The sequence below is a fragment of the Streptomyces sp. NPDC006296 genome (genome assembly GCF_040613235.1).
Taxonomy (GTDB): Bacteria; Actinomycetota; Actinomycetes; order Streptomycetales; family Streptomycetaceae; genus Streptomyces.
This window is the reverse complement of the sequence record NZ_JBEXRT010000015.1, coordinates 1-57,671: the sequence shown is the minus strand read 5'-3', so window position 1 is coordinate 57,671 and position 57,671 is coordinate 1. Positions and strand designations below refer to the sequence as shown.

Sequence of the window (57,671 nt, the reverse complement as noted above, 5' to 3'; positions counted from 1 at the left end):
CGTCCGCGTCCGGAGCGGCCGCGCGTGGCGGGGAGCCCGAGGGGCTCCGCATAGGGTGTCGCCCATGAAGTCCTACACCATCGGCCAGGCGGCTCGTCTGCTCGGCGTGAGCCCGGACACCGCCCGCCGTTGGGCGGATGCCGGCCGGGTCGCGACCCATCGCGACGAGAGCGGGCGCCGGCTCGTCGACGGCCGTGACCTGGCGGCGTTCTCGGTCGAGGTCGCGCAGGCCGGCTCCGGCGAGGAGGAGACCTCCTACACCTCGGCGCGGAACGCCTTCCCCGGCATCGTCACCGCGGTGAAGCTCGGTGACGTCGCGGCCCAGGTCGAGATCCAGGCGGGACCGCACCGCCTGGTGTCCCTGCTGACCCGGGAGGCCGTGGAGGAGTTGGGGCTGGAGGTCGGCATGCAGGCGACGGCCCGCGTGAAGTCGACCAGCGTGCACATCGACCGCGCCTGACGCCCGTCAGTCCATCAGCCCGGCGGCGACCGTCGCCCCGAGCTCCCAGCAGGCCTCGATGTCGGCCCGGTCCGGCTCGCCGGTGACGGTCACGGCGTCGGCCGTCCGGCGCCATCCGAGGCCCGTCGTGATCGTCTCGATGCCGCGCACGGCTCCGGTGACGTCGTTGCCGCCGTGCACGTAGTACCCGAAGGGGCGCCCCCGCGTCGCGTCCAGACAGGGGTAGTAGACCTGGTCGAAGAAGTGCTTCAGGGCGCCGGACATGTACCCGAGGTTCGCCGGGGTCCCGAGCAGGCAGCCGTCGGCGGCGAGCACGTCGGAGGCCGTGGCGGAGAGCGCGGCCCGCCGCACGACGCGTACGCCCTGGATGTCCTCCGTCGTCGCGCCGGAGACCACCGCCTCGAACATCGCCTGGCAGTGCGGCGAGGGGGTGTGATGCACGATCAGCAGAGTGGCCACAGGACCGAACCCTGCCGCCCCGGCCCCTCGGACGCAAGCCGCGACGCCCGGGCACGGTGTGCGTCCGAGGGGCCGGGGAGGGCGCGCCGTCCGGAGCCCGGGGCGGGCCCGCCGCCCTCAGCCGGTGGCGCGGAAGCCGCGCAGCCGGAGGCTGTTGCCGACGACGAAGACCGAGGAGAAGGCCATGGCGGCCCCCGCGATCATCGGGTTGAGCAGCCCGGCGGCGGCGAGCGGGAGCGCCGCCACGTTGTACGCGAAGGCCCAGAACAGGTTGGAGCGGATCGTGCCGAGCGTCCTGCGGGAGAGCCGGATCGCGTCGGCGGCGACCCGCAGGTCCCCGCGCACCAGGGTCAGGTCGCCGGCCTCGATGGCGGCGTCCGTGCCGGTGCCCATGGACAGGCCGAGGTCCGCCTGGGCGAGCGCGGCGGCGTCGTTGACACCGTCGCCGACCATGGCGACCGTACGTCCTTCGGCCTGGAGCCTCCTGACGACGTCCACCTTGTCCTGCGGCATGACCTCGGCGAGCACCTCGTCGATCCCGACCTGCGCCGCCACGGATGCGGCGACGGCCTGGTTGTCGCCGGTCAGCAGGACGGGCGTCAGTCCGAGGGCGCGGAGCCGGCGGACCGCCTCGGCGCTGGTGTCCTTGACGGCGTCGGCGACCTCCAGGACGGCCCGTGCCTCGCCGTCCCAGGCCACCGCGATCACGGTCCTGCCCTCCCGCTCGGCCGCCTCCCGCGCGGACCGGAGCTCCTCGGGCAACGCGACGGCGCGTTCCTCCAGGAGCTTCACACGGCCGACGAGTACGGCCCGGCCGTCCACGACGCCCCGGACACCGAGGCCGGGGAGGTTGCCGAAGTCCTCGGGGGCGGGCAGCGGGCCGACCGCCGCGGCGGCGCCCTCGGCGACGGCGCGGGCGATCGGGTGTTCGGAGGCGTGTTCCAGGGCTCCCGCGAGGCGCAGTACCTCGGCCTCGTCCGTGGATCCGGTGGTGTGGACCGCGAGCAGCGTCATCCGGCCGGTGGTGACGGTACCGGTCTTGTCGAGGAGGATCGTGTCGGCCCTGCGGGTGTTCTCCAGGACCTCCGGCCCCTTGATCAGGATGCCGAGCTGGGCGCCGCGCCCGGTGCCGACCAGCAGCGCGGTCGGTGTGGCCAGGCCCAGCGCGCAGGGGCAGGCGATGATCAGCACGGCGACGGCCGCGGTGAACGCGGCGGTGATTCCGGCGCCCGACGCGAGCCAGAAGCCGAGGGTCGCGAGCGCCAGCACGATGACGACCGGCACGAAGACCGCGGAGATCCTGTCGGCGAGCCGCTGGGCGGAGGCCTTGCCGCTCTGGGCCTCCTCCACGAGCGCGGCCATCCGGGCCAGCTGGGTGTCGGAACCCACCCTGGTGGCCTCCACGACCAGCCGGCCGCCCGCGTTGAGGGTCGCTCCCGTGACGGGGTCACCGGCGGCGACCTCGACGGGCACCGACTCGCCGGTCAGCATCGAGGCGTCGACGGCGGAGGAGCCCTCCACCACCCTGCCGTCCGTGGCGACCTTCTCCCCGGGGCGGACCAGGAAGCGGTCCCCGACCAGCAGCCGGGCCGTGGGCAGGGTGATCTCACGGCCGTCGCGCAGCACCGTGACCTCCTTGGCGCCCAGCTCCATGAGCGCTCTGAGCGCGGCACCGGCCTTGCGCTTCGAGCGGGCCTCGAAGTAGCGGCCCGCCAGGATGAAGGCGGTGACGCCGGCGGCGGCCTCCAGGTAGATGTTCCCCGCTCCGTCGCCCCGGCTGATCGTGAAGGTGAAGGGATGCGTCATGCCCGGCATCCCCGCCGTGCCGAAAAAGAGCGCCCACACCGACCACAGGAACGCGGCCGACGTGCCGAGCGAGATCAGGGTGTCCATGGTGGCGGCGCCGTGCCGGGCGTTCGTCCAGGCGGCGCGGTGGAAGGGCCAGCCCGCGTAGGTGACGACCGGCGCGGCCAGCGTGAGGGAGAGCCACTGCCAGTACTCGAACTGGAGGACCGGGATCATCGCCATCGCCACGACCGGCGCGGCCAGCAGGACGGCGGTGACGAGCCGCCGGCGCAGCGAGAGCAGCTCGTCGTCGTCCCCGTCGCCGTCGGCCCGGTCGGCGGCCGGGTCTTCGGTCCCGGCGGGCTCGGGGCGGGGCGGGGCCGGTGGTTCGGCGGTGTAGCCGGTGGCCTCGACGGTGGCGATCAGGTCGTCCACCGAGACGTCCTCGGCGTAGGCGACCCTGGCCTTCTCCGTGGCGTAGTTGACGGTGGCCTCGACCCCCTCCATGCGGTTGAGCTTCTTCTCGATCCGGGCCGCGCACGAAGCGCAGGTCATGCCGCCGATGGCGAGCTCGACCCGGGCGGCGCCGGGAGTGGTGGGCGTCATGTGCTGCTCCTCCTCCGAACGAGATCCAGCATACCCCTCATGGGTATCGCCTTCCCTGTCAGGGTATACCCCCCGGTGGTATGTGGGCCAGTCATGTGACCTGTCACCGGCGGGCATGAGGAGGACCCCGTGGGGGGCTGCGCGGAGGGCACCGGAGCGGGAGCGGTCACGGCTCCGCCGTGACGACCGGCGTCCTCACCGGCCCGCCCTCCGCGGCGCGGGGCCGGTCCCGGCTCCGGGGCCGTTCGCCCGGACCGGCCGATCAGGGGGACGGACGGGCCGGAAGGGCCGGCCGGCCCGGTCTCCCTCCGGGATTCCCGCGCCCCTGCCGGCGCGGGGGGTTCGTGACGGGCCCCTGCCGGCGCGAGGGGTCCGGCGGGTCCCTCCGGTGCGGGCGACTACCCTCCGCGGCCGGCCGGGCTCATGGCGTCGGCGGGCCGGGGGCCCTGACCCGTCGCACCACCCCCGGCGGGCACCGGCCTCCGGGGGCAGGCACCCGCCGCGCGCGACGGACGGGCGGCGGGTGCGGGACCGGCCGCCGGAGGCGGACCGCGCCCGTGGGCCGGGCGGGGCGTCCGCGGGCGCCTACCGCACCAGGCAGGGCCGCTTCGCGTCGAACGTCCAGCCGGGGACGAGGTACTGCATCGCGTCGGCGTCGTTCCGCGCGCCGAGCCCCTGCTCCAGGTAGAGCTCGTGGGCGGCCCGCAGGCGGTCCGGATCCAGCGTGACGCCGAGTCCGGGTGCGTCGGGGACGGCGATCTCGCCGCCGGAGATCCGCGGCGGGGCGACGGTGAGCCGTTCCAGGCCCTCCTGCCAGATCCAGTGGGTGTCCAGGGCGTTGTACTCCCCGGGCGCGGCGGCACCGCAGTGCGTGATCATGGCGAGCGAGATGTCGAAGTGGTTGTTGGAGTGGCAGCCCCAGGTCAGGCCCATCGCGTTGCACAGCTGGGCCACGCGCACCGAGCCCTGCATGGTCCAGAAGTGCGGGTCGGCCAGCGGGATGGACACCGACTGCAGGGCCAGGGCGTGGGTCAGCTGCCGCCAGTCGGTGGCGATCATGTTGGTCGCGGTGGGGAGGCCCGTCGCGCGCCGGAACTCGGCGAGTACCTCCCGCCCGGAGTAGCCGTCCTCCGCCCCGCACGGGTCCTCGGCGTACGCGAGGGTGCCCACCAGCGGGGAGCACAGCTCGACGGCCTCGCGCAGCGACCAGGCGCCGTTGGGGTCCAGGGTGATCCGCGCCTCGGGGAAGCGGTCCTTGAGCGCGCGTACGGCCGCGACCTCCTCGGAGCCCGGGAGGACTCCGCCCTTGAGCTTGAAGTCCCGGAAGCCGTAGAGGTCGTGGGCGGCCTCGGCCTGTCGGACGATCGCCCCGGGGCCGAGGGCCTCCTCGTGGCGGATCCGGTACCAGTCGACGTCGGACCCGGGCTCGCGGACGTAGTCCAGCTCCGTGCGGCCGGGGTCACCGACGTAGAAGAGGTAGCCCAGCACCCGTACGGAGTCGCGTTGCAGGCCGTCGCCCAGCAGGGCCGCCACCGGCACGTCGAGGTGCTGGCCCAGCAGGTCGAGGAGGGCGGACTCGACGGCCGTGACGGCGTGCACGGTGGTCCGCAGATCGTAGGTCTGGGTGCCGCGTCCGCCCGGGTCGCGGTCCGCGAACCGGGCACCGATCTCCCGCAGGACGCGCTTGTAGTCGCCCACCCCGGCTCCGGTGACCAGCGGCTCGGCGTCCCGCAGGGTGCGGGTGATCTTCTCGCCACCGGGCACCTCGCCCAGTCCCGTGCGGCCCTCGGAGTCCTTCAGGACGAGGACGTTGCGGGTGAAGAAGGGGCCGTGCGCGCCGGAGAGGTTCAGCTCCATGCTGTCGCGGCCGGCGACGGGGTAGACGGCGAAGTGGGTGATGGTCGGCTGGTTCATGCGGTTCGGGTTTCCTTGGGGTGCGAGGGGGCCGGGTCAGAGGGCGAGGACGTCGAGGGCCCACTCGGCCGCCAGGACACCGCCGAGGCCGAGGACCGCGAGCACGGTCGTGTAGCCGGTGCGGACCTTGATCGCCTGGATGACCGAGAGGTTGAAGTACTCCTTGAACAGCCAGAATCCCGGGTCGTTGACATGGGAGAAGGCGATCGACCCGCACGACACGGCGAGCACCATCATCTCGGGGTGGACGCCGCTCCCCGCGAGGAGCGGCAGGACCACGCCGGAGGCGGTGACCACGGCGACCGTCGCCGAGCCGAGCGCGATGCGCAGGATGGCGGCGATGAGCCAGGCCAGGATGATCGGCGAGATCGACCAGTGTTCCGTGACGTCCTTGATGTAGTCGGAGATCCCGCCCTCGACGAGGACGTTCTTGAACGCCCCGCCCGCGCCGATGACCAGCAGGATCATCGCCATCGCCTGGGCCGCGGAGGTGCACGAGGCACCGACGTCGGCCAGGCTCCGCCCGATCCGGGGTCCGAGCGCCCAGACGGCCAGCAGGAGGGCGAGCAGCAGGGCGATCGGCGCGGAGCCGACGAAGGCGACCGCGTGCAGGAACGGGCCGTCCCCGGACACGGTCATGTCGACCACGGCCGCGCCCGCGATCAGCACCACCGGGAAGAGGGCCACGAACAGCGACCAGCCCATGCCGGGCATCTCCTCCTCGGTGAACTCCCGCTCACTGACCAGGCCCTGCGGGATGGAGGGGTTCATCGCCCGCACGAACGGCAGCCTCGGCCACAGCAGCGCGACGAGAGCACCGGCCGGCACGGCGATGAAGAGGCCGTAGAAGAGGGTGTGGCCGACGGAGGCGTGGAACGTCGCGGCGACGGCGGTGGGGCCGGGGTGCGGCGGGAGGAAGCTGTGCATCGTGGACAGCGAGATCGACATCGGCAGGCCGACCCACAGGAGGTTCGCCCCGGTGACCCGCACGAGCGTGAACGCGATCGGCACGATGATGATGAAGGCGACCTCGTAGAACATGGTGACGCCGATGAGCATCGACGTCACCACCATGGCCAGCTGGACCCCGCGCGGGCCGAAGGCGTCGAGCAGCCGGCCCGCGATCCGCTGGGCCGCTCCGGAGTCGCCCATGATCCGCCCGACCATCGCACCGAGGCCGATGGTGAGCATGGTGTCGCCGATCTGGTCCCCGATGCCCGCAGAGAGGACATCGGGTATCTCGACCGCCGGTATCCCCTGGACCAGAGCGACACCGACGGCGACGAGCAGCAGTGCGGCGAAGCCGTTGAGCTTCGTACGGGTCATCAGGAGCAGCAGCGCCAGCACGCTGATCCCGACTACGACGAGCGGCATGTCAGTTCCCCTTCGAACTGTCGGACGGTCGTACTCCGGGCTGTCGTGCTGTGGTGCCGTCGCGAGCCGGGCCGTCGGACCCACCGGGTCCTCCTCGTGTGCCGGTCGCCGGGGACCTCCTCCTCCGGGCGGGCGGACCGGCCGGGACCGGTGGGCGGGTGCGCGGTGTGACGCGGCGTCACCTGGTGTCACACCGCGATTCGTCATCCTCATATGCAGATGACGAACAAGTATGGGAACGGAGGCTAGGCGGGTGGACGCGACACGGTCAATGGGTTCGACAGCGCGGATCTACGATGGGGGGATGCCGGAGAACAGCGGGGTGCGCGGGGTGAAGTCGGCGTCCCGCACCGTCGCCCTGCTCGAACTCCTCGCCGCCCGGGGCGACCGGCCGGCCCGGCTGGACGAACTCGCCGCGGAGCTCGGCGTTCCGCGCAGCAGCATGTACCAGCTCCTGCGCACCCTCGTCGACTGCGGCTGGGTGCGCACCGACACGACCGGCTCGCTGTACGGCATCGGCATCCGCGCCCTGCACACCGGGACGAGCTACCTGGACAGCGACCCGCACGTGCGCGCGGCCCGCCCCTGTCTCGACGAGGCCTCGGACGCGCTCGGGGAGACGATCCATCTGGCCCGGCTCGACGGCCCGAACGTCGTGTATCTCGCGACGCGTGAGTCCCATGAGTACCTGCGCACCCTCAGCCGGGTGGGCCGCCGTGTCCCCGCGCACGCCGGAGCGCTCGGCAAGGCGCTGCTCGCCGAGCGGCCGGACGACCGGCTCCCGCTCCCGGAGGGCCCGCTGACCCCCTGTACGGAGAACACGCACACCGAGCACGCCACGCTGCTGGCCGACCTCGCCGGGGTGCGTGAGCGCGGCTACTCGATCGACCGCGAGGAGACGGTGACGGGGATCGCGGGCTTCGGCTTCGCCCTGCGCTACGACTCACCGGCCGTCGACGCGATCAGTTGCTCGGTGCCGGTGGCACGGCTGAACGCGGACCACGAGAGGCGGGTCGTGGCGGTCATGCGGGAGATCCGGACGAAGATCGAGAGCATGCTGCCCCCCGCGTCCGGCTCCCCCGACTGGCGCTGATCCGCACCGCGGACCGGGGGCCGGGGGCCGGCACCGCACGGGAACGGACCGGGGGCGCCGCCCGGGGCGAGCAGGGGCGCCGCACCCGGGCCGAGCAGGAACCCGCGAGACAGCGGCACCGCGCCCGGGGCGAGCAGGGCGTGCGGATCAGCGGCGGGGTACGTCGAGGGCGTTCAGCAGCCGGTCGACGTCGTCGTCGCAGCTGTAGGGGGCCAGACCGACGCGTACGCCGCCCTCCTCCCCCAGTCCGAGCCGGCGGGACGCCTCCCAGGCGTAGAAGGATCCGGCCGGGGCGTCCACTCCGCGTGCGGCCAGGTGCCGGGAGACCTCCCCGGAGTCGCGGCCGGCGAGCGTGAACAGGGTGGTCGGGGTCCGCCGCGCCGCGCGGGAGTGGACCGTGACACCGCCCAGTGACGCCAGCCCCTCCTCGATGCGGTCGCGCAGCCGGTCCTCGTGGGAGGTGAGGGCCGTGAAGGTGCGGCCCAGACGTTCCCGACGGGTGCCCGCACCGGGGACGAGCCCGGCGAGGAAGTCCACCGCCGCCGTCGCACCGGCCAGCAACTCGTACGGCAGCGTGCCCAGTTCGAAGCGCTCCGGCACCGCGTCACTGGACGGCAGCAGCTTGTCCGGCCGCAGGCTGTGCAGCAGTTCCGGCCGGCCGGTCAGCACACCGAGATGGGGCCCGAGGAACTTGTACGGCGAGCAGACCAGGGTGTCCGCACCGAGCGCGGTCAGATCGACCGTGGCGTGCGAGGCGTAGTGCACCGCGTCGACGTGGAGCAGGGCTCCGGCGCCGTGCACCAGGTCCGCGAGGGCGGGCACGTCCGGGCAGGTGCCGATGAGGTTGGAGGCGGCGGTGACGGCGACGAGCCGGGTGCGGCCGGACAGCACGGCCTCGATGTGCCCGGCGTCGAGTTCGCCCGTGCCGGGGTCGAAGTCGGCCCACCGGACCGTGGCCCCCACGGCCTCGGCGGCCTGCACCCAGGGCCGTATGTTGGAGTCGTGGTCGAGACGGGACACCACCACCTCGTCCCCCGGCCCCCAGTCCTTGGCCAGGGTCCGCGCCAGGTCGTAGACGAGCTGGGTGGCGCTGCGTCCGAACACCACCGCGCCGGCCTCCGCGCCGAGCAGATCGGCCAGGGCGGACCGCGCCCCGGCCACGATCGCCTCGGCGTTGCGCGCGGCCTCGGTGAGCGTCCCCCGGTTCGCCAGGGGCCGGATGAGGGTCTCGGAGATCGCGTCGACGACCTGCTGGGGCACCTGGGTGCCACCCGGCCCGTCGAAGCGGGCGGTTCCCGCCTTCAGCGCGGGGAAGCAGGCACGGATCGCCTGTACGTCGAGGGTGGGGCCGGTCTCGCTGCTCAAGGGATGCTCCGGGGGTGAGGGCGGACGGCTGAGGCACCGGCGCCGGCCGGCGTCCTCCCGCCGCACGGGCGGCGGCCGGCCGGCCCGGCTCGGGCGCACCCCGGGCCGCACCGGTCGTTCCACGGCCATGATGGCAGCATCCGCCGGAGCGGCGACCGGCGCGGAGCGGTCACCCTGCGGCCGGTGCGCGGGACGGGACGCGGAGCGGTCACCTCCGGCCGGTGCGCGGGGACGGGACGCGGAGCGGCACGGCGTCCGGCCCGGGTCACCGCGTCGCTGCGGGCGGGCCCGGCGGTGCGGGCTCGACGACCGGCGCGGTCCGGGTCGCCGGGGCACCGGGTCGCCGCGTCCCTGCGGGCGGGCCGCCCGGCGACGCGGGGCGATCTCCCGACGGGCGGTCAGGTGGCGCCCAGCAGACCGCCGAGGAGCCCGCCCAGCAGACCTCCCAGCAGGCCGGCGCCGGGCGAGGTGGTGCCCGGCGAGGTGGTGCCCCCGCTCCCCTCCTCCTGGGGGTCGTCCCCTCCCCCGGCCGTGCCCCCGGCGCCGGATCCGTCGCCGGGGGCGGACGGCGAGGGTGCAGCCGTGGGCCCCTCCGCGCCCCCGGCGCTCCCCTCGGCCGGCGGGGCGGAGGGCCGGGGCGCGACCGTGGTCGCGACAGGCCCCGGAACGACGGCGGGGATGCCCGCGGGGTCGGAGGACCCCGGGGAGACCGGCGGGCCGGTGACCCGCGCGGACGGGGGCGGACCTGCCGGAGCGGGCGTGCCGTCGGTCGCCCCGGGGGCGGGTGATGCGGGTGCGGAGGGGATGGCGCGGGCGGTCGGGTCGCCACCACCGCTCCGGGCCTGCTGTTCCTCGGATCCGCGCTCCAGGCCCAGGATCCGCGGCAGTTGCAGGTACGGCGCCCCGGAGTCGCCGCCGACCAGCGCGGCGGTCACGGTGGTGGCGTAGCAGACGCAGCAGAGGGCCGCGACGACTCCGGTACGGCGCCAGGTCCGGCCACGCCGCCCGGTGAGGTCGACGAAGACCGGCAGGGCGGGTGGCGCGGTACGGCCGCCGGCCTCGTCGTCCTCCGCCCCGGAGGCAGCGCGGGCGCGTTCGTCCGCGGCGGGCTCGCCGGCCGTGCCGGGTCCGTGCTCACCGCGTGGCCTCCGGTCCCGGGGACCGTCCGTGCCCTCCGGCACACGGCCGCCCTGCTCGTCCTCCGGCGCACGACGGCCCGCACCCTTCACCGGGAGGCCGCCCTGCTCCTGCGCCGTGCGGTCGTCCGTCGTCCCCGTCGCAGGACCGCCCGCGCCCTTCGGCCGGGCGCCCGCGCCCTTCGCCGGGAAACCGTCCGGCCCCTCCTCCGGCGCACGGCCACCCGGCCCTTCCGGTGCGCGACGGCCCGCACCCTTCAGCGGGAGGCCGTCCGGCTCCTGCGCCGTGCGGTCGTCCGTCTCCGTCGCGGGGCCGTCGCTCCGTATGCCGCTCACCGTCGCGCCGCGTATGCCCATGTGTGTGTCTCCTCCGCACGCCCCGGCCACTGGTCCGCGGGGCTCGTCCCCGGCGAGGTCCCGTGATCCGCTCCATGGGGCACGCCCGCCCCGCCTTCCCCACCGGCATCCCATGATTCGGAAACAGCGGGCCCTTCGGATTGCTCCGGCGGGTGTCGAGCCAAAACTGATCGGTCTGTGGCCGGATCCGTAGCGATACGATCACCTGGGGTCACGGAGAGGGAGGCCGAGGGCTGGAATCCCCGGCGGGGAGGCTCCCGCCGACGGGCGGGTCCGGGGCACGGAACGGGGGCCGCAGGCAGGCGGATACGGTCCTGCCGGGTCTGTTCCAGGCGTACGGAGCGGGGGCCGCAGGCACGCGATCAGGTCCGGCCCGGTCCACTCCGGGGCACGGAACGGGGGCCGCAGACACGCGGATACGGTCCGGACCGCTTGCGGGCGCGCGGAACGGGGGCTGCCGGCCCACGGACCGGATCCGGTCCCCGCGCATGGAGACGGGGCCGTCGGCGTGCGACGGCCCCGTCCCGATCACCGGCGGCGGACACGGGCCCGGGCCCGGTACCGCCGCCTTCCGTACCGGTGCCCGGGAGGTCCCGAGGGTGCCGGGTTCCGGCCCGGCGCCGGGGCTGCGACCGGGGCACCGAGCCCCGGCCGGAGCCCCGGCGGCCGTGACGTCATCCGGCGTACGTCTCGAACTCGGCGACCTTGGGCGTACCGGACGACCCGGTGATCTCGAAGGTGATCTTCTTGAGCGAGGTCGTGGGCACCGTGATGACACCCGCCCCGGTGCCCGAGGTCAGGACGGAGCCGGTGTCGCCGTTGAGGACCCGCCACGACCGGATCACACCCGTGGACCCCGCCGCCTCGCGGATGCCGATCTTCGACACGGAGGTGGCGGTCCCCCACTTGATCGAGATCGAACCGGTCGAGCCGGCCGGCGACCAGTAGGTGCTCATGTCACCGTCCCGCACATTGCCGTAACTGACCCCGCTCGCCTTGCTGGAGCCGTCGGAACCGGCGCCGATGCTGAGGTTGGTGCCTGCGGGCGGGGTGGGACCGGGCGTGGGGTCCGTCGGGTCCGGGGTCGGAGTGGGCGTCTGCGGCGAGCAGTTGCCGTCCGACACCTTCAGCCCCTTGCCGGCACCGGCCGTCGCGCCCACGATCGCCGGGACGCAGCTCGCCTGGTCCAGGGTGTAGGAGTAGGGGATGCCGACGGTGGTGTTGGACTTCGGGTCGGGTCCGGCGGGGTTGTTCTTGCTGCCCGGGGCCGACCACGTCACGTTGTCGAACGTGTTGCCGCCGACCTGCCAGTACCCGGCCGCGTCGGTGTAGAACGTGCCGAGGACGTCCTTGGAGTTCTTGAAGTAGTTGTTGTCGACCTTGGCCCGCGCACCGGCACGGGAGTTGATCCCGGACTCGTTGAGCTTCACGTAGTAGTTGTTGTAGATGTGGGCGATGCCGCCCCGCAGCAGGGGCGTGCGCGAGTCGATGTTCTCGTACAGGTTGTGGTGGTAGGTGATGTAGCCGTTGGAGAGCTCGGTCTCGCTCGATCCGACCAGTCCGCCGCGGCCGGAGTTGCGCAGGGTGCTGTAGGACAGCGTGACGTACTGGGTGTTGTCCTTCAGGTCGAAGAGGCCGTCGTAGCCCTCCGACTCGCCGCCCGAGGCCTCCAGGGTGGTGTGGTCGACCCAGACGTTGCGCACGTCGCTCTCCATGCCGATGGCGTCACCGCCGTTGGACGTGGGCGAGCCGGACTTCTTGACGTTCTTGACGGTGACGTTCTGGATGATGATGTTGCTGGACTCACGGACGTGGATGCCCAGCTGGTCGAAGACGGCACCGCCGCCGACCCCGACGAGCGTGACGTTGCTGATCTGCTTGAGCTCGATCACACCGGCGGCCGTGTTGCAGCTGCTGCCGGACACCTTGGACGTGTTGCCGTGGTTGATCGTGCCCTCCACCTCGATGGTGATCGGGGTGCTGCTGCCGGCCCGGTTGCACAGGGCCGTGTGGATCGCGGTCCCGGTGGTGGCCCGGACCGTCGCACCGCCGGCACCGCCGGTGGTGCCGCCGTTCTGGGTCGCGTAGCCGGTGGCGCTCCCGGTCGCCGCCGCCGACGCCGCCTCGGGCATCGACAGCACCACACCGGTCGCGGCGGCCACGGCCAGCGTGGCCAGAGCGGCGTTGAGTCGCAGCGCGACTGATCGTCGTCCCATGTTGGTTGTCCCCATTCGTGTTCACATGCTGTGTTGCTGCTCCATGCCGCGGTCGCAACGGCGAACCGGCGGTGCCGTCGGCGTGACGCCGTGCAGCACGCGTCGGCGGTGACGCATGGTGATCTCGAGCGGTCGGGACGGCGGTCTCCGCCGGTCCCGGGACGAGCGGGCCGGCCGGCCGCGTCGCGGACAGGTGGCGTGCACCCTCGTCCGTGGGCGGACCGGCTTCCCGTGGGGACTCCTGGGGGCCCGGCGGCGGCTCGTGCACGGCCGTCGCGACGGCCGTCGCGACGGACGCTTCCACCGGACGGAGCCCAGGAGGGGAAAGCGCTTTCTGTCCGCGACGATAGAGGGCCCACCCTCACACTGACAAGGTTCATGACAGATTCAGAATCAGGGGCGGCACCGGGACGCCCGACGGGATCAACTCCACCCGAAGATCGCCCAGTTGGCAGCCCGCAGACACACGGAAACGGCTGCGCGCACGCCCCGGACCCCTCGCCCCGGAAGGGGCCTCAGCGGCCGTCACGTGGCCCGGTCGTCGTGACGACGTCCGTAATATTGACAGGGACAGAACCAGTCGTGATGCTGTGAGAGCGCTCTTTTCATCGATGTACACATCGGTGCGGAGACAGGGGAGATGACGGAAGGTCACCCCCGCCACCGCCCCGGCGTGGTCCTGACCAGCGCCTGCCCGCGCCCCGGCAACCGCTCCCCCGGTTGTCGCGTCGCGGCGCGGAGGCCGACCATGGAGCGGGCTGATGAAGCTTCCCCGTCACCTTTCCGGTATCACCGCGTTCGCCCTCTCCGTCCTGCTCGCCGCCGCGATGTGCCTCGTCTCGGCGGGGCCGGCGCAGGCGGAACGGACCGGTCTGCGGGCCGCGGACCCCAGCGTCATCCGCGTCGGCGGCACCTATGTCTCGGTGCAGTCGACCGGAGGCGGCATCGCCGTGCGCCAGGCGTCGTCGACGGCGGCCCTGGCCTCGGCTCCGGCACGCCAGGTCTGGTCGGACACCCGCGGTCTCGGCGAGGTCTGGGCTCCGGAGATCGTGCGGGACGGCGGCCGCTACTACATCTACTTCTCGGCGGGACGCGGCGCGGCCCACCGGATGTACGTCATCGGCTCGGCGGCAGCCGACAGCGGGTACACCGGCGAGACGAAGCTCGCGCTGGCCGACGACAAGTGGGCCATCGACGGCACGCTGTTCACCTTCAACGGGCAGCGCTGGTTCGTCTGGTCGGGCTGGGCGGGCGACACGAATGTGGAGCAGAACCTCTACATCAGCCGGATGAGCAGCCCGACCGCCCCGTCCGGCGCGCGGTACGTCATCTCGCAGCCCCGCGAGAGCTGGGAACGGGTGGTCGGCAACCCGTTCATCAACGAGGCGCCCGAGGCGGTCAAGGACCCGAACGGGCAGCTGCACATCGTGTACTCCGCCAACGGCAGCTGGAGCGACCAGTACTGCCTGGCGGATCTGCGGCTCCGGGCCGGCGGCGACCCGACGTACGTATGGGACTGGTACAAGTCGAACGGCTGCCTCTTCGGTTCCTCCCGGGCGACGATGATGTCCGGCTGGGACCCCACGCTGTACGTCGACGGCCCCGGGCATCACAGCTTCGTCCTGCTCGACGGCGACATCGGCACGAGCCCGCCGGCCGGCCCGCGGTTCCCCCTGATGTTCCACGCGGTCGCGAAGGGGACCCCGTACTCGTGGGCCGACCGGTACTGGTACACGGGCACGTTCGCCTGGTGGGGCGACATCACCTACCGCAGGGCGAACGTGCCGGGCGCGAACACCAGCACCGGCTGGAGCCTCAAGTTCTTCGAGTGACGGACCCGCCGCCGCCCGCCGGGGAGCGCAGCCGCCGGGCCGGCGCGGAGGGCTTCGCCCTGCCGGGGTGACGGCCGCCGGACGGCACCGCGGCCCGGCGGCGGGCCCGGGTCAGCCGTTTCGTTCGAGCAGACGGCCGGTGGGTGGCGTGAGTACGCCGTCGGCCGCGATCCGCTCACCGCGCAGCCAGGTGGACCGCACCACGCCGCACAGGGTCCTGCCCGCGTACGCGGTGACCTGGTTGCGGTGCTGGAGCCCGGCCGGATCGACGGTGAAGGTCGCCTCGGGATCCAGGACCGCGAAGTCCGCGTCCCGTCCCGCCTCGATCGCCCCCTTGCCCACCAGCCCGGCCAGTTCCGCCGGCCCCGCCGACATCCACCGCGCCACGTCCTCCAGACCGTGTCCCCGACGACGCGCCTCCGTCCACATCGCCGGCAGACCCAGCTGAAGAGAGGAGATACCGCCCCACGCCGACGCGAAATCCGCCGTCTTCAGGTCCGTCGTGCACGGCGAATGATCGGACACGACACAGTCGATCGTGCCCTGGGCCAGCCCCTCCCACAACGCGTCCTGATTCGCCGCCTCACGGATGGGCGGACAGCACTTGAACTCCGTCGCCCCGTCCGGCACCTCCTCCGCACGCAAGGTCAGAAAGTGCGGGCACGACTCCACCGTCACCCGCACCCCCTCCGCCTTCGCCGCGGCGATCATCGGAAGCGCGTCCGAGGACGACAGATGCAGCACATGCACCCGCGCGTCCAACTTGCGGGCCAGCCCGATCAGATGCGCGATCGCCGCGTTCTCCGCATCACGCGGCCGCGACGCCAGGAAGTCGGCGTACTTCCCGCCGCTCCTCTGCGGGGCTTCGGCCAGCTGGTGCGGATCCTCCGCATGCACGATCAACAGACCGCCGAACCCCGCGATCTCCCCCAGAGAGACCGCCAGCTGCTCCTGATCCAGCTCCGGGAACTCCTCCACACCCGACGGCGAGAGAAAGCACTTGAACCCGAACACCCCGGCCTCGAACAGCGGCCGCAGATCCGCGACGTTGTCCGGCAGCGCACCGCCCCAGAAGCCCGTGTCCACATGCGCCTTCGGACGCGCGACCTCCTGCTTCACCCGCAGATGATCCACCGTCGTCGTCGGCGGCACGGAATTCAGCGGCATGTCCAGCAACGTCGTCACACCCCCCGCCGCCGCGGCCCGGGTCGCCGACCAGAACCCCTCCCACTCCGCACGACCCGGATCGTTCACATGCACATGCGTGTCCACCAGACCCGGCAACACCACATCGTCACCGAGGTCCTCCAGACGCGCCCCCGCCGGCACCCCGGCGCCGTGCGGCACCACCGCCTCGATCACACCCCCGGCGACAAGGACAGCCGCGGGCCGCATCCCCTCCGGGGTGACGACACGCGTCGAACGCACTACCAGCTGCACATCGGGCACGGCTGGGCCCTCCTCTTCCGACTCGCTCCTGGTGGGGCCGACGGCCGGCCCCGCTCCTGTTCCCCGGCCCGGCGGCCGGTGTCAGCCGGCCTGCGGCGGCCAGTTGACGATCCGCTTGGGGCGCGGCGGTGCGTAGGTGCGCACCTTCGACGTGGTGAGCCCCAGGCGGACGAGGGACTCGGCGATCGTCACCGCCGCGGTGACGCCGTCGACGACGGGGACCCCGGTGCGTTCGACGACGCGTTCCGTGAGGCCCGACATCCCTCCGCAGCCGAGGCAGATCACCTCCGCCCGGTCGGTCTCCACCGCCCGGGCGGCCTGTTCGACGATGGCGTCGACGGCCGCGCTCTCGTCCCTCTCCAGGTCCAGGACCGCGAGGCCGCTGGCCCGCACCGACGCGCAGCGTGCGCTCAGACCGGCGGCGCGGAGACGCTCCTCGATCAGCGGGACCGTGCGGTCGAGGCTGGTGACGACGGAGTAGGTACGGCCGAGGAACTGGGCGGTGCTCGCGGCCGCCTCGGTGATGTCGACGACCGGGACGTCGAGCAGTTCCTGCAGACCTTCCCGGCCGTGCTCGCCGTAGCCGGCCTGGATCACCGCGTCGAAGGGCCCCGGGTGGGCGCGGACGGCCTCCATCACGGCGACGGCGGCCAGATAGCTCTCGTAGTTGCCCTCGACGGACTCCGCACCGAAGGAGGGGGTGAGCGGGACGATCTCGGTACCGGGCGAGGCGACGGCAGCCGCCTGCTCGCCGATCGCGTCGGTGATCGACTGTGTGGTGTTGACGTTGACGACGAGGATGCGCATGGGCGGCCTTCGGCTCGGTGGTGGGTGCGGCGACGGCGGCACGGTGGCTACGTCCGGCACGGGGCCGGCGGTTCGCGCGGCGCCGCACCGGCGGTTCGTCCGGCGCGGGTCAGGTGGCCGGCCGGGATCCGGGGAGTGTCATTCGGCGGCGACGGCGATGGACTCGCCGTCCACGTCGTGGATCTGTGCACGGCGGTCCGCGATGAGGGCGTACAGCGCGGCGGCGAGGAAGGCGCCGACGAACCAGGAGAATCCGGCCGCGGCGTGGAAGAACGGCACCAGTGCGACGACGACGGCGACGGCCGCGGCGGGTACGAAGGCGGCGACGGCCCGGGGGTTGAAGCCGCGGCTGTAGTGGTACTCGCCCTGCGGGTCCTCGCTGTAGAGATCGGGCACGTTGATCCGGGACCTCCGCAGCAGCCAGTAGTCCGCCATGATCACGCCGAAGAGCGGACCGAGGAGGGCACCGAGCCCGCCGAGGAAGTAGTTGACGACGATCGGGCTGTTGTAGAGGTTCCACGGCAGGATCGCGAGCCCGGTGACCGCGCTCACCACACCCGCCCGGCGGAAGTTCAGCCGGCGCGGGAAGAGGTCGATGAGGGCGTAGATCGGTGCGACGAAGTTGGCCAGGAGGTTCACCGCGACGGTCAGGGCGATGAGCGCGAGCGAAGCCGTCGCCAGGAGGAACATGTTCGGGATGGTGCGGACGATGTCCGTGGGACTGGTGATGACCTGTCCGTCGAGCTTGAACTGCGCCCCGCTGAGGACCACCACGATCACCGCGAAGAAGAGCATGTTCAGCGGGATGCCGATCACGTTGCCGCGGACGATGGAGCTGCGGCTCCGCGCGGACCGGGTGAAGTCGCAGAAGTTGAGGACGAAGGTCCCGTAGATCACCACCCACAGTGCGGCGGCCTGGAGGATCTGCAGCCACATGGCTCCACCGGTGAGCGGGGCGTCCACGGACAGGGAGACCGAGCCGTCCGCACGGACGAACATCCACACGGCGAGGGCGAGCATGGTGAGCAGGGTCGTGGGCGCGGCGAAGGCCATGTACCTCCGGATCATCTGCATCCCGTAGCTCACGATGAGGAGTTGGAGGGCCCACAGGGTGAGGAACGAGATCCAGCCGAGGGTGGACTGGCCGAGCAGGGAGTTGGAGTCCAGACCGCGGAGCCCGGGGAACATCGCGAGGAGGAGGGCGCTGAGGACCGCCGAGGCGAGGTAGGTCTGGATGCCGAACCAGGCGATGGCGACGATCCCGCGGACGGCGGCGGGCGTCTTCGCCCCCCTGATGCCGAACGCGATGCGGCTCATGACCGGGAAGGGCACCCCCGTCTTGTGCCCCATGAAGCCCGACAGGGTCAGCAGCAGGAAGAGCAGGACCGAGGCGAGCGCGAAGGCCGCCAGGATGCCCCACACGTTCAGGCCGAGGGCGAAGAGGCCCAGCGCGAAGGCGTAGTTGCCGAGGCTGTGGACGTCGTTGGCCCAGAGGGTGAACACGTTGTACGCGCCCCAGCGGCGCCCCTGCTTCTTCGTCGGGGCCAGGTCGTAGGTGTACAGGACGGAGCTGGTGGCTCCGTCGCCCCCGTCGGTCCGGGTGTCCCCGGCGGCCGTTCCGGGCGGCAGGCCCTCCACAGCAGTCATCGATCGGCCCTCGATCATTCGCTAGGGGCCGCAACCGGGCCTGTCGACGGCCTACTGCGGAGAAGGCTGCGCACCACGGGCCCCGGCGGCCGGGAGAGTTTCAGAGGTTTCCACAAAGTGGAAGTTGATTTCCGCGAATCAAAACGTAGTTTTCGCCGAAGGGCAGCGTCAAGGGGTTCGGGCGGGCAACTTCGCGACGGTCGCCGCACCCGCGCGCGGCAGCGGTGGCCGGACGGACGGGGGGGACGCCGGAGCACGGGTACGACACCGACGACCGGGTACACCGACACCAGGAAGATCCGCACGACAGTGCCGGCCGGACGGACATCGACGCGACGGAACACCGGTACGGCCCGTTCCGCGCCGCCGGGAGGGAGGGCACGCCGGGCGCACGGAAGGGACGGCCCCGCACCCCGGGGCCGTCGGTCCGGTGGCGGGGGGGGCGGACCGGTCAGAGACCGGCGAGCAGGGCGTCGAGCGGGGCGGGAACGCGGTCCGGTTCGAGGGCCTCGACGAGGACGCGGCCGTAGTGGATCTTGCGTCCCTTCTTCGTGCCCAGGAAGCGCCGCAGCCGCTGGTCCGCGCTGCGGCCCCGCTGCGCGGGCTGGTTCACGAAGGTCCGCAGGGCGCGCAGATCGCCCTCCGCCCGCACGAGTTCCTCCACCCGGGGCACCCCCAGGGCACGGATCAGCTCGTCCTCCAGGTCGGCCGCGCAGACGAAGAACGGCTGCCGGGCCGCACCGGCGCGCTCCAGACCGCGGGTGTAGTAGCCGCGCTCCGCCTCGTCGCACAGCCCCGTGAGGCGCAGTCCGAGGCCGGTCGGTCCGAGGAGGCCGGCGAACCGCCCGACGCTCATCGCGCCGCCCATCGACAGGACGCAGACGCCTTCGGCCGCCAGGTCCCGGCCGCGGCGCGCGGCCAGCGCGTCCACCGCCGCGACGTCGCTCGGCCCTTCGAGCAGCACGACCGCCCGGACGGGCAGGTGCGGGACCAGGTCCCGCACGGGGTCACCGGGACCGCCGGCCGCCCATGCGGTGACGGCCTGCCGGAAGGTCCCCATGTCTGCCATGGACCGAGTCTCCACGTCCCCCGGGCACCGCGGTACCGGTTTTCCGGGTGCCCGCCGGCCGCCCGGCTCCGGTGCGCGGCACGGACCGACGGGCGGGCCGGTGGCCCCGCCCCGGTCCGCCCGGCCGCCGCGGGCGAGGATGGCGGTGCCCGCGGGCCGCGCCGCACGGCCGGCCCCGGTGTGTGACGCAGGCCACGGGAACCCCGCGCCGGCCGCGGAGAGGAACAGGCGTGAGGGATACAGAGAGCCAGATGCGCGCACGGGTGCGCGCGGGGGACCGCGAGGCGTTCGCCCAGCTGTACGACGACTGCTCCCACGCGGTGTACAACTACGCACTGCGGCTGACGGGTGACTGGTCGGCGGCCGAAGAGATCATGTCCGAGACGTTCCTGACCGCCTGGCACACCCGTGCGCGGATCGAGGCGCGGGACGGGTCGCTCCTGCCCTGGCTGCTCGGCATCGCCACCCACAAGGCCGACAACGCCCGGCGGCGCGTGCGCAGATGGCGGGTGTTCCAGGCGCGTCAGCCACCGCCGCGCGTCCAGGAGGACTTCGCGCAGAGCACGGTCGACCGCATCGAGGACGCCCGGCGCCTGGAGGCCGTCCGACGCGCGCTCGGCCGGCTGCGGCGCCAGGAGCGCGAGGTCCTCGTCCTGTGCGTCTGGTCGGGCCTGGACTACCGGCAGGCGGCCGAGGCCCTCGGCGTACCCGTGGGCACCGTGCGTTCGCGCCTCTCGCGCGCCCGGGGGCGGCTCGCCCGCCTCACCGAAGAAGACCTGGAACCCGGCGGTGGCCGCGGAGAGGTTACGAGTGCGGCCGCGAGCGCGGCCCCGACCGAGCGGAAGGAACGCACATGAAGGACAAGGCACCCGGGTCCCCGCGCACCGGCGATCTGGAGGAACTCGCCCGCATCCTGCCGGCCCCCGCGGAGTCCTACCTTCCGCCGGACCGCCGTCGGCACCACAGGGAACGGCTGCTGAACCTCGTGGACAGCGAGCGGACCGGGCAGGCCGGACGGACCGGACGGGCCGGACGGGTCGCAACCTCCCGGCGCCGGGCGTCGCGCTTCGTGGTGCCCGCCGCCGCGCTGGCGCTGGCCTGCGCGGTGGCCGTGGCGATCACCCTGCCGGGCCCCGGGGAGGAGAACCGCTCCGCACCGGGGGACACCGTGACGCACCTGCGGCCCGCCGCCGCCCTGCTGGACCGCATCTCGACCGCGGCGGAGAGGCGCAGCACCCCGGTGGTGCGCGACGACCAGTTCGTCTACACGCGGCAGAAGGTCCGCGGGGCGGACCTGACCAGCGGCACGGCGGTCCTCGGCCCCGTGCAGGACTACGAGAAGTGGCTGTCGCAGAAGCCCGGTCCGGTCCTGAAGCAGGGCCTCGTCCGCGTCGACGGGGAGACCTCGTCCCTCAACGCCGAGCTGGGGGACGACGACGGCACACCGGCGGGCGCGAGCCGTCCCACCTACCGCTGGCTCAGCTCGCTGCCGACCGACCCGGACGACCTGCTCACCTATCTGTACGCGGCGACGCCCCCGGCCGAGGAACGCGAGCGGGACCAGGCGGTGTTCGAGGAGATCGGTTCCCTGCTGGGCGGGGTGATGCCGCCCGAGACGGCCGCGGCCCTCTACCGGGCGGCGGCGCGGATCCCGGGGGTGACGGACGTGCCGCGGATCGAGGACGCGATCGGCCGTGCGGGGGTCGGCATCGTCCGGGAGGACACCCGCTACGGCATCCGTACCGTGTGGGTCTTCGACCGGGACGGCTTCGCCTTCCTGGGGTCCAGCAGCACGCTGACCGCGCGGACCTCCTACGGTGAGCCCGGCACCCTGCTGTCGAGCTCGGCCGAGATCGGGCACGGCGTGGTCGACGAGGCGGGACGGCGCCCCGCCGGCGCGGACGCGACGGGGCCGGGCCGCGAGGGCTGAGCGTCCCCGCCGCGCGTCGTGCCCCCGGGACGGACGAGCCGGGGGCACGGCGCCGGGGGCTCAGAAGGCGTATCTGACGCGCAGCCACGGCGCGTGCGCCGCCAGCAGCCGGCGGACGCGGACCAGGGAGCGCTGCTTGATCTCCCGGGCGTAGCGGACGTTGAGGGCGCCGTTCTCGGAGCGCTTGGTCTCCTGGGCGGCGGGCTGCCACAGCAGTTCCTCGGCCCGGGGGTGCCAGCCCAGGTTGACCTCGTGGAGCCCCTGGTTGTGGGTCAGCATGATGATCTCGGCCGCGGCCTGCTCCTTCACCCGTGCGGGCAGTACGTCGTCGAGGTGGGTGAGCAGATCGGCCCAGTCCCGCTGCCACCCCTGGCGCAGCACGACCGGCGAGAGGTTGAAGTGGACCTCGTACCCGGCGTCGAGGAAGTCGGCCGCCGCCGCGATCCGTTCCGGGACCGGGCTGGTGCGGATGTCCAGCACCCGGGCGTCGTCGGGCGGCATGACGGAGAAGCGCACCCGGGTGCGCCCCTGGGGGTCGAGTGCGAGCAGGTCGGGGTTGACGAACTTGGTCGCGAAGGAGGCCTTGGCGGTCGGCAGACCGCGGAACGCGGCGACGAGGTCGGCGGTGTTGTCGCAGACCAGGGCGTCGACGGAGCAGTCACCGTTCTCGCCGATGTCGTAGACCCAGGCCTGGGGGTCGCACTGGTTGGGCTCCGGCTTGGGGCCCTGCGCCCGGACGTGGCGGCGGATGTGGGCCGTGATCGCCTCGATGTTGGTGAACAGCGTGATGGGGTTCGCGTAGCCCTTGCGGCGGGGGACGTAGCAGTAGGCGCAGGCCATCGCGCACCCGTTGGAGGTGCCGGGGGCGATCCAGTCGGCGGACCTGCCGTTGGGGCGCGTCGCGAGGCTGTGCTTGACCCCGAGCACGAGCGTCTCGGTCTTGACGCGGACCCACCGGTCGATGTTGCCCTCGTTGCCGTGCAGGGCGGGGATGCGCCAGTGGCTGTCGACCTCGGTGACGCGCACGCCGGGCAGCCGGGCCATGATCTGGCGGCCGCGCGGGGAGTCGAGGGCCGCGGGCTCGGCGTAGACCTCGCGGACGTCGAGCAGCCGGCGCGCCTGCGGGCCGTCCCGGAACGCCCCGTGCGGAACGGGCGCCGGGGCGGCGTCCTGCCATCCGAACAGCGCTTCCTGCTCGGGCTCCCCCGAGGCTGATCCTGCCGCCGACCGCTCCACGTGCTGTTCCCTTCCGCTCCCATCCTCTCAGTCCTGCCGGCGGCGCTCCTGCTCCAGGAGTTCGTCCAGGTCGGTGAGCCGGTCCAGGCCCCGTACCGCGCGGGTCATCCGCGCGTTCTTCTCGAACCGGTCGCGGTGCCGGTGCAGCAGGTTCCAGTACCCGGCGGTGAAGGGGCAGGCGTCCTCCCCGACCCGCACGGACGGCTTGTACCGGCAGGAGCCGCAGAAGTCGCTCATGCGGTCGATGTAGGCCCCGCCGGACGTGTAGGGCTTGGTGGTCATGCGGCCCCCGTCGGCGTACTGCGACATGCCCGTCACGTTGGGGACCATGACCCAGTCGTAGCCGTCGACGAAGCTGCGGTGGAACCAGTCGGTGACGGCCCGGGGGTCCCATCCGCGTTGCAGGGCGAGGCTGCCCAGGACCATCAGGCGCGGGATGTGGTGGGTCCAGCCGGTCGTCCTGACCTGGTCCAGGACCTGGGAGAGGCAGTTCGCACCGGTGCCGTCCGAGGACAGTTCCGTGAACCAGTCGGGCAGCGGGGCGTGATGGCGCAGGGTGTTGCTCTCGCGGTACTCCGTGCCGAAGTACCAGTACACGTGCCAGACGAACTCGCGCCACCCGGCGATCTGGCGCACGAACCCCTCGGTGCTGTTGAGCGGCACGTCGCCCGCCCGCCACCGCTCCTCGGCCCGCTCCACGCACTCGGCGGGGTCCAGCAGACCGAGGTTGAGGGACGAGGAGAGCAGGCTGTGGCTCATCGTCGTGTCCCCGGCGAGCATCGCGTCCTCGTACGCGCCGAAGGTGGCGAGCCGGTGGTCCACGAAGCGGCGGAGCCCGGCGAGTGCCTCCCGGCGGGTGGCGGGGAACCGGCGGGGCGCGTCCTCGCCGACGAACTCGACGTCGCCGTCCCGCGACCAGCGGTCGAGGTCGGACCGCACCTCGGCGTCGATGTCGCTCTCCCGGGGCCGGTAGGGCGCCGGTACGCCGAGGTCGGCGGCGCCGCGCGGCGGGGGCTGCCGGTTGTCGTGGTCCAGGTTCCACCGGCCCCCGGCGGGCCCGTCGCCCTCCATCAGCAGGTCGTGCCGCTCGCGGACCCAGCGGTAGAAGTCCTCCTGCCGGAGCCGCCGGGTGCCGCGGCCGTCCGCCCAGATCCGGAACTCGTCGTGGCTGACCAGGAATCCGCGCGCGGGCAGGACGCGTACCGAGGGCAGGGAGCGTACGAGGGCGAGCGCCGCGTGGGACGTGGGGTGGTGCACGGTCACACGGCTCTCGCCGACCGCTTCGCGCAGCCCCTCGCGGTAGGTGTCGGCCTTGACGTACCGCACGCGGTCGCCGAGTTCGGCGGCCCGGTGGCGCATGGCCGAGAGGACCAGGTGCGCCTTGGCGCGGTGGAACCGCCGTCGCCGGAAGACGCTGCGGGCCTCGATCATCAGCAGGGGCGCGTCCCGGTGCGGGCCGCCCCTGGCCGGGTCGACGAACCGGGGGCCGAGCTGATCGCCGAACAGCCAGTGGGGGGTGACGGACTCTTCCTCAGTCATGCCGAGCGCTCCGATGACGGTCTGTTGCGTGGCCGGCGCACCGCGCGGCGCGTCTCTCCGTCGATCCAAGCGCACGAGGGCGCGGGCCGTGCTCCGCACACGCCGGGACCGGGCCGGGCCGCGATCGCCCGGCCGCGACCGGCGCCGTGGCGGGGAGCGCGGGACCGTCAGGCGCCCGTGGCCCGCAGGGCCTCCGCCAGTCCGTCCGTGGCCAGCAGCATGGACGCCGGGGCGGAGCTGTTGAGGCACAGGCTGTGGCCCGGGGGGACGCGGTCCAGCAGTTCCGTGACGGGCAGGCTCCGGTACCCCAGCCGCCCGGTGGCCCCGAGGTAGCGGGGTGAGGTGTAGACCGGGACCACCGCCGTGCCGTCGGGTGCGGACGCGCTGACCGGCTCGCCGTCCGCCGTGATCAGCACCGCGACCTCCGTCCCGGCGAGGGCCGCGAGGACGTCCTGCGCCGGCCCGTAGCCGGTGACGGCCAGCTGGACGGCGCGGTCCACGGCGTCGGCGGGCTCGGGCCATCCCTGCGCCTCGGGTGAGGGCCGGTACTCCTCGTTGTCCTCCCACTCGACGATCTCGCCCCGGGCGTCGGAGCGCCACTGGCCGACCACGGCCCACTCCGGCGGCGGTCCCTCCCCTTTCCACGCCGGATCGCTCAGGTAGAACAGGTGGTCGGGTGCCAGCCTCGCGGCCTCGACGAACTCCTCGGGGGGTGCGGGGTCCACCCGGGGGGCGGCGGGGGTCTCGGCGCCGGGCTCACTCATCTGTTCCTCGTTCGTCGGCGGTGTCGGGGGCTGCCGCCACGGTCGGCGCGAAGTGCGGGTTGGCGACGTACGGTCCGAGCGGCATGCCGTAGGCCATCGGCTGCACACCGCGGATGTAGCGGCGGTCGACGCCTCCGGGGAAGAGCACCTCGTCCTGGTCGGGGAAGGGCGAAGCCAGCCCCAGGGTGGCGTTCACGTCGATGCCGCCGGGGGCCTGGACGTCGTAGCGCCAGCGGTAGCGGCGGTGCAGGGCGTCGGCGCCCATCGGGTTCGCCCGGGCGCTGTCGCGCACGTAGTCGCGGTTCGCCGTCGCGCTCGAGAAGACGGTGTGCGGGACCAGGGCGCTGCCGCCGTAGACGTGGTCGAGGATGTGCACCCGGTCGCCGCCGTACGGCTGGAGCCCGTCGCGGAAGATCTTCTCGGGGCCGTCGGGGCTGAAGCGGTACAGCGGACCGTCGTGGTCGCGCCACATCGCCTCGGGGAACGTGGCGCCCGCCAGCGAGTCCGGGTCCGCGGCGACGGTGGCCGGGTCGACGGGCGGGACCGCGCTGACCGGTCCGGTGGCGGGCCATTCCGTCGGGACGGGCGCGGGGTCCAGCTGTCCCGGGGCGGTCGGCACCGTCACCAGGCGGGAGGAGGCGACGAGTCCGCGGCCGGGCAGGTACCAGTCCCAGGCCGGCCCCTCGGAGTACACCCGGCCGCTCATGTCGGTGACGCCTCCGGCGGAGGGCCCCTCCGGGTTGTACTCGCCGCGCAGTTTCAGCGACGGGATCTCGGCGACGAACACGTGGAACTCCGGGTCGTCCTGTCCGAATCCCCACACGGTGTGCCGGTCGGTGGCGACGGCCACCGGGAACTCCTCGGCCGTCTCCGCGAACCGGCTGTCGAAGCGGCCGTCCGCGGACCAGGCCGTAGCCTGGCCCGCCGGGTCCGCCGCGACGGGCCGGCCGGTCTGGGCGACCGGGGCAGCGGCGGCCGGGCCGGTCTTCGGGCGTTCCGCCGGGGCAGCGGCGGCGGGGCCGGGCTGCGGGCCGGCGGGCGGCGGCGGCTGGACGGGGTTCGGTCCCTGGGTTCCGGCCGGGTCGACGGGCTTGGCCTCGCGCCAGTCGGCGGACGTCGGACTGGTCAGCGTGGCCAGCGAGTCGACCAGGGTGGGGACGGGGGTTCCGGCGTCGTCGGTCCCGGACAGCTCGACCGGGAACGGGCTCCACCAGACGGTCCGGCCGAGGCGCCGGGCGACGAGGTCCGCCACCCCGGCACCGGGCCCGCCGAGCCCGTCGAGCGCCAGGAGGACGGGGGTGTTCAGGTCCTTGGGCCGCAACACGGGGTCTGCGGCCAGCAGTTCGGCGAACTCGGCCGCGCCGATCCGGTGCGGCGTGCCGCCGATGGTCACGTCGATGTGGTCGCTGTCCTCGAAGTCCACCGAGGCGCGCACCAGATGGGGGATCACCCGGTCCGTTCCGGACGGGTCCTGTCCGGCCCACGGCGCGTCGGCGAGTCCGTCCGGCGACCGGAACCTCCCCAGATCGGTGTACGGGGACGCCCCGTCCTTCCAGTCGCGGCCGCCGCCCGCGGCGGACCCCATGCCCGTCAGCGGCGCGGTGCCGTCGAACGCGCCGCGTGCCTCCAGGTCGTAGGCGGCGGCCGCGTCCGGGTCCCCCATGGGCCGGCCTGCGGCGAACCCCCGGGTGAGCAGCGTCAGTGCGTCACCGCGCAGCGAGTCGTTCACCTCGACGGCCGGGTCGAGGTGCAGCACCTTCGCGGTGAGCGCGTCCGCGTCCTGACCGGCCGCGGCCAGTGTCTCGCCGGCCTTGACCCGCGCCCAGAACATCCGTGCCCGCTCGTCGGCACCCACCGCGTCGGGGCCGGAGAGGCCCAGCGCCTCCACGGCCGCCCGGCCGGCCGAGTCGGTGTCCTGGAGCCACCCTGCGGCCGTGCGCAGCCCCGGCAGGTCCACGAAGCCGCTCACGGGCGCGGCGAAGCCGATCTGCCCCTCCCGCACCGCGGCGGCGAGCACCCGGCGGGTGGCGGCGGCGTCGGCGCCGGACGCCCCCTCGGGGTGCGCGGCGACCACCCGGCGCAGCAGCTCCGCCGAGAACGGGCCGGTCGCACCGAGATCGGGATCGGCGTGCCACATGGCGTCGAGCGCCCCGGCGCCGCGGACCAGGTCCGTGTAGTCGGGAGCGTCCTCGACGTCGTGTCCGAGGAGCAGCCGCAGCGCCCGTACCAGCCGCAGCGTCTCGGCCCGGTTCCGGGGCGACGGGTCGGTCCCGAGACCGGCCGTCCCGGCCAGCCGGTCCAGTTCGGCGTCGTCGGGCTCCGGGCGGTTGGTGTCCCACCACCACCGGCGGCCCTGCGCGTCCGTGAACAGCACCCGCACGGGGTCGTCCTGGTGGTGGTGGGCCCCCTGCAGGGCGTAGGACAGCCGCACGGTGCGCCGCGTCGTGTTCGCCAGGTGCTGGCCGAGAGACATCGCGTCGTCCGCGAGGGGGTCGGCGGCGAACGGCACGGGGAAGGAGTGGCCCACCTGTCCGAGGTCCTGTGCCGCGCCGTCCTGCGGAGCGGAGGAGTAGCAGACCACCATGTCGATCCAGTGGTCCCGGGGCAGGCTCGACAGGCTCTTGCGCCGCCGCAGCCACTCCCCCGCCTCCCGGCGGCCCGCCGTCCGGGATCCGCCGCCGGCCAGCGGCATCATCAGGTGGCCCGGCGTGCCGTGGCCCGCCAGGTGGTACGCCTTGTCCTTCGGACCGGGGTCCTGCAGCGGGAGTTTGGCGGAGTAGGTGTCCGTGGCCGGGTTGTAGTGGACGTACTGCGTCATCTCGTCCAGGCGGCTGAAGTTGTCCTCGCGGGACCCGGCGAGTTCGCCGGGCTCGTGGAGGCTGCGGCCGGTCTGCCGCCCGGTGACCGCGCTGACGATGGGCTGGGTCAGGACGTCGCGGTGCCAGGCGGGAGCGCCGTCGTCGGTGTCGGGCGCCAGGCCGGGCCGGACCGGGACCCACGAGCCGTGGGGCAGGCCCTCCCGCCGGATGACGGCGACGGTGCCGGCCCCGGCCGCGTCGGGGTGACGCCGTGCCAGGCCGCTGTGCGCCCAGACCGTGTGGCCGGTGCGCTCCGCCACCTTCCTCGGGAGCTCCAGGTACCGGTCTCCGGCGAAGGGCACCGCGAGCACGATCGGGGTGGTGGCCGGCAGCCCGTGCCGTGCCAGGTCGGCCGCGACCAGCTCGGCGAGGTCGTCGGCGTCGAGCTCCCGAGTGGTCCCGTCGGGGAGCAGCGCCGTCACACCCTCGTGACTTCCGTCGGCGAGGACGGCGTACGGGGTCACGTCCCACGGCCACGGGGAGAAGTCGGACATCCCGGTGGGCAGGAAGGTGCCGTCGGGACCGGGGGCGAGGTGGTCGACGAAGAAGCCGTCCATCTCGGCGGTCTCGGCGCCGGTCCAGTTGAGTCCCGGCACGGTGGCCCCGCCCGCGGAGACGTACCTGGTCCGGTCCGTCGCCAGTACGCCCTCCTCCTCCAGGTGGAACGCGGTCAGCGCGGCGGGGCCGGACGCCCGCCCGGCCGCCGCGGCCCGCTCGACCGTCCGGAAGAAGTCCTTGCGCATCTCCGGGTCGACGAGCACGTGCGGTGCCAGGCGGAGGATCCGCCGGGCCGAGGCGTCGGCGTCGAACGGCCCGGCGCGCAGGGCCGGGTCCTTGCGGCGGAGCGCGTCGAGGATCTCGACGGCCGCCGCGTGCCCCGGTGAGGTGAGGGTGATCGTGGCCTGCCGACCCAGGTCCGCGGAGCTCACCGTCTCGGACGGCCCCAGGGTGGCGCCCTGGGCGGGCACCCGTGCCCGGCCGCGCGAGGTGACCGTGAAGTCCTGCGCGGTCAGCCGGGGCCGTCCCGCGGGCTGGTTCCGCTGAAGGGTGGTCAGCGACTGCTCCAGCAGCTGGACGAACAGCTCGTGGGCGGCCCGTGCGCGCTGTTCGCCCCGCTCGCGGGCGGCCTGCTCCCGCTCCTGTGCGGTCCCGGCCCCGCGCGCGTCGGCTCCGAAGCCGGCGAGGTCGGCCCGGGGCAGCGGTACCCGCGCGCGCCGGTTGCGCAGACCGGCCTGCGCCAGCCGGAACGCCAGCCGCTCCATGTCCTCGCGTGCGCCGGCCGAGGGGCTCGTCCCGCCCTGGTCGAACGTCACGAGGCTCAGCCGGGGAAGCGCGGCGAGCGGCCCGGCCGACGCGGCCGCCGCCGGTGCAGCGAACACCGGCTGTCCGTCGGCCGTGGTCGGCGCGGTCATGTCCAGGTCGGCCGTGTCGAAGGCGGAGAAGTCGAGAGCGGTCATGTCCAGACCGGTCAGGTCCAGGTCGGGGAAGTCCGGGCCGGTCATGTCGAAGTCGCCCGGGTCGAGGGTGTCGAGGTCCATCTGGTCCAGCATCGACAGGTCGAACCCGGGCATGTCCGCGCCGGTCCCGGACTGCGTCGCGGGAGCGGTGGCCGCAGCGGCGCCGTCCTCGGTGTCCGGTGCCGTGGCCGGCGGGGTCCAGCGCTGCGGGAGTCCCAGCCCGGTGCGGAGGGTGTCGGCCAGCTCCGCGGCACCGGCCGGTGCCCCGGTGCCGGCCGGACCGCCCAGCAGGTGGTCCGCGACCCGGCGCACCGCGTCGCGGAAGCCGTCGGCGGCGTAGCGGGAGTCGGTGAGCACCGGGTGCGGCTCCGCCGGGAGCACCAGGGAGACGGCGGCGGCCCAGGCGCGGGTGGTGTCGGCCTCGGCCGTGCCGTCGGGTGCCGCGGACGCGAAGCCGGCGTACTCCTGCGCCCAGAGCCGCCGTGCGGCCCGGGCCGCGGCCAGGTCCATGCTGTCCGACCAGGTGTCGGGGCGTGTCATCCGCACGCGGAGCAGGTCCACCGGCGCCAGTTCGCTCGCGGGCAGCCGGCCGTCGCCGCGCAGCGCCATCTCGGTGCGCTGTCCCTGGGAGAGCGTGATGCCGAGGGCGTCCAGCTCGTCCAGGCCGACGGTCTCGCCCTCGGCGGGACGCGGCGGGGCGGGCGGCAGATCGCCCTCGGTCAGCTGTCCGGCGATCCAGCCGCGCTGGTCCGCGTCCCGCGGGACGACCGGGGAAGCTTCGCCCGCCTCGGCGTCGGCGCTCCTCGCCGCGCCCAGGGCCTCCGGGGCGACGCCCAGGGCCGACAGGCCGCGTTCGGCCGCCTCCAGCCGGGCGCGTGCCTCGGCCACCCGGGCCCAGGCACTCCCGGTCGGCGTCGTGTCGCCACCGTCCCGCTGCGCCGCCGCGGCCTCGGCGGCGGTCCGCTCCAGCGCCGCCAGATCACGCGCGTGGGCGCCCCAGGCGGCGGCGAGATCCGCGTCGCCGTTCCGGGCCGCGGTCTCGGTCCCGGTGGTGCGGTCGGCGGACGGGACGGTGGTGGGCGCGGCGGGCTGCTGCTCCGTCAGGACCGTCCGCTCGGGCTGCGCCGTCTGCGGCAGCGGGCGGTCCGGCCGCGGTGCCGGACGGTGCGGCAGCGCGGAACCGGTGTCCGCTCCGCCCGACCGGGTGCCGGTGTCCGCGAGGGGCCGCGGGGCGGACCCGTCGAGCAGGGCCTGGGCGTGCTCGTCGGGGAACAGCCCCTCCCGCGCGACGTTCTCCCGCAGCTCCTGCTCGGAGAAGGGGTGGACGTGCCAGTACCGGCCCCAGTTGTCCGCGTAGTCCAGGGCCGTGTCGTGACCGTCCACGTCGTCCAGGGCCAGCTGGGCACCGCGCATCACCTCGTGGGCGGTGTGGTGGCCGACCGTGAGCGAGATGGCCAGCATCCCGGCCCTGATGAGACCGAGGTCCAGATCGACGCCCCAGCGCTCCCGCATCCGGGCGGCGTGCAGCATGAAGCGGTACGTGGATCCGGCGGTGCCGGTCGCGACCAGGCCGCCCGAGTCCTCGGAGACGCCCTGGAAGGCCTCGCTCATCGGGATGTCGTACACCGCGGTCGCCGGCATCCAGGTCAGCCCCGCCTCGTTGACCGCGAAGCGCCGCTCCGCCTCGCTCAACGGCGGGTGCGCGGTGTCCGGGTGCGCCGGGGTCAGCACCGAGCGCTGGAGCTCAGCGACCTCGGCCTCCTTCTGGGCGGCGGGCATGTCCGAGGCCGAGATCTCCAGGGCGCGCCGCATGAACTCGGTGTAGGCCTCCAGCTGCCGCCGGCTGGGCCGCTCCGCGGCGATCACCGGGTGCTGCTCCTCCGCGCCGCCGAGCATCTCGGGGACGAGGTCGCTGGAGATCCCCTCGTACAGCAGGGCCACGAGCTCGCGCAGGTTTCCGCTGCGGATCACCCGCTGGAGGGCCTCGCGGGACTTCCCGACGACGCCCGCCTTGGCCTTGCTGGTGTCGCCGAACGTCGCCAGGGCGCGCGGGTACTCGCGGCGGGCCGCCGCCCAGGCCGCGCTCGCCATCTTGCGGTACTCGGCGGTCACCGCCTCGTTCCCGGCCAGGTACTCCCCCAGCCGCTTGTCGAAGGCGACCGACTCCTCGGCGTAGCGGATGCGCGCCAGGACCCACGGCGGCGCGTCGTCGTTCCTGCGCTCGGGGCTGGGCTGCGCGGAACGCCCCGGGGTCCGGGACCTGGCGCGCCTGCTGCCGGCCGCGGACGCGGGGCTGGTGGACCGGAGGAACGCCGGCTCGGCGTCCGTCCCGGTCCCGCGCTCGGGGCGGGTCGTGGGCTCGGGCTCGGGCGCGGGCCGGGTGGTGGGCCCGGGTTCGGCCGTCGGCCGCGCCGTCACGGGCTCGGCGGAGCGGGCCGGCTCCCCGGTCGGCGTGGTGAGGCCGGACGGCGTGGGGGTGACCAGGCGGTGGTCGTCGATGTCGATCGTCACCACACGGCCCTGGGCCGGGGCGGTGCCGCCGCGCACCCGCTTCGCGTCCTTGGTGAGGCCGAAGTCCCGCACGTCCACGCGCGGTCCGCCGGTCCCGGTCTGGAGCGTGCCGAGGACGCGGGTCAGTTCGACGCCGAGCGCCCGGGCGACGGAGTCGGCCCGCGCCCCCGCGCTGGCCTGCGAGCGGTTGCCGTGCCCGGTGACGGTGACGGACGGCATCGGCAGGCCGTGCGCCCGGTTCCACAGCCCCGCGCGGGCCAGCGACAGGGCGAGTCCGGCGATGGTGCCGGCCGCGTCGGCGGGCACGTCGTGCCGCTTCTCGTCGAAGTGGATCGTCCGCTGGTGCAGACGCGGCGCGTGGCCGTGCAGCACCACCGTGGTCAGGGGGTTGGACACGGCGGGTGCCTGCTCGGACAGCAGCGCCGCGTTGGCCTCGTGCGCGGTCTCGCCCGGGCGCCTGCTGTACGCCCGGAAGAACCAGAGGTCCTTGTTCTCCATCACCGGCGCGGCGGCCCGGATCAGTTCCTTGGCGCGGGAGCGCGCCCCGTCCACCTCGCGCAGCGCCAGCGCGTGTTCGGGGCGGTCCTCGTCGAAGTACCAGGGCAGCTGCTCGGCCTGGTGGATGTCGACGAGGGCCCTGGCCACGGAGGCGAACCCCTCGGCGCGGGAGATCTCCGCCGGGTCGGCGCCGTCGCGCCGCAGTCCGGCGAGCCGCCGCTCGGTCCCGGCGGCCAGCGCGGTGAGTTCGTCCTCGCCGTAGCGGTCGAGGTTCTCGTCGATGACGTCGTCGAGTGCCTCCGAGGAGATCTCGCTCCGGGAGTGGGTCTCGTTCTCCAGCGTGATCTGGTGGGTTCCGTCCTCGGCCGCCAGCACCACCTGGGCGAAGTGGTACGGGGCGTGCGGGCCCACCGGGTCGCCGGGCTTGGCGTGGTTGTGGGTGAACAGCTGGGCGCCGCCCTGGTTCGTCGTGCTGACCGACTGGATCAGGTAGCCCTCGCCGACCCCGGCCCAGGCGTACTCGTTGACGCCGATGCGGCGCGCGGCGGCGGCCAGCCGGGTGCGGGCCGGGTTGTCCTGGGGCTCGTAGCTCAGGGCGTTTCCGTAGCGCTCCCCGGGTGTGGGGGCGCCCACCACGCCTCCGGTGAAGCGCCCGTCCCGGGCCGTCCGGCGGGCCGCCCAGCGGGGGCTGACGCCCGTCTGGTCGCCGGTGCCCTCGGCGAGCTCCGTCAGGGCCTGCGCGAGGTGGTGGGTGCCGGTGACCTCCCGGCCGTGCATCCCGTTCACCGGGGCCGTGGCGACGCCGCCCCTGGGTCCCCTGAAGGCGATGTGGGACAGCGGCGCGGGGGTCGCGCCGGCCACCATCTGGGCGAAGTCCCGGGTGAAGGCGTGCTCCGAAGCGCCGGACGCCGTCAGGAACTCCGGCTCGACCCGGAAGAGCGGCTCGCCGTACGAACCGTCCTCCTTGGGCAGCAGCACGCCCACCTGCTCGTCGGCCCGCAGCCGTACCCCGGCCCCGGCGGCGGCCAGGCGCGCCGACGATCGCTCGATCGCCGCACGGGTGGCGTACGCCTGCCGGCTGCGGCCGGTCGTGCCGTCGCCGCCCGCGAGGATCGCCAGCGTGCGGTCCTCGGAGATGTGCAGCGGCGGCCGGTCCGCCATCAGGACGCTCTCCCGGTCCTGGCGCGGAAGGATCAGCGGATCGGTGCCGTCCCCGGTGGCCACCTCGCCGACCGAGCGCGGCAGCGGCGGGGTGAACAGGACGCCGGTGCCGCGCCGGTCGATGACGCCGTAGTCGCGGGTCGTCAGCGGCCGGGGGCGGCGCGCCTCGATCTGGCGTTCCAGGACGAACTGGTCGGCGATCCGGTCGAACTCCGCGTCGCCGTCGCTGCTGGAGGCCCCGTCGTCGCTGTCCGGACCGTATCCGCCGTCGGAGTCCGAGTCGCTGCTGAGGTCGCGCGCGCCGGGCAGGCCGTCGTCCGCCTGCGGATCGGCCGAGGCCCAGCCGGCTCCGGTGTTGCCGCCGTTCAGGTCGAGCATGAGGTGGCGGGTCCCGGCGGTCGGATGGGTGGCCAGCCGGACCGGCGCCTCGGGGTGCCACACGCGGCGGCCGGTCGTCCCGGTGACCAGGGTCGCGACCGTCGAGGCGTACTGCGGGGGGAGCGCCAGGACGATGTCCGCGCCGCGGGGGCGGCCGGAGTCGTAGGAGATGAGCCTGGCCAGCTCCTCCGGACCGTCCGCCAGGAAGGTGCGTCCCGGCAGGGCGATCTCGATGCCGCGGGCGGTCTCCTCGGCGACGACCAGGTAGGGGTTCTGCCACGGGGCGTGCCGCTGGATGACCCGGCCGCGGCCCTGCACGGCGTACGACTCCGTCTCGGGGGCGGGCCCCCGGGATCCGGTGAAGTCGCGTCCGACGGGCGCCCCTTCGCCGTTCCGCATCAGTGTGCCGTCGTCGAGCGCCCCGCGTCCGGTCTCGATCTGCCGGTCGACGAAGTACACGGCGAGGTCCTCGGTGCTCGCGAGGTCGTCCGAGGAGGCGTCGAGCGCCAGCGACCCGAGCAGCCGGAAGTCCGCGGTGTCCGGCCTGGCCCCGTTCCCCATGTGCAGGACCTGGCGGGTGACGCGGACCAGCCCGTCGCGCAACCGCTGCGGGGTCGGGTGGTGGCCCGCCTCCTCCGAGACGAGGTCGTGGAGCGCCTCGGAGGTCTCCCGGAGCCGCTCGGGCGGAACGACGCTCAGCAGAGGGCCGAACAGCAGGTTCAGCCAGCCCTGGTCGGCCCAGGGGCGGGGTTCGTCGTCGTCGGAGTCCGACTCGTCGGACTCCTCCTCCAGGGTGGGCAGGGATTCGCCGGCGGGAAGGGCGGGCGGCACGGAGCCGTCCGGACCGGTCTGCGGGGAGGGGGCGGGGAGCGACACCGGGTCGACCCACGCCGGCTCGCGCAGTTCCGGCGTGGCGCCCGTCCTGGCGTCGGCCCAGCCGGTGCCCTCCGGAGGGGTGTGCGGGGTGATCTCCCCGGTGACCGCGGCCCACAGGTGGAGGTGGCGCGGGCGCAGGCCGCTCTGCGCGAGGCCGTCGGGGGCCTGCTCGCGGAACGGGCCCAGCAGGCTGCCGGGCGCGTGGAGCCGGCCGGGGTTGGCCGCGTCGCGTGCCTCGTCGCGCAGGAAGAGCTGGTGCGCCAGTTCGTGGGCGAACTCCACCGGGTCGGCGTCGGCCCACCAGGCCCGGTGGTTCATCGGCTGGTCGCGGCCGACGAGGTCGACCGTGAGGTGCGGGTCCCCGTCGGACGGCACCGCTTCGACCGTGACGTGCAGCCGGTCGCCGTTGGGCAGGCGGTGCCCCGGCGCGTTGTAGAACGTCTCCACGCCCTGGAGCACCCGTGCCATGACGGCGTCGGTGTCGGTGTCGCCCTCGCGGACGGCGAGCCGCACGGTCAGGTCGGTGACGGTCTCGCCGTCGTGGGTGAACCGGCGTACGTCGAAGGCGGATCGCACGACGGTGCGCGGGCGGTCGTCGAGGCGGGCGCGCGGCGCACCGGAGCCGGTCTCGCGCAGCGGCACGCGCAGGGCGGTGTCGCCGTCGCCCTCGGGGACCAGGTAGAGGGCCGTGGAGTCGGCCACGATCCGGTGGGGCGCGGCGTCCTGGTCGAGGTCGTCCAGGACGGGGGCGAGGGTGTCCATGTTGGCGACGCGGCCGATCCAGCCGCTGTCGCCGCGCAGGAGGGCGCCGGTCTCCGGGTGGACGAAGTCGTGGCCGAACCGCGTCCAGCCGTCCGGCGGGATCTCCAGCCCGTCGGGCAGCCTGATGTGCCCGGTGTCGGCGACCTCGTAGGAGAAGGGCTCCGCGCGGGACTCGGCGGAACGCGTGTACGGGTACCACCGTTCGGGCCGCGGTCCGGTGGCGGCGGGGGCGTCGTCGCCGTCCGTGCGGACCGGGTCCTTGCCCTTGCCCTTGCCGGGGTCGGTCCCGGGAGGCGGGTCGGCCACGGCGGTGCCGGTGGCAGCGGGCACCTCGGTGACGGGCACCGCGGAGGCCGGGTCGACACCGCCGAAGCGCGGGCGCATGAGCGTGACCGGGCGGCCGATCGGCCACTGCTCCACGACCGGGTCGAGACCGTCGTCGCGCGAGCCGCCGGGCAGGCCGCCCGGCTGGGAGCTCCGCTGCGGACCGCGGAGGGAGACGTGCCGCAGCCCTCCCCGGTGGTCGTCGACGGTGAGGGTGACGGTGGAGGAGACCGGGTCGCCGGAGGAGGTCCGGCGGTCGCGCACCGAGACCGGCTCGACGGTGAGGCGGTCGGCGGTGAGGTGAGGCTGCGGTGTGCCCTCCTGGAGGCGTGCGAGCGCCGCGTCGAGTTCCTGCCGGAACGAGGCGGCGACGGCGTCGGCCCGCACCTTCGCGATGTCCCGGCCGACGAGGCGTGCGCTGCGCCGGCCGGTGACCTGGACGTCCGGCAGCGGCAGGCCGTTGGACCGGTTCCAGAGCGCCGTCCTGGCCACCACCGTGGCCAGGTAGCGCAGCGAGGGCGTCGCGCTGTCGGGCGTCTGCTGGACGCCCTTGTCGAAGGTGATCGCCATCGGCTGCGCCTGCTGGCCGCGGATCACCACGGCGGTGAGCGGGTTGGCCTCGGCGGCGGGCGTCTCGGTCAGCAGTTCCGCGTTGGTGTCGTGCGCGGACTCGCCGGGGCGCTGCGAGTACATCCGCATGTACCACTGGTGCTTCCCCGCGATGACCGGTTCGAGCTGCCCGATGCGTGCCGCGGCGGCGCGGGTGGCACCCTCCAGCGTCCGCTCGGCGGCGGCGCGCTCGGGGGAGCCCGCGGGGGCCGCGTGCATCTCCGTCTGCGCCTGCTTGGCCCTGATCAGGGCCAGGGTCAGGTCGCGGTAGCCGCGCAGCTCCACGAGGGCCTTGTCCGTGCTGTCCTGCGGCTGTCCCTCCAGCTCCCGGCCCAGCCGTGCGGCCGTCTCCCGCAGTTCCGCCAGGTCGTGGTTGCGCAGGTTCGCCTGGACCGCCCTGCGGTGCCGGTGGTTGCGCTGGGAGGCGCGTGCGTGGTTCTCCAGCGAGATCTGGTGGCTGCCGTCCTCGCTGGCCAGGACGACGGTCACGAAGTGGTAGCCGAAGTGCGCGCCGCCGGCACCCACCTGTGGTTTGGCGTAGTTGTGCTCCAGGCTGGGCTGGCCGTGCTCGCCGGTGGCCGCGACGGACTGCACGACGTAGCCCTCGCCGATGTCGGCCCACGCGTGCTCGTTGATCCCGATGCGGCCGGCCGCGTAGGAGAGGGCCTCGCGCCGCGGGTCGTCCTCCTCGGCGAGGCTCAGCGCGCTGCCGTAGGCGCGGCCGGGCAGCGGGCCGCCGTCGCCGCCGGTGGGGCGGTCGTCCCCGCGGACCAGGCCGGCCGCCCACTGCGGGTCCGCCGAGTCCGCGGGCAGGTCGCCGTCCGCGAGGTGGCCCAGCGCGTCGGCGAGGTGGTGGGTGCCGGTCACCTCGGCCCCGTCGGAGGCGTTGACCGGCGCGGTGACCGCCGGGCCGCCCCCGGGGCCGCGGAAGACCATGTGCGAGGTGCGGGAGTTCTGGGCGAGCATGTCGGCGAAGTCCCGGCAGATCTCCTCGGTGGAACGGCCGGAGTCGGTCAGGAAGTCGGGGGTCACCAGGAACAGCTGCCTGCTGCCGCCGTCGGGGAGGGGCAGGATGACGCTCAGGTCCCGGTCGACCGTCAGGCGCACCGCGGCGCCCGCGCGCGCCAGCTTGACCGAGGCGTGGGCGACGGCCTCCTCGGTCGCGAAGACCTGCTGCCCGTACATGCCGTTCTCGACGGCGAGCGTGCGGTCCGAGGAGATCCGCAGCACGGGCCGCTCGGTGAGGAGCGTCTCGTGGTAGTCCTGCACGGACATGGCCAGTTCGGGCGCGTCCTCGGTGCCGGTGAGGGCCCGCGGGGTCTGCCAGCTGCCCCGGATCCCGCCGGGCCTGCGGAAGACCACCTCGGTGTCGCGGCCGTTCACGACGCCGTACGCCGTCGTGGTCAGCGGGTCGGCGCGGCGCGCTTCGATGCCCTCCGGGTGGCCGGGGGTGCTGCCGTACATGCCGAGGATGTCCGCGACGTCCCCGTCGCTCTCGCTCTCGCTGTCGCTGTCGTCGGAGTCCGGCCGGGCGGAGGTCCAGACCCGGCCGATGTCGTCGCCCGGGCCGAGCGGCCCCAGCGTGACGTTGTCGGTGCCGCTGCGCCAGTCGGTGGACGGGCGGGGGCCGTGCTCCGAGTACCAGACCCGGGATCCGGTGAGGTCGGCGACGTGCTGGGCGAGGGAGGCGATGTCGCCGTACGGGACGACCAGCACGACGTCGGCGCCGGCGGGGCGCGCCGGGTCCCGCGCGATGATCCGGGCGAGCTCCGCGGGGTCGTCCAGGGTGAGCGTGCCGCGCGGCGTGTTCAGCTGGACGGAGTCGGCGTCCGCCTGGGCGAGGACCGTGTAGGCGGCCGGCCACGGCGCGGGCCACCTGCTGAGCCGGCCGTCCGTGCTCTCCACGGCGTACGAGTCCAGGGGCGGCACCTCGGTCCCGGTGCCGGTCCAGTTCCGTCCGGTGGAGGGTCCGGACCTGAACCGGGTGCCCCGGCCGAGGGCCGCGTCGTGGCTGGTCAGGTAGGCGGAGAGGGCGGCCTCGTCGCGCAGTTGCGCCGGTGACGCGCTGAGGGCGACGGATCCGAGGAGCAGCAGGTGCCGCTCGTTCACCGCGGTGCCCGGGGGGAGTCCCAGCACCCGTGCCGCCAGATCGCGGAGCGGGTCGCCCCCGGCCACGGAGGAGGTCTGGAGGTGGTTCCGGGCGAGCTCGCGCAGGGACAGGGCCGTGCCGACGAGCATCTCGGGTGCGTACTCGTCCCGGGCCGCGGGGCCGAAGAGGGCGTCGAGCCAGTCCTGGTGGGTGGTCTGCGGGCCGGCGTCCTCGTCGTCGCTGTCGTCGCTGTCCTCGGCGTCGTCGCTCTCGCCGCTGTCGGGACCGGTGGTGTCGTCGGTGAACCGGAACTGCGCCAGCGCGTCGGCGTCGGGCTCGTCGGTGAAACGGAACCGTGCGAGCGCCTCGGCCTCCCGGTCGGCGCCGGACAGCGTGCTCAGCTCGAACGCCTCCTCCTCGGCCTTGACCGGCGGCTGCGAGGTCTTCGGCTCGGGGGCAGGGGTGCGGGGAAGCAGGGCGACGAAGTCGCCGCCGCGGCGGCGCAGCCGGAGCTCGGGGCTGTCGGAGCTGGGGCCCGGATAGGTGTGGAAGGTGCCGTTCTCCTCGATCAGGGTGACGGCGGTGCCGGTGGCCGCGGCGGCCCACTCGGCGACGGCACGGTCGGCGCCGGGTCCCCACGGAGCGGTGGTGAGATGGCGGCGCAGATGGCCCTCCCGGGCCTCGGGGCTCGGACTCGGCCTTCCCGCACGGGTGTTCATCGGCGGCGGGGAGAAGAGGGAGTCGCGCGCGCCGGGGTCGCCGGGCAGGCCGTTCAGGCGCATCAGCTGGGCGGGCGGCGCGCCGGCGCGCCGCCGCAGCCGCGACGCCTCGTGGCGGTCCGTCCCGGGCAGGGCCGCCGCCTGGTTCAGGGCGGTGGAGAGCGCGCCGAAGAAGCCGTTGCCGCGTCCGGAGGGGGTGCCCTGGGTGTAGGTGGCGCCGTCGGGGGCGGTGAGGACGCCGTTCCGGTCCAGCCGGAAGCGCGGACCGGTGGCGTCCGCCGGGGGCAGCCAGGGCGCGGTCTCGTGGTTGCGGTGCGGGGACGGCTTTCCCGACGTGTCCGTGTCCGGGGCCGGCCCGCTCGCCGGCGCGGGCAGCGGCGCGGTGACGGGTGCCGCGGTGCCGGCCGGGAGGGCTGCGTGGAAGAAGCCGCCCTCGGCGAAGAGGACGGGGTCGGCCGCCGGGTCGACGGCCGCCGGGTCGGCGCCGTGCGGGAGGAAGAGCTGGTCGCGGCCCTCACCGGTGACGACCGTGAGCGGGGTGCCGAGGACCCGTGCGGCCAGGGCGGGCAGCAGGTCGGCGCCGCCGTGGTCGCCGGCCCGGCGCTCGGGCGGGGCCGGTTCGCCGTCGGTGTCCGGGCGCGGTTCGCTCGCGAACGGGCGGGAGAGTGCCGCTCCGGCCAGGGCGATCCGCTGCTCCGGGGTCGGCCAGACGGTCACCGGGAGTCGTCCGAAGGCGTCGAACTCGGCCTGCTGGGCCGCCGTCAGGCGGATGCCGGCGCCGTCGATCTCGGCCTGGGTGAAGGTGTCGGCGATGTCGAGGGCGAGGGAGTCGAGGAGGTCCTCGTTGCCGTCCTGCCCCAGCGCCCACGCCAGGCGGTCGCGGGCGGCCGCGACCGCCTCGGCGGTGACCGCCGGGCCGCCGGGGTCCGCCGCGAACCGGTCGGCCAGGTCGGTGCCGAGCAGGTGGGGCAGCCGGCCCCGGTCCTGGGCCGCGGCGAGCAGCGCGTGGAAGAACGAGGCGCCGTCGTGCGGCACGGCGTGCACCTCGCGCACCGTGGCGCCGTCCGGGGAGGTGAGGGTGCGCGGGGCGGTGTCGGTGGCGTCGGTGACGGTGTACGGCGCGGGCGCCTCGGAGGGCCAGTCGGGAGCGGTGTACTCCTGCGGGGCGTCCTTCACCGGGACCGCGGCCGAGCCCTGGTGGTGGGCGGTGAGGCGGGAGGCGGCGAGCTGGAGCCGGTGGTGGTCCGTGGCGGCGCTGTCGGTGCGCTGCTCCCAGCGGTTCACCTCGTCGCGGGCGGCCTGCCAGGCGGTGACGGCCGGGGAGGGCGTCACCGCCGTGCCGGAGCCGTCGGGGCCCAGGGCGGTGCGCTCGTCGTCGCTCAGGCCGAGCCAGGTCTCCCGGGACCGCGCCCGTGCGTCGTAGTAGCCCTTCTCGGCCGTGGCGAGGTCGGCCGCGGCCTTGGCCTGGTCGTCCCAGGCCGCGAGGACGTCGTCGGTGAGCGTGGAGTCGTCCAGGAGGCCGTAGTCACGCGCGATGTCCTCGCGGAGCCAGACCAGTGCGGTGGTCTCGGCCTCGGCCGCGCGGGGACCGCGCTCGGCCTTTCCGAGCGCGTACATCGGCCGGCTGTCGGTGACCCGGTGGTGGACCTCGGAGACCGACAGCCAGCTCACCGGGACCGCGAAGAGCATGCTCCGGTCGGTGACGACCTTGACGTGGGTGCCGAGGGTGGTGTCCGCGGTGCCCCGGAGCGTGGTGCCGTCGTTCGTGCCGGCGATCGGGACGGTGGCGCCGGGGTTGGTGACACCCGCGTTGCTGTTGCCCGCCAGCGGCGCGGTGCCCGCCGCGCCCTCGACGTTGTCGGTGATGCCGGCGTCCAGCGCGTCCGAGGTCTTCGACCGCTGCATGGCCTCCATGCGCGGCTTGTTCTCCACGGCGAGCAGCCGGGCGCCCTTGCGGTGCATGCGCGCGTAGAGGCGGGAGTCGGCGGTGTGCGACTGGCCGAAGAGGTGCGTGGAGGCCTGGGTGGGCAGCGAGGTGCCGTTCGCGCCGAGCGCCTCGCGGAAGCCGGACGTCAGGCCGACCTGTGTGGTGGCCTCCTGCTGGGCCTGGGCGGGGGCGGTGCCGAGGCCGGTGAGCGGGGTGAGGCGGGCGGTGCGGACCCGTCCGTGGAGGACCGCGCCGGTGTGGCGCGATCCGAGGTCGCCGTCGCCGAGGCCGTCGGCGCGGGCGGTCGCCAGGGTCAGGGCGTCCTGCACGTTGGCGGCGCCGCGGATGTCCACGGCGAGGATGCCGGAACCGATCTGGTCGTCGAAGGGCAGGATGTCCGGATCGGGGCTGCCGGTGGTGTTCCCGCCGGACGTGCGCCAGGCCGCGATGCCGTCCGGCCGGGACTGCTCGGCCGTCAGCATCCGCACCGCGCGCTCGGGGGCCTTGACGTCCTGCTCGGTGAGCGCGCCGTCGGAGCCGGGGCCGTCCGGGGTGAGCAGGCTCGCCGGGAGGACCTCGTGGAGGGTGCCGACGGGTACCGCGGTGACCGAGGGGGTGAGCCGGTCACCGGTCGCGTCCGTCATGGTGACGGTGAGGGTGTAGCTGGTGACGATCTCGGCGTGCGCCTGGGTGGTGGCGATGTTCGGCATCGCGGTGGTGCCGGAGGTCTGGGTCCGGCCGCTCGACCGCTGCTTGGCCGCGGTGCCCTGGAGCGAGGGGTTGGCGACCAGGATGCCGCTGTCCGCCGCGCGTTCACCGGCGCTGAGCGTCAGGTCGGCGCCGCGGTCCTGCGAGGTGCCGTCGGCGTCGTCGCGTGCGGTGGTGCGGTAGTCCTCCAGCTCGTAGCCGGTGCGCAGCCTCTCCACGGTGGTGGTGACCGGGGTGAGCGTGAACTTCATCTGCCCGGGGCTGCCGCCGACCGGCAGGTGGAACGGGCTGGTCCAGGTCCGGTAGCGGACCGGGAGGGTCATCCCGTCGGTCGTCAGCTCGTGCAGGTGGGCGGCGAGGAAGTCCGGGGAGAGCCTCTGGAGGACCTGTTCGCGGTCGTGGGAGGGCACTCCGGCCCGCTCCAGCTGCCGCATCAGCTGCCGCGCCGCCTGGCCGGCGTCGAGCTGGCCGCTGGGGTGGCTGGGGAACCGGCGGCTGCGGAGGTAGGGGGGCAGCCGGTACCCGCCGCCGAGATTGCGCGGGGTGGTGGTGCTCAGGCCGTCCGGGGCGAGCCCCGCCTCGATGACGTCCTGCATCGGGAGGTGGAACATCACCGCGTCGCGGATGCGCTGGAGCGCGGCGGCGGCACGGCGGGGGGCGAGGCTGTTGCCGAGCCCCTCGGAGACCCGTCCGGCCAGGGAGCTGATGCGGGCGCCCGCCCGGGTGCCGATCGTGCCCATCGCGGCCGTCCAGCGGTCGCGTACCGCGACGGTCTCGGCGGTGTCGGCGACCACCAGGTACATCCGCCCGGAGAAGCTGACGGTGGTGTTGCGTCCCCGGGTGACGGTCTGCGCGACGCTGCGGCCCTTGCCCCAGGCGTACTGCATGGCGGTCGAGTAGGAGCCGACGACCGCCGAACTCCCGGGGGCCTGCTGCAACGGCATGTCGGCGCCCTGGAGGCCGAGGGTGGTGCGCGAGACGGTGCTCGCGCTGCCGTTGATGCGGTGCTCGTTGCCGACGGTGACTTCGAGGCTGGCCGCCTTCGGATCGCTCTTGACCCGGAAGTTGCTCAGCTCGCCGCGGATCGCCGCCTTGAGGTAGTGCGTGCGGAAGGGCCCCGCACCGTTGAGACCGGTGATGCGCGAACCGAACGGGCCCAGGTACTGGCCGAGTTGTCCGGCCACGCTGAGGTTCGCCATCGCCCGGCGCAGCGCGGTGCGCACCGGGGCGCCGGGCGCGCTGACGTGCCAGGAGGTGCCGGAGGCGCGGTCGGCGGTGTCCTGGGTGAGCTGCTGGCGCTGCGGGCCGCCCTCGGTGCTGAGCACCACGTGCGGGGAGCTCAGCAGCTTCTCGGTGAGCCGGCGGTCGGCTGACCCGGTCCGCGGCAGCGGACGGACGCCGTCGAGGAGCTGGTCCGCCTCGGTCGAGGAGAGCTGGCGCGGCGGGGGTGCGGTCACCGGGGCCGCCCCGGTCGCCGGCGGGTCGACGGGGGCGTGGCGCTCGGAGCCGTGCGCGGCCGGGACGGCGAGCTCGACCCGGCCCACCGTCTCGTTGCCCCGGCTGAACAGGGGGCGTTCCGCGACCTTGCTGACGAAGACGCCCGCGCCCAGCAGGCCCACCGAGGCGAGCCGCGCCCAGCCGCGCGGGCGGCGGTGGCCCTCGAAGGTGGCCCCGAGCTCCACCTGGTAGCTGTAGAGGTCGCTGCCGTTCTGGAACATCAGGTGGTCGTGGGTGACCGCGACCGTGCTCCGGGTGGCCTTCTGGTCGGTCCGGGCGTGCCGGGCCCCGATCGTGACGCTCCCGGTCTGGCGGGGCAGTCCGACGTCGGACACCTTGTCGTGGTCGCGCGGTGAGATGCCGAGCTCCACACCGCCGGAGAGGGTGATGGCGGCCTGCTGCCCCTGGCCGGACACCTCGGTGCCGACCACCGCGTTGCGCAGCGAGCGTTCGTTCATGGTGGTCTCGAACCGCCGGTCGGTCAGGCGGGCCCGGAGGATGAGCGTGTGGTGGCCGCGGCGCACCTTGCCGTCCTCGGTCAGGGTGACCGGGACCCCGGTGGTGGTCAGGTCGTCCAGGCTCTGGGCCAGGCTGGGCCGGTTGAGCGCCTCGCGGACCTGGCGGTCGTTGTGCAGCGCGGTCCGCATCCGCCCGTCGCCGTACCAGAACTTGGCCAGTCGCGGGTGCCGCAGCATGAGCGGGGGGACGAACAGCGACGGGTACGACTGGTGCAGCGTGTCCAGCACGCTGTCGGCGAAGGCCCGCATGGGGTCCTGCGGGGTGGCCGGGGTGGCCTGCGGCTGCGGCTGGCTCTGGTCCTGGTTCTGGCTCTGGGTCTGGTCCTGGGTCTGGTTCTGATCCTGGGTCTGGGTCTGATCCTGGGTCTGGGTCTGGGTCTGGGGCTGCGGAGGAGTCTGGTCCTGCGGCTGCGGCTGCGGCTGCGGCTGCGGCTGCGGCTGGACCTGCGGGCGGTGGGGACGGAAGCCCTCGGCGCGCACCTGACCGCTCAGGTGGACCGGGTCCTCGCGGGTGAGGTACCAGGGCACCGGCGGCTCGGCGTCCGGGTGCGGACCGGTCCGGCCGGGCGTGCGGCTGTCCCAGCCGGCGAGGCGGCGGGCGTCCTGGGTGGCGATCCAGTCCAGGCTGACCACCCGGACCGGACGGGCCGCCGACGGCGGTTCGCCGGGCTTGCGCACCATCAGCGTGCGCTCCACCCGGTAGAGCGCGACCGGCTGGTTGCGGACCCGGGCGGTGGTCTTGCGGGCGGCGTCGGCGCCGAGGTAGTGGCCGCGCCCGGTGGAGAGGTCCACCCGGGCCAGCGGCCCGCCCTGGATGCGTACGTCGGTGTCCACGCCGGCGAGCTGGTAGTTGGGCCCGGCGGTGACCTGGAAACCCAGGCGGGTGTCCCGTACGTGGCCGCGCTCGTTCTGGTAGGTGGTCTGCGTGATTTCGCGCAGCTCCGACTTGACGGACTCGACGACGAGCGTGGCCCGGTTCGGTACGGACCGCTCCACGATCAGGTGGCCGAGCGGGTGCTGTCCGCTGCCCCGGGTCAGCTCGGGGCCGGTGACCGGTCCCACGAACCGGCCGAACAGCGCGAGGAGGCGCCCCGGCCGGACGTAGGAGACCAGGGTCCGGTGGGCCGAACTGCCGGGCCGGGCACCGGACAGGGCGAGGGCCGTGTCCTCCGGCGGGTCCACCAGGTGCAGCCCGGTGGTGTCGGTCATCCGCGGTTCGGTCCCGTCCGGGAAGGTGAGCGTCGCGGGTGCCTGGCGGGGGCCCGTACGGGGCACGGTGAGGTCGTCCGGAAGGCGCCAGCTGAGCCCGTCGCGCATCGCGAACTCCGCGCTGTGCACCTGGGTGCGCTGCCAGTTCGGCTTGGCGGCGGGCACGACGCTCCGCCCGGCGGGGGCGCCGGGCCCGGTGTCCGGCCGGGGGGTGACCGGTGCCTCCGTGACACGGTCCACCCGCACGCGGTAGTGCACGTCGTCCAGGTGGAGGTGCGAGCCCTCCCAGTTGCGCCACTCGGTCTGGTTGAACGCCTGGGTGCCCTGGGTGTAGTCGGTCCTGCGGGTCCAGCCGAGCGAGAAGCCCAGCTTCAGCAGCCAGTTGAGCGGCGGGCCCATGCTGATCCCGCCCGCGATCCGCCGGCCGAAGCCGACGCTGCGTCCGCCGCCCGTGCCCGCCTGACCGCGGCGCATGGTGTCCAGCCGCACGGTCGCGCCGCCCACCTCGGAGAAGCGTTCCCAGCGGTGGTACGGGATCGCCTCGACGGTCATCTCGTGGCCGATGCCGGACTTCTCGCGTCCCACGAAGCGCGCGCCGCGCGGGGCGGTGAAGGCACCGGGCTGATGGGTCAGCAGCCGCAGGAGATCGGCCTCGTCGAACTGGCTGCGCAGCTTGGCCGGCAGCTTGCCGAGGATCTCCTCCGCCACCTGCTCGGGCGAGCGCAGGGTGGTCCGGCCGACGCCGGTGAAGAGGCCGGTCCGGTGGCTCCGCGTGGTGCCGTCGGTCCGCCCGCCGGGCGTGCCGTCGTCCGGGTCGGAGTCCGGGCTGATCAGGATCGTGGGCAGCCGGCTGCCGTCCTCGAAGGTGACGGTGGACGGCACCGGGCCGGGCGGCCGGGCGTCCGGACCGGTCAGCAGCCGTGCCGGGCGGTGCCGTTCGAGCTGCGTCTCCAGCGGGACGGGGTCACCCCGGTCGGGGGTCTCGGTGCCGGCGCCGTCGAGATCGGTGATCCCGCCCATGCTGCGCAGCCACTCCCCGAGGGGGTCGGAGCCGGGCGGGTCCTCGGTGGTGGTCGAGGTGTCCGGGTCCTGGGTGGTCGTCGTGCCGTCCGGGTCGCCGGTGGTCTTCGGGTCCGTGGTGGTCTTCGGGTCCGGGGTGGTGGACGTACCGCCCGGGTCGCCGGTGGTCTCGGGGTTCTGCGTGATGTCGACGTCCGGCACGGGGGTGAGCGGGGCGGAGGCCGGGACCAGGGCGTCGAAGTGGTCGGAGCCGTTGTACGCCAGGTGGAGGGTGCCGCCCGGGCCGCCCGGGTTGAGCGTGTTGACGAAGGTGTTCCCCGGCGACTGCGGGTCGGGCTGGACGAGCCGCAGGTCGAGGTCGAGGGTGTGCGCCAGCGCCTCGGGGAGCAGGTCGGCGAACGGGGACGCCCACAGCGCGGACAGCTCGGCGGCCGAGGCGACGAGCCCCCTGGCACCGAGCCGCCGGGCGTCGGCCGGGGTGGGCACCACGGAGGCGAGCTGCGGGTAGTCGCTGTCACGGAGGATCTGCTGCCAGGCGGCGGCGTCGCCCTGGGTGACGACCGCCCGGGCCGTCCGGTTCCAGCGCTGGTTGATCCGTTGGAGCTGGGCGGAGTCGGTCACCCCGGCGGTGGCGCGCATCCGCAGGTCGTCCACCACGGCGAACACCGGGTCCGGGATCGCCATGTCCACGGCGTCGCCCAGCTCGGTCCCGGTGATCCGGTTGCTGAGCATGCGGCGCAGGCCGGCCACGTTCTGCGCGGCCCAGGCCGGCGGTATCGGGTGGCTGCGCGCGCTGTCGAGCAGCGACCGGAAGAGGCAGTTGCCACCACCGGGCGTGTCCAGCCGCCGGAAGGCCGATCCGTCCGCGTGCACGGTGTCCGTGGGGCCCGGAGCGGTCTTGCTGAGGAGGTCGACGTCCTCGGCGGTGCTCACCGGGCGGCTGTGGACGGGGGCCAGGTCGGGCCTGCGCCGGGCGAGTTCGGCGGTGTCCTCGGGGCTCAGGCCCAGCTCGGACAGCGGCAGCGGACTGCTGGAGAGCGACCAGGTGACCTGTGCGGTGGGTGCGTAGGCGAGGCCGCGTACGTCCTCCTGCGAGACCAGGGTGGTCGGCGGGAGCGCGGGCGGCGGCGGGGGCAGCAGGGCGTCGAGCGTGGTGTCGGGGCCGGCCTGGGAGCGCAGGTCGGCCGCGGCCCGCAGGAAGTCGCGGTACTGCTCGGCCGTCGGGCCGGCCGCCGGATCGCCCGCGGTGTCGGGGGTGGCACCGGTGTGGGCGGTGACCATCCGGCGCAGCAGGTCCGGGGTCATCCGGCCGTCGCCGTAGCGGGCCGCGGTGGACGGGCTGTGCCAGCGCAGGCCGTCCACGAACGCGAGCCCCGCGAGGAGCTCCTGGTTCTCCGGCTGCTGTTCGGCGTCCGGGCCGAGGGCGTCGCGCAGGGTGCGGACCTGCTGGAGGGCCCGGGTCAGGGTGAAGGCGTCAGCGGGGTCCGGGCCGGTGTGGAGGCCCATGTCGCGGGCCAGGTCCTCCAGCCGGGTGCCGCTGGGCTCGGGGGTGAACACGCGCCACTGTCCTGGCCCGTCCGCGCTCTCGGTGAGCACCGCGCGGACGTCGCCGTTGCCGTCCCTGGCGGTACCGACCTCGGTGGTCGGCGCGTGGACCCGGCGCCCGGTGCGGTTGGCGACGTGCTGGGCGACCGGCAGTCCGGCGATCTCGGGCTGCCGTCCGGTCTCGCAGGAGAAGAGCACCAGCGGCCGGTCCTGACTGCCGCCGTCGGACCAGGTCTTGAGCACCTCGCCGAGCTGCACACCGCTGACCTTCACGGTGGGCCGCGCCGCGTCCTCGGTCCCGAGCGTGACGGTGCGGGAGGTGCCGTGCCCCGCGAAGTAGTCGGCGCCGCGCTCGGTGCCGGAGCCGGGGAGCGCGGTCGGCGGTCCGGTGAACACCGTCCGCCGGACGGGCGGGTCACCGGCGGTCGCCGGGGCCTCGGAGGTCGTGCGCACCCCGCGGAAGGTGTCCGCTCCGAGCAGCGCCCGGCGCCCCTCGGCCCGGGCCGTGCCGTCCTCGGCCGGGCCCTGGGAAATGGTCAGCGTCTGGATCGCGACGCCGGGTCGCGGCTTGGCGACCGTGTCGGGAACCAGGCGCCGCAGCTGGGCGACGGGCACCGTGTGGCCGTCCAGCGTGGTGACGGCCTGCTCCCCGTCGGGACGGGTCCGGCCGTCACGGCCACCGGAGGTGGAGCCGTCGACGACGGGGCGCACCACGATCCGGCCCGGCGGCGGGGGCGCCACCGGCGTCGGCGCGGGACCGTTCTCCGGCGTGGTGGACGGGGGCGGCGGCGGGGAGCCCTCGCTGCCCGGTCCTCGTCCGCCCCCGACGCCGGGAGTCCGTCCGCCCGTCGTGCCCCGTCCGTCGCCGTCCCCGTCCCTGTGGCCGTCCCCGTCGCGGGAACCGTCGTTCTGCCCGGACTCCAGGTGCAGGTCCGTGGCCGTCTCGGTCCAGGGCCGGGACAGGGTGCTGAGCTTGGACGGGCCGGGTGCCGAGGTGGTGGAGGGGTCCGGACGGGAGGTGTCGCCGCGTGCCGGGGCCGGCTTCTCCGGGTTCGCCGTCGAGGACGGGTCCGCCGAGACCTGGTCCGTGGAGGAGGTGGTGACCGGATTGCTGCCGGTGGGCACCCCGCCCTGGGTCGCGGGGCGCGGTCCCGGGCCGAGGGCGTCGGCCAGCGGCATCAGCACGTCCGCGCCGGGGAACGCCGTGTCGGCGGTGCCGTCCGCCGTCGCACCGGGTACCGGTCCGGCGAGCGGCCGGACCCGGACCGGCCCGTCGGGCCCTTCGCGGGTCAGCTCGACCGCCGCGCGCACCGGGCGCCCCGTACCGTCCGGCGCCACCGCAGGTCCCAGCACGACGGCCCGGTCGGTCCCCGCGCCGTCGAGCAGCGCGACCGCCTCGGGCGACCCCTCCCCCGGCGGCGGCACCTCCGACACCACGATCGTCAGCGGCTGCGCCTGCGTGGACTCGGGACCGCTGTTGCGGACGGGGGCGGTCTTCACGTCGGCCGGGACGTCGGTACCGGTGGTGTCGGAGGTGGTGTCACCGGTGACGGTGCCGGTGGACGAGCCGACGGTGCTGATCTTCGGCGGCGAGGTGGAGAGGTCCGCGGACGGGCCGGTGCCGGGGTTCTCCGCAGGGTCCTGCGCGCCGTCGTTCCCCTTCGGGAGGCCGGTGTCCTGTGCGCCGTCGTTCCCCGTCGGAAGGCCGGTGTCCTGCGTGCCGTCGTTCCCCGTCGCGGGGCCCGTGTCCGGAGTCGTGGTGGTGTCGGAGGCGGGTCCGCCCTGGCCGGACGCGTCCGGCGACGCCGTCGAACGGTCCCCCGGTCCCGTGCTGTCCGGAGTACGCGTGCCCGGGGGCGTGTTCGTGGTGGCGGCGGACGGCCCGGAGGTCGTGGGAGTGCCCCCGGGCCGGGCTGCGCCGCCCGTGCCGGAGGCGGCGGGGCCGCCCGTGGCGACGGGAGCGCCCGGCTGCCGGCCGTCCCCGGTCGCGGGGTCGTTCTGCCGGGCCGACGGATCCGGCGGGTTCAGGACGTCGTCGCCCTGCAGGTCCGTCCGGGACGTGACGGCCGGGATGTCCGACGACGAGGTGTCCGGGTCCGGCGAGGTGAGCCCCGGGTCCTGGGGCGTGGTCGCTCCGCCGTCCTCCGGAGACGTGAGCCCGGTGTCCTCGGGCGAGGTCGCCCCGGTGTCCTGCGGAGAGGTGGCACCCGGGTTCTGCGGGGCGGTGGTTCCGGGGTTCTGCGGGGCCGTCGTACCGGGATTCTGCGGGGCGGTGCTGCCCGGGTTCTGCGGGGCCGTGGCACCGGGGTTCTGCGGGGCGGTGCTGCCCGGGTTCACCGGCGCCGTGGCACCGGGGTTCACCGGCGCTGTCACACCCGGGTTCACCGGTGCCGTGACGCCCGGGTTCTGCGGGGCCGTCGTGGTGGAGTCGCCCGGTGCGTCCTGGACCACGGTGTCCGACGAGGGGTCGGGGAGCGTGCCCAGCGGGCCGTCTCCGACGGATCCGGGCGGGGGCGTGACGGAGGTGTCACCGCGGAGGTCGGGGGCGACGGTGATCGGGGGGTCCACCGTGACCGGCGTGCCGAAGCCGCCGAGGGCGCGGCGCACGTCGTCGCTGTCGATCTGAGCGGCCGGGCCGTTCCCCGCCGGCACCACCCGCACCTCGGGCACCTGCGACAGGTTGCCCTGCAGACCGTCGCGGACCCCGATCTCGGTGCTGCCGGGCGGCGGGGTGCCGCGCAGCGCCGCGAGGTCGTTCAGGGCCTGCGTACGGATCTCGGGCGAGCCGTTGTGGACCTGCTGCCACAGCTCGTTCTCGGCCGCGGTGACGGGCAGTGTGCCCGGGGTGTAGGGCGGCGGGATGCCCGGGGAGTACGGCGGCGGGGACTGTTCCGGGAAGGTCGAGTTCTCCGGGCTGTAGGGCGGGGGCGCCGGACGGCCGGTGCCGTCACCCTGACCGGTGGTCTGCTGGACGACCGGGGGTGCGGTGGTCCGGGGGCCGTCGCCGCCCGTGGTGTCCCTGTCCGTGGGCCCGCCGGAGCGGTCGGAGCGGTCTTCGGAGCCGGAGGAACCGTCGGTGTCGGTGCCGCCGGGGCTGCTTCCGCCGGACACGGTCGGCGGCCGGCTGCCCATCTTGTCGATGACGTGCCGCAGTTCGGCACCGCTGTTCAGGGCGGTGCCGGTGAGGGTGGACTCGACCTGGCTGCTGAGGCCGGCGCCGACGAACGTGGACCAGCTGGTGGACCAGTCGCCGTCGAAGGCGCCCTTGATCAGGATCTCGGCGAGGGCCTCGCCCGAACCGGCGGCGAGGAAGTCGGCCGTCCCCTTCAGCCCGTAGTGCCCCGCCAGCGCTCCCGGCCGGTCGGAGTTGTTGCGCAGGGTCTGGTTGTTGCGCCACAGGTTGAGGTTGTTCCGGAAGGAGAGCGGGTCGTTCCGGAAGGTCACCGGCGGGTTGTTCGAGCGGCTGGGACCGTTCCCGTACGGAGTGGGGTCGGGGCGGCCCGGGTTGGGGCTCGGCTCCGGCTTGGGGGACGGACCGGGATTCGGCTTGGGGGTCGGGCCGTTGCCCTTGAAGTCGATGTCCAGGTTGCTCTTCGGCTTCGGCGGCGGCTTGAAGTCGAGGTCGGGCCCCTTCTTCAGGAAGTTGTTGTCGAAGCTCTTGACGATGTTCTTGGCGAACTTGTCGAAGACGCTGGTCAGGAAGCCGGCCGCGGCACCGAACGCGGCGGACTTCAGGATGTCGTTCCAGTCGAAGCCGTCGGGGCGGCGGCCGTCCGGGGCGAAGTTCATCATCGCCAGCCGCACCGCGAAGGTGGTGAACGCCTCGGCGAACGCCTCCGTCAGGGAGGGCGCCAGGTGCAGTCGCTGGAGCAGGTGGCTGAGCGTGGTCAGGACGAAGAACCGGCTGCGCAGCTTGGCCATCATGATCTGGCTGGCCGAGGCGCCACCGGTGAAGAAGGACATCGCGAGGTAGATGGCGATCTCGATGAGCAGCCGGATGATCTCGGCGATGACCTGCCACTTGGACTCCATGATGTCCATGGAGGTCTTCCGCCGGCCCTGGGCGATCTTGTCGAGCTGGTCGGAGAAGTCCTTGAGGTAGTTCTTCCCGCCGTCGTCGATGAGCGTGCCCATGGCGGCCGCGTACGACTTGGAGAGGTCGTCCGGCATGGACTCGCTGATGTCGTGGATCGACTTGTCGATCATCGAGGAGAGCCGGTCCAGCTTGCGGCCCAGGCCGGAGTACGGCGTACGGCTCTCGTAGGCGAGGTCCTCGTCGGCATCGATGAGCTTCTCCCCGGTGAGGATGAAGATCATCGCGTTGACCTCTGGCGATACCTGGATACTCATCGGAGCCCGCCCCGGGGCTCGTCGGGGCACGACGGAGCGGCCGCTCCCGGCGTGGTGCGGGAGCGGCCTGCGGCGCGGAGGTCAGCGGCGCCCATGCCCGCCGACACCGTCGCCGATGCCGTCGGTGTCGATGCGGTTGGTGCCCTTCTCGACCTGCTCGATGTTGTGGTCGCGGGTGTCCTTCATCATCCGGACCTGACCGAGCGTGGCGTCGGTGATGCTCACCAGGGCGTCGCGGATCGACAGCATGGTGTCCTTGGTGGTCTGCCGCTCCTTCTGTTCCTGCGGCTTGGCCTTCTCCGCGAACTCACCTTCGGTGCCCGGCCAGTTCACGGTCGGCGCCAGCCCGTCGAGGAACTCCTCGGTCATGCTCCTGGTGAGGGTGCCGATCTCCTCCAGCTGCTTCGTGAGTGCCTCGATGCGCTGCGGATCCGCGTAGTAGCGCTGTCCCATCCTCAGTCCCCTCCCTCTTCGCCGAGTGCGTCCCGCCAGGCAGGTGTGGCGGGGGTGTCACGCGTCGCGTCCTCGTCGTCGCGCAGCACCTCGGGGCCGAAGATGCGCTCCCAGTCCAGCTCGAAGCCCTTCAGCTCGGGCACGTCGCTGCTGGGCTCGGCGAAGGGCGCCATCGCCTTCATCACGTGCCGATTCATCTTCAGGCGCGCTGCTCCGGCCGCCTCCAGGACGCTGGCGGCCAGCTCCTGCGGAGACATGTCGCGGTGCTTGTTCTCCAGGAACTCGATCCCGGCGAGCTCGCCCTGGGGCCCGGAGGTGGCGCGCACCGCGCGGTCGGAGGAGAGCGCCGAGAACGACGCGTTGCGCAGTTCGCGCTCCGTGCGCGCGACCGCCTCCTGGGCGGCCTGGAGCTCGGCCATGGCCTTCTCCAGGCGCTTCTCCATCGGTTCCGTCACGCCCGCTCCCCTCTGTCCCGTCGGTCTGGGCCGCTTCGCCCGTCCGGACGTCCCGGCCGGTGCGTCCGGTCCGGCACCCGGTCGGTCGCCGACTGTGTCGATCTTGCCTGGTGGAGGCACCGATACGGAAGTCGGATCCGGGTGTCGTTCGTCTCCGCCCCGCGCACGGGGCGGATCCGGACGTCCGTCATCGTCCGATGACGGACGGTGTGCCGCCCTCCTCGGTGCCCCACACGTCCGCGTCCTCCTCCAGGAAGTCGGCCGACGTGGTGGTCCGGCGGCTCGGTTCGGTCTCCTCCTCGGAGGTGTCGTTGCCTCCGGTGGTCGCCACCCGGGGCGCGGGGGCCAGGAAGGTGTCGCTGTCCTCCTGCCGGTTCCACGGGCTGCGGCGCCGGCGGTTGCGGCGCTGGCTCTCCTCCGCCGCGTCGACCAGGACCGAGCGCACGCGCTCGCCGTTGCCCTTCTCCCCTCCGCCGGCGCCCATGCCGCCCATGCCGCCGCCCATCGGCATGCCGGGGCTGCCCGGTGTGCCGGGAGCGCCCGGAGATCCGGGCGGGGCCTGGGAACCGGGCGGGGTGGCCGTGCCGTCGGTGGAGCTGTCCCCGAGGGGATCGACCACGCCGTTGCTGCCCGGCCCGAGGGAGCCGTTGTCGGAGAGGCCCCCGCCGAGTGCGCTGGTGGCGGTCTGGTTCGTGTCGAGGTTCAGGTCGGAGAGCGGCACGTCCGTGGTGGTGCCGCCGCCCCCGCCGCCGCCGAGGTCGCCGATGCCGTTGGAGGTGTTCAGATCGCCGAGGTTGCCGAGTCCGTTGGAGCGGGTGAGGTCGTCGAGGATGCTCGACGTGTCCCTGCCGCCCGTGTTGAGATCGTGCAGGTCGATCGTCTCGGTCCGGCCCTGCGGGTCGGTGACGGTCGCGATGCCGGTCTCCGGGTCGATGATCTGCTTGCTGCCGTCCGGGAAGCTGTTCGTCAGCTGACCGTTGTCCAGGCGCGTGGTGGAGCCGTCCGGGTTGGTCACCGTCGCCCCGTGGGTGAGGTCGGTGGTCACACTGGAGCCGTCGGGGCTCGTCAGGGTGAACGAGCCGGTGTCCGGGTCGAAGACGCCCTTGCTGCCGTCCGAGAAGGTGGTGGCGAAGTCGTCGTTCACCAGCGAGGTGTGCCCGCCCGTCGGGGTCTCCAGACCGGACGCGTCGGCGTTGAGGTTGCCGAGATCGCCGAGGTCGTCCAGCCTGCCCAGGTCCCCGGGCGACTCGGTGTTCAGATCGCCGATGCGCTGGAGGTCCGCGAGGCCGTTCCCGTCGTTGCCGCCGTTCAGGCCCCCGAGGTTACCGAGGTTCTGGGTCGTGGTCCTGCCGTCGGGGTCGGTGGTGACGGCCTGGCCGGTCGAGGGGTCGACGACCTGGGTGCTGCCGTCGGGGAACGTGGTGGTCAGCTTGCCGTCGTCGCCGAGCGAGGTGACCGAACCGTCCGGGTTGGTCAGCTGCGTGCCGTCGCCCAGGTTCTGGGTGGTGACGCTGCCGTCCGGCAGGGTGGTCGTGACCGTGCCGCTGTCCGGGTCGAAGGTGCTGCTGCTGCCGTCGGGGAAGCGGGTGGTCAGGTCGTCGCCGTCGAACCGGCTGCTGCCGCCGGTGGGCGTGTCCAGCGAGGCGCTGTTCCCGCCGTTCAGGTTCCCGAGGTTGCCGAGGTCCTGGGTGGTGGTCCGGCCGTCGGGGTCGGTGGTGACGGCCTGGCCGGTCGAGGGGTCGACGACCTGGGTGCTGCCGTCGGGGAACGTGGTGGTCAGCTTGCCGTCGTCGCCCAGCGAGGTGACTGAACCGTCCGGGTTGGTCACCCGGGTGCCGTCGCCCAGGTTCTGGGTGGTGATGCTGCCGTCCGGATGGGTGGTCGTGACCGTGCCGCTGTCCGGGTCGAAGGTGCTGCTGCTGCCGTCGGGGAAGTCCGTGGTGAGCCCGTTGCCGTCGAGCCGGCTGTTGCCGCCGGTGGGCGTGTCGAGCGACGCGCCGTTCCTGTCGTTCAGGCCTCCGAGGTTGCCGAGGTCCTGGGTGATGGCCTGGTTGGCGTCGTTGAGGGACTTGTTCGATCCGGCCGGGCCGTTGTTGAGCGATCCGAGGTTCCCGAGGTTCTGCGCGACCGTGGCCGGGCCCTGCTGGTTGTCCTCGCCGCCGCCGAGGTTCAGGTTGCCGGGGCTCTCGGTGACCGGCTTCTCGTTGAGCAGGCTGTCCAGGTTCCCGAGGTCCTGCGTGGTGACCGCGTTGGGGTCGTTGAGCCCGCCGAGGCTCTCCGTGACGGCCTTCTGCTGGGCCTCCGCCTCGCGCTTGGCCTCTTCCTGTTCCTGCTTCTGCTCCTCGCGGAGATTCTCCGCGTACTGCTTGTCCTCGTCGCGCTGCTGGTTCTGCTCGTTGCGGAGCTCGTCCTGGAGGCGCTTGGCCTCCTCCTGCTCCTGCTTCTGCTCCTCGCGCAGCTCGTCCTGGTACTGCTTGTCCTCTTCGCGCTGCTTGTTCTGCTCCTCGCGCAGCTCGTCCTGGAGGCGCTTGTCCTCCTCGCGCTGCAGGCGCTGCTCCTCACGCAGCTCGTCCTGGTACTTCTTGTCCTCCTCGCGCTGCTTGTTCTGCTCCTCGCGCAGCTCGTCCTGGTACCTCTTGTTCTCCTCGTTCTCCTTCTTGATCTCCTCCTTCTCCTCCTCCAGCTTCTTCTCCTCGTACTCCTCCGAGGCCGTGCTGGTGGACTTCGGCTTGGGCACGTTGTCGGAGAAGTCCTCGCCCAGCTCCAGGAAGTGGTTGTTCAGGGCGGACTGCACCGTGGCGGCCGGCTTGCCCAGGTACTCGTCGACGCCCTGGGTCCAGATCTTGGCGGCCTTGTCACCGACCTTCGCCCAGTTGGCGATGTCGTTCAGGTCGCCGTACTCCGGGTGCGTCTGGGTGAAGCCCGCCTGCGGGCTGTGGGTGACGGTGGTGGAGTAGCGGCTGGTGTACGACTTGATGTCCGTCTTGGCGACGTTGTTCGCGTCCACCCACTGGGCCAGTTCGTCCAGGACGTAGCGCAGCACCTGGTGCGGGTCGTAGTACGAGGAGTTGGCCCAGTCCAGCCACGCCTCCAGGAGCTTGGTGGCGGAGTCCTCCAGATAGCCGCGGCCCAGCGAGAGCGCACGCGAGTACACGGTGCCGCCGGTACCGGCCTCGTCCCCGGTGCCGGCCGAGGAGTCGAAGGTCTCGACGTAGTTGTCGTAGTTCTCCCGGACCTTCTTCAGCAGGCTGCGGAAGACCTCGGCGGCCTCGCCCTTCCAGCTCGCGTCCTCGCGGCTGAAACGGTCCTCCCAGTCCTTCAGCACCACCGCGTGGTCCCGGAAGAACTTCGCCGCGAAGTCGAAGGACTCCCCGGTGGTGTCGAAGGACTTGAGGTCCACCACGTCGGCCCCGGGCACGCCCAGGTTGCTGAAGCGCGCGTCCGCCGTGCTGCCCCGCAGCAGCTCCATGAGCGCCGCCCGCGGCCCGTTCATGTAGCGGGCGAGCGCGACCGTGCTCATCTTGTCCTTGTTGTAGTCCGTGAACTCGTTGCCTTCACGGACCTGGGCGTCGTTGACGTTGTCGGAGCCCGGGCCGGCGAAGATGATCTCGTCGCCGGCCTTCACACGCCCCTCGAAGACGATCCTCGCCTGCTTGATCGACGACTTCTTGCCGCTGTCGAAGAACCAGATGTCGTAGTCCTCGCCCGTGTTCGTCAGGAAGCCCGAATCCTTGACGAGCAGGCCGAGGCTGCGCTCCTTGATGTCCATGCGGAAGAGCTTGCCGCCGTGGTCGGAACGGAGCGTGTCGAAGACGGTGGTGCGGTCCGGTACCGGGTAGCCGGTGATGTGGGTGACCAGAGAGGCCCAGGTGTCGCTCGACGGATCAGCAGCTCCGTCGAACTTGTCCAGGTTCTCCTGGGAGTTTGGATCGTACCGATCGGCCACCGGGCACCCTTTCTGGTCAGTTGTCGTACGTGTCGGCGCACGGCGTCTTCGTGCGGTCGCGGGGAGGGACGTCTGTCACACGGATCGGCCCGGCGGCGGGAGCGCCGACGGGCACGGGCGTGACGGTCTCAGGTGCTTTCCTCGCCCGTCGAACCGCTGGTGAGCGTGTCGACTTCCTCGAACGTCTGCAGCAGCGTCTGCGCGTCGATCGCGTCGAGGTTCTTGTCCTTGGTCTTGTTGGCCTCTTCGATGGTGTCCGTGAGCGCTTCCTTGAGCTCCTTGAAGAGGTCCATCTGGTCGCCCAGGAGCTTGTCGATGGCCTCGGCCGCCGTGCGGACGCCCTCGATCAGCTTCGGCCCCGACACCAGGGGGTCGGTGACCATCTTGCCGATGCGCAGGAGCTGCTTGTCCTGAGCGAGGTTGTCGGGCGTGGTGTGCCCGTCGACGAGGTCCCCGAGCGGCCGGATGTGTTCACCGTCGCCGTCGTCCCGGTGCTTCTTCGCAGCCGTGTACACCGGCTGCACCTCGTTGTCCCGGAAGTTCTCCATCTGCTTGAGGTCGAAATGCTTGACGTCGGCCTTCTCACCGGCCATGGGACGTCCTCCTGCGGTTCGCTGCCGGACGGGTCTCGTTCCGGCCGGAAAACGAAAGGGCCCCGGCCCGGCCCGAAGGCGAGGAGGTCAGCCGGAGGATCAAGGCCTGGGCCCTGGACGAGGTCTCGCTGTATCCCGACGAGTGGGAGGAGGAGTTCGACGGCTTCTCG

General features: G+C 73.7%; 24 protein-coding genes. 5 read left to right on the top strand and 19 right to left on the bottom strand.

Annotated elements, in window-relative coordinates; all coding sequences use genetic code 11:
* Positions 1-64 precede the first annotated feature (64 nt).
* Complete coding sequence (locus ABZ172_RS13135) at positions 65-460, top strand: helix-turn-helix transcriptional regulator (protein ID WP_356883305.1); 396 nt, start codon at positions 65-67, stop codon at positions 458-460.
* A gap of 6 nt (positions 461-466) precedes the next feature.
* On the opposite strand, the gene ABZ172_RS13130 is transcribed toward ABZ172_RS13135, so the two are convergent.
* The 4 genes from ABZ172_RS13130 to ABZ172_RS13115 all read right to left on the bottom strand — a co-directional run bounded on the left by ABZ172_RS13130 (position 467) and on the right by ABZ172_RS13115 (position 6,598).
* Positions 467-919, bottom strand: a complete 453-nt coding sequence (locus ABZ172_RS13130) for a flavodoxin family protein (protein WP_356883303.1) — start codon at positions 917-919, stop codon at positions 467-469.
* A 117-nt stretch (positions 920-1,036) separates the two neighbouring features.
* A complete protein-coding gene (locus ABZ172_RS13125) occupies positions 1,037-3,310 on the bottom strand; it encodes a heavy metal translocating P-type ATPase (protein ID WP_356883301.1) in 2,274 nt (757 codons plus the stop codon).
* A 585-nt stretch (positions 3,311-3,895) separates the two neighbouring features.
* Positions 3,896-5,224: an enolase C-terminal domain-like protein gene (locus tag ABZ172_RS13120; RefSeq protein ID WP_356883299.1), complete on the bottom strand. Its 1,329-nt coding sequence runs from the start codon at positions 5,222-5,224 to the stop codon at positions 3,896-3,898.
* A 36-nt stretch (positions 5,225-5,260) separates the two neighbouring features.
* Positions 5,261-6,598: a gluconate:H+ symporter gene (locus ABZ172_RS13115; protein ID WP_356883297.1), complete on the bottom strand. Its 1,338-nt coding sequence runs from the start codon at positions 6,596-6,598 to the stop codon at positions 5,261-5,263.
* A gap of 304 nt (positions 6,599-6,902) precedes the next feature.
* On the opposite strand from ABZ172_RS13115, the gene ABZ172_RS13110 reads away from it, so the two are divergent.
* Positions 6,903-7,691, top strand: a complete 789-nt coding sequence (locus ABZ172_RS13110) for an IclR family transcriptional regulator (protein WP_356883295.1) — start codon at positions 6,903-6,905, stop codon at positions 7,689-7,691.
* A 147-nt stretch (positions 7,692-7,838) separates the two neighbouring features.
* Here ABZ172_RS13110 and ABZ172_RS13105 read toward each other — a convergent pair whose 3' ends face one another.
* The 3 genes from ABZ172_RS13105 to ABZ172_RS13095 all read right to left on the bottom strand — a co-directional run bounded on the left by ABZ172_RS13105 (position 7,839) and on the right by ABZ172_RS13095 (position 12,765).
* Entirely contained in the window at positions 7,839-9,056 is a 1,218-nt protein-coding gene (locus ABZ172_RS13105; RefSeq protein WP_356883293.1) for a cysteine desulfurase-like protein, read from the bottom strand.
* A 398-nt stretch (positions 9,057-9,454) separates the two neighbouring features.
* Positions 9,455-10,549, bottom strand: a complete 1,095-nt coding sequence (locus tag ABZ172_RS13100; RefSeq protein WP_356883291.1) for a hypothetical protein — start codon at positions 10,547-10,549, stop codon at positions 9,455-9,457.
* Positions 10,550-11,223: 674 nt separating this feature from the next.
* Positions 11,224-12,765, bottom strand: coding sequence for a pectate lyase (locus ABZ172_RS13095; RefSeq protein ID WP_356883289.1), 1,542 nt, complete (start codon positions 12,763-12,765; stop codon positions 11,224-11,226).
* A 761-nt stretch (positions 12,766-13,526) separates the two neighbouring features.
* Here ABZ172_RS13095 and ABZ172_RS13090 point away from each other — a divergent pair.
* Positions 13,527-14,597 carry a glycoside hydrolase family 43 protein gene (locus tag ABZ172_RS13090; RefSeq protein WP_356883287.1) on the top strand — a complete coding sequence of 357 codons (1,071 nt, stop codon included), beginning with the start codon at positions 13,527-13,529 and terminating at the stop codon, positions 14,595-14,597.
* Positions 14,598-14,708: 111 nt separating this feature from the next.
* Here ABZ172_RS13090 and allB read toward each other — a convergent pair whose 3' ends face one another.
* The 4 genes from allB to ABZ172_RS13070 form a co-directional block, all read right to left on the bottom strand.
* Positions 14,709-16,046 carry an allantoinase AllB gene (gene allB / locus ABZ172_RS13085; protein ID WP_356883285.1) on the bottom strand — a complete coding sequence of 446 codons (1,338 nt, stop codon included), beginning with the start codon at positions 16,044-16,046 and terminating at the stop codon, positions 14,709-14,711.
* Positions 16,047-16,127: 81 nt separating this feature from the next.
* Positions 16,128-16,853 carry an aspartate/glutamate racemase family protein gene (locus ABZ172_RS13080; protein ID WP_356883283.1) on the bottom strand — a complete coding sequence of 242 codons (726 nt, stop codon included), beginning with the start codon at positions 16,851-16,853 and terminating at the stop codon, positions 16,128-16,130.
* A 138-nt stretch (positions 16,854-16,991) separates the two neighbouring features.
* Positions 16,992-18,500 carry an NCS1 family nucleobase:cation symporter-1 gene (locus tag ABZ172_RS13075; protein ID WP_356883281.1) on the bottom strand — a complete coding sequence of 503 codons (1,509 nt, stop codon included), beginning with the start codon at positions 18,498-18,500 and terminating at the stop codon, positions 16,992-16,994.
* Positions 18,501-18,951: 451 nt separating this feature from the next.
* A complete protein-coding gene (locus ABZ172_RS13070; RefSeq protein ID WP_356883279.1) occupies positions 18,952-19,569 on the bottom strand; it encodes a TOPRIM nucleotidyl transferase/hydrolase domain-containing protein in 618 nt (205 codons plus the stop codon).
* A 251-nt stretch (positions 19,570-19,820) separates the two neighbouring features.
* On the opposite strand from ABZ172_RS13070, the gene ABZ172_RS13065 reads away from it, so the two are divergent.
* Both ABZ172_RS13065 and ABZ172_RS13060 read left to right on the top strand, forming a co-directional pair.
* A complete protein-coding gene (locus ABZ172_RS13065; protein ID WP_356883437.1) occupies positions 19,821-20,426 on the top strand; it encodes an RNA polymerase sigma factor in 606 nt (201 codons plus the stop codon).
* The gene (locus ABZ172_RS13060) at positions 20,423-21,499 is read left to right on the top strand and encodes a CU044_5270 family protein (protein ID WP_356883277.1); all 1,077 of its coding nucleotides are present in this window, start codon (positions 20,423-20,425) and stop codon (positions 21,497-21,499) included. The genes ABZ172_RS13065 and ABZ172_RS13060 overlap by 4 nt, the downstream gene beginning before the upstream one ends.
* Before the next feature lie 60 nt (positions 21,500-21,559).
* Here the strand turns inward: ABZ172_RS13060 and ABZ172_RS13055 are convergent, their stop codons facing one another.
* The 8 genes from ABZ172_RS13055 to ABZ172_RS13020 form a co-directional block, all read right to left on the bottom strand.
* Entirely contained in the window at positions 21,560-22,735 is a 1,176-nt protein-coding gene (locus ABZ172_RS13055; protein ID WP_356883275.1) for a spore photoproduct lyase family protein, read from the bottom strand.
* 27 nt (positions 22,736-22,762) lie between these two features.
* Positions 22,763-24,274 carry a cryptochrome/photolyase family protein gene (locus tag ABZ172_RS13050; RefSeq protein WP_356883273.1) on the bottom strand — a complete coding sequence of 504 codons (1,512 nt, stop codon included), beginning with the start codon at positions 24,272-24,274 and terminating at the stop codon, positions 22,763-22,765.
* A 167-nt stretch (positions 24,275-24,441) separates the two neighbouring features.
* A complete protein-coding gene (locus tag ABZ172_RS13045; RefSeq protein WP_356883271.1) occupies positions 24,442-25,038 on the bottom strand; it encodes a type VII secretion system-associated protein in 597 nt (198 codons plus the stop codon).
* Positions 25,031-52,054: a lonely Cys domain-containing protein gene (locus ABZ172_RS13040; RefSeq protein ID WP_356883269.1), complete on the bottom strand. Its 27,024-nt coding sequence runs from the start codon at positions 52,052-52,054 to the stop codon at positions 25,031-25,033. Before ABZ172_RS13040 ends, ABZ172_RS13045 begins: the two co-directional genes overlap by 8 nt.
* Positions 52,055-52,135: 81 nt before the next feature.
* Positions 52,136-52,507 carry a hypothetical protein gene (locus tag ABZ172_RS13035; protein ID WP_356883267.1) on the bottom strand — a complete coding sequence of 124 codons (372 nt, stop codon included), beginning with the start codon at positions 52,505-52,507 and terminating at the stop codon, positions 52,136-52,138.
* Between the two features lie 2 nt (positions 52,508-52,509).
* The gene (locus tag ABZ172_RS13030; protein WP_356883265.1) at positions 52,510-52,962 is read right to left on the bottom strand and encodes a YbaB/EbfC family nucleoid-associated protein; all 453 of its coding nucleotides are present in this window, start codon (positions 52,960-52,962) and stop codon (positions 52,510-52,512) included.
* A 187-nt stretch (positions 52,963-53,149) separates the two neighbouring features.
* Positions 53,150-56,908, bottom strand: a complete 3,759-nt coding sequence (locus ABZ172_RS13025) for an AAWKG family protein (protein ID WP_356883263.1) — start codon at positions 56,906-56,908, stop codon at positions 53,150-53,152.
* A 128-nt stretch (positions 56,909-57,036) separates the two neighbouring features.
* A complete protein-coding gene (locus ABZ172_RS13020; protein ID WP_356883261.1) occupies positions 57,037-57,501 on the bottom strand; it encodes a type VII secretion system-associated protein in 465 nt (154 codons plus the stop codon).
* Between the last annotated feature and the right edge of the window lie 170 nt (positions 57,502-57,671).

What these genes read in the sequence shown, in the direction of transcription:
- ABZ172_RS13135 (WP_356883305.1), top strand. Translation starts at nt 65, where the DNA reads ATGAAGTCCTACACCATCGGCCAGGCGGCTCGTCTGCTCGGCGTGAGC.
- ABZ172_RS13075 (WP_356883281.1), bottom strand. Translation starts at nt 18,500, where the DNA reads ATGACTGCTGTGGAGGGCCTGCCGCCCGGAACGGCCGCCGGGGACACC.
- ABZ172_RS13035 (WP_356883267.1), bottom strand. Translation starts at nt 52,507, where the DNA reads ATGGGACAGCGCTACTACGCGGATCCGCAGCGCATCGAGGCACTCACG.
- ABZ172_RS13070 (WP_356883279.1), bottom strand. Translation starts at nt 19,569, where the DNA reads ATGGCAGACATGGGGACCTTCCGGCAGGCCGTCACCGCATGGGCGGCC.
- ABZ172_RS13100 (WP_356883291.1), bottom strand. Translation starts at nt 10,549, where the DNA reads ATGGGCATACGCGGCGCGACGGTGAGCGGCATACGGAGCGACGGCCCC.
- ABZ172_RS13020 (WP_356883261.1), bottom strand. Translation starts at nt 57,501, where the DNA reads ATGGCCGGTGAGAAGGCCGACGTCAAGCATTTCGACCTCAAGCAGATG.
- ABZ172_RS13040 (WP_356883269.1), bottom strand. Translation starts at nt 52,054, where the DNA reads ATGAGTATCCAGGTATCGCCAGAGGTCAACGCGATGATCTTCATCCTC.
- ABZ172_RS13110 (WP_356883295.1), top strand. Translation starts at nt 6,903, where the DNA reads ATGCCGGAGAACAGCGGGGTGCGCGGGGTGAAGTCGGCGTCCCGCACC.
- ABZ172_RS13045 (WP_356883271.1), bottom strand. Translation starts at nt 25,038, where the DNA reads ATGAGTGAGCCCGGCGCCGAGACCCCCGCCGCCCCCCGGGTGGACCCC.
- ABZ172_RS13060 (WP_356883277.1), top strand. Translation starts at nt 20,423, where the DNA reads ATGAAGGACAAGGCACCCGGGTCCCCGCGCACCGGCGATCTGGAGGAA.
- ABZ172_RS13120 (WP_356883299.1), bottom strand. Translation starts at nt 5,224, where the DNA reads ATGAACCAGCCGACCATCACCCACTTCGCCGTCTACCCCGTCGCCGGC.
- ABZ172_RS13050 (WP_356883273.1), bottom strand. Translation starts at nt 24,274, where the DNA reads ATGACTGAGGAAGAGTCCGTCACCCCCCACTGGCTGTTCGGCGATCAG.
- ABZ172_RS13115 (WP_356883297.1), bottom strand. Translation starts at nt 6,598, where the DNA reads ATGCCGCTCGTCGTAGTCGGGATCAGCGTGCTGGCGCTGCTGCTCCTG.
- ABZ172_RS13125 (WP_356883301.1), bottom strand. Translation starts at nt 3,310, where the DNA reads ATGACGCCCACCACTCCCGGCGCCGCCCGGGTCGAGCTCGCCATCGGC.
- ABZ172_RS13095 (WP_356883289.1), bottom strand. Translation starts at nt 12,765, where the DNA reads ATGGGACGACGATCAGTCGCGCTGCGACTCAACGCCGCTCTGGCCACG.
- ABZ172_RS13090 (WP_356883287.1), top strand. Translation starts at nt 13,527, where the DNA reads ATGAAGCTTCCCCGTCACCTTTCCGGTATCACCGCGTTCGCCCTCTCC.
- ABZ172_RS13080 (WP_356883283.1), bottom strand. Translation starts at nt 16,853, where the DNA reads ATGCGCATCCTCGTCGTCAACGTCAACACCACACAGTCGATCACCGAC.
- ABZ172_RS13065 (WP_356883437.1), top strand. Translation starts at nt 19,821, where the DNA reads ATGCGCGCACGGGTGCGCGCGGGGGACCGCGAGGCGTTCGCCCAGCTG.